Origin of the sequence: Nostoc edaphicum CCNP1411 (assembly GCF_014023275.1) — a bacterium.
Classification (GTDB): domain Bacteria; phylum Cyanobacteriota; class Cyanobacteriia; order Cyanobacteriales; family Nostocaceae; genus Nostoc; species Nostoc edaphicum_A.
The window spans coordinates 1-44,503 of sequence record NZ_CP054693.1; the positions used below are offsets into that span (position 1 = coordinate 1).

A 44,503-nucleotide genomic window follows, 5' to 3' on the forward strand; every position below is an offset into this window, starting at 1 on the left:
GCTAGTAAAAACTAAAGCCTCGCCTTAGCAGCAACGAGTTCGGTCTACGCTCCGCGTCGCTCACAGGCTAAAACCACGATCCTGCTGTCTGAGCTTTTGTTGCTCCTCCCTGAGATGAGCTTCTAGTTCCTGACTCCAATCGGGATTATGGGTTTTGAGCCTTTTACCCTGTGGCAATAATTCTAATACTGCACTAGCTGCGTTATTCCCTTGTTCATCATTATTGAATGCTACGACCACCCTATTGAAACTCTTGAGAAATTCCATAGGTAGGTTATTCGGGTCATCAGCTACTATCAACATGGTTCTAGTTGGTGGTAGCCCCTTGCAACTTGAGATCAGGTAGGTGGCTGCTGACATTGCATCAATTGGTGTAGAACACAAAAAGACATTTTCTACCTTGTCCGTTGGTTGCCCTCCCAATCTCAGATAAAACCAACCATAAGGTGTAGAGGTGTTTTGGTCGTACTCCACAGTGCGATGATTTTGCCTTGGCTTTGACCAAATTAATGCGCCAGTTTTTTCACCATCTAAATCACGCTTGATAAACAAAATATTTCGTTGCTCATCCATGTAAAGCAACTGATTATTATGTAATCCTTGCGAAATATAATCTGGTATGTAACGTTTCTCGCTTAAGTACTTGTGTAACACTTGCCAAACAACTGTATCCTCTGGTGGTGGAGTGAACTGGGGCTGTTGCTGTTTGCGTTCAATCTCTTGAAAGAGTTTTTCTAACTGCTCAACTGGGAGTGGTTTAACAGGTTTGAGCAGCAATTCATGAATAGGTTCATCATCACGTTCTGTTTGGTAGTCAACGCCAAGATGTTTTTGCAAACCAGGGGAAAGTGTAAGCTGCACCTAGTTGTGTGCCACTAAAAGCTTGCCCATCTTTCTCATAAGAAATGCCTTTAGACTTCCCATTTCTGGTAAATCCTGTTCTGACGCTAATTCCTGCTTGCTGCAACCGCATGATCAGCGTTGGCATTTGGGGATTATCAACTCCGGCTCTATCAATCGTCTGCTGAACTGACTCTTTAATGATGCGCTCTGGTGGGGTATCGCGCTTACCCGATGAATATTCTTCTTGCTCTCGCCGGATACGCCTGATTTGCCCTGTGCTGGGTGTGCGATTCAGTTTCTCTCTGCTGCCCTGTACTTGGACTAAATCATAGTCCTGCTCAATTTGTCGCAGAACTTTTTCAGAGCGCACATAATCCCAGGAATCATGCACTACTAGCCCTGTATCCATCCTGATTCTGCTGGCTGCAATGTGAATGTGGTCGTCGTCGGTGTTATGGTGGCGAAAGATGACAAACTGATTGGCATCAAAACCCATTTCCTTCATGTAGCGATCGCCAATCTCGCTCCACTTCTCATCATCTAATTTATCGTCTTTAGCTGCTGACAGTGAGACATGATAAACAACTCGGTCTGCATCAGAATTTAGTTGTCGAGACAGCTTAAATTCCCGCGCCAATTCACGCGCATTTCTCCCACTCATATTGCCGCCAATTAGTTTGGCATCTTCGCGTGATTCTAAATAATCCAACAGCTTGCGAAAACCTCTACCCTTAGTCTGCTTCCCAATCATCCTCTTCGTCTTCTTCCGAGTCGTCATCATCAACATCATCAGAGGCAATGTCTCGCCTGCACTGATGCAACAGTTCTAAAAGTTCTCGTAACAGTTCTGGATCAGCAGGTAAAGTTCGCCCAATTTTTAGCGCTGTGTTTGTAGCTTTAACAAGCTGGTTGAGATTGTTCCCAATTTGTCCTAACTCCCAATATGTTTGCAAGCTAATTTTACTTAGTCGTTTTGGCAATGGACGCATCAACGTATTGCGCCTCATCAGTTCACTCGCTGACATCCCCGCATCAATTGATTTTATTCGCAGCAGATCCAATTCGATGTCGCTCAATCTCACTGGAAAAATATGCTTTCGGACTAGAGCTTTTGACTGCTTGCGGTTCGCCATAAATCGAGAAGATTGAGGGACATTGCGAGGGGGGTTTTTCAAGGGGGGTTTCCCCACTTGAACCAGTCTGCCGTTCGAGCGCAGCGAGACAAAGCGTAAGCTTTGAGGCATGGCTGGCTTCAAGCCCATTTTCGGGGGTATATGAGGTATCCCTGGCTACGTATGTACGGAGGGCAGAGCAGGGGGCTGAAGGCAGGAGTATAAAGGCGTAGCCGTGCTGCTGATCATCCTACAACTTACAGGGGAGGATAGCAACGGCGTAGCCAGGAATTTGAGATAATCAAGCAGGAGGTAAATTCTGGTTTGGCGTAGCCACAGCACAAGAGATAAAAACAGCGTAGCTGCTATATGAAAATTCTCTGATTCAGCGAAGCTGCCACACAATATAATAGTCCGGCGTAGCCGTAATACTAAAAAATTATTCAGCGTAGCTGTTTTAAGTAAAATTATCTGATTCAGCGTAGCTGTAATAGCCAGATTGTTTAGCATTAGCTTGAATAAGACTACCAGCGAAGCTACAACACTAAAAAATAGTTTGGCGTAGCCGTAGTACAAAAAGGTAAATCGGCGTAGCCTCAATAGCCGATTTTTGTAGGATTTTGAAAACTTTCTTGGTACAAATTATTTCAAATAGCCGATAATTATCAGTTAATCAGAATTCACGAGATAACCATGAGTGAACATCAGAATTCAGAAGTGATTACGAAGGGCAAGATTGATAAGGCTATCAATCTACTTAAGGAGCAGAAACCGAAAGAGCGAGAGGACATCTCAGACAGAGACGCAGTTCGGAAAATGAGACGGTACATTGAAAAACTGACCTCTGATAAGTATGGCTACAGTTATGATGAAGTGTCAGAGATGCTGAAAGGGCTGGGCATCAATTTGAGTGGTGGCCGGATTAGGTATTTATTAGGCGAGTTGAAGAAAAGCAGCCGTCGCCAGAAAAAGACATCTTCAAGCGATGATAATAATCCGTCATCAAATCTGGCTACTTCAACTCAGTTAGCAGTTGTAAATACTGCATCAGATAAAGCTAGTAGTGAGCCGGATAAATCAACAGTTAATAGTGCAAAGGGCAAGAGACAAAGTAAAGAGCCAGTAGCACAGCAGCAACAGCCTGAATCAAACCTGTAATTAGAAAAATCCTATGAATATAGAATTATTAATTGGAACATGGCTGTTAACTGGAAGCATTTCTCTAAACGCCCAAATTAAATTTATCGGTGATGAACCAGATCCGAATGGTGTCGAAAATTGGTTGAATGGTAACAGCAATAATTTAATTGCTCAGGTAGAAGCAACCGAAGGACTTACTCTAACTATCTCGTCAGATGGTAAATTCTTTGAAGAAAGAACAGGCGAACCAAAAGTTTATTGGTATGACAGAGAAGGGGTATTGGAGTCTGAAGTTATACCGTTTAACGGTCATCTAAGTTTCTATGACTCTAAAGCCTTCTTATTGCTTGATGATCTGGTATCGTGGGCTGTACCTAGCGATGAAGTTAATAAAAAAAAGCTCAGATACGATGATGGTGACACGAAAATAGCTGATAGCATTGAAGTTCAAGGCGAACAGCTTATACGAACCATCTCAGTAGTAACGGATGAACTTTACTTAGATAGAGTGATTATCGTATACAAAAAAGCAAATAAGTGAAGGTATGCGCTAGCCACTTTTCATCGTCATCTAAGTCAGCCAAATTTTTATTACTACCGCTATTAAGACTATCTACATAGCAGGAGTAATATTTTTTCTTTCCGTAGCCCAGGCAGCAACAACATAGAAACAATGGCATCCTAGTTTTAGTCTTTAATCAGGTCAAGTTAGCCACATAATAGGAATCAATATGGGAGAAGCTCAAAGGCGTAAAAAGTTAGACCCCAATTGGGGTAAATCGGGAGGATTTAAAAAGTCAGACCCCAATTTGGGTAAATCCGAAGAATTTAAAAAGTCAGATCCCAATTGGGGTAAATCCGAAACATTTTATCATCCCAACAAACCTAAAATCACCTACTTGACTGAATCACATCCCGATTATCAAACCGCCTCTGACATTAAAAATGCTCACTATGCTGGCAAAACTCGTGTTTACCTTGTTCGCTTAGATTATGACGATGGTGAGTATTTTATCGGCGCAGTCAACACATTCTTAGTCGGTACTGAAATTACAGTCAACGCCATCTGGACTCCCTACCCCAACAGCCAACGCACAGGTCTAGAAATTCTAGACAGTATCCGTCGAGATATTGGTTTAAAAGCTAGAGACGAAATGTTTCAGTCCGATGCTGTTCTGATCGACTTTGAATCTGAATAAATTTTTTAGCAGTTGGGTACTGGTGATGATTCTGATTCAGCAATCAACATCGGGAAGTATGTACGGGCTAACCACTTTTCATCCTCGTCTAAGTCAGCCAAATTTTTATTACTACCGCTATTAAGACTATCTAATAGCAGAAGTAATATTTTTTCAAACGTAGCCCAGCCCTCGAAGCATTACAATTCTCAAAGCTTTAGTTTAATTAGACTGATGACGTTCACCTATTCTCTATACCCAGATAATTGGTCAGAAATTGCCACGGAAGTTAAGCAACAAGCCCAGTGGCATTGTCAAAAATGTGGATTACAGTGCATTCCCCCTGGTGAAAAAACATCACATATAACACGCTCAAAACGCAGCGTGTACACCCTACAGGTTCATCATTGGGACAGAAACCCAGCAAATAACCACAGAGGCAACCTTATAGCTCTTTGTAGTGCTTGTCACCTTTTATACCATAGAGGAGGTAAATCAAATGTTTCACCGGGGCAGCTATCTTTGTGGTAAATAAGTCATGGATGATGATACTCAAGAACTAATCGCAATTCAGCAAGAACTTTCAGGAATCAGCGATCGCCTGAGAAAGATTTTTCCGTCAACTCATCCCCAATTTGACAACGTGTTTGAAGACGTGGGTGCAGCTGGATATTACATTCAAGAAGCTGGTTATCGTCTAGAATCAGTTCTTATGACTGTTCAAGGTGATAGCGTAGGTTCTACGAGTGATGCAGAGATTTCAGAAACTGAAATTGAGTAAACTTCAGTGGGCAGACAACTCAGTACAATCATCAGTAAGTCAGCCCTAACTTGAGGGCTACAGAAGTGTAGAACTCGCCGCATCGCCCTAGTACTAAAAACTTGGGCAACTTCTGCCATTGACTCTAACAGGTGATCTGGTGATGACTCCGATTCAGCAATCAACATCGGGAAGTATGTACGCGCTAACCACTTTTCATCGTCGTCTAAGTCAGCAAAATTTTTATTACTACCGCTATTAAGACTATCTAATAGCAAGAGTAATAATTTTTTCGCATTGCTGCCAGCCTCCCCAACGCTGGGTAAATCGGCTCAATCCCCGGTTAAACCTGTGATAAACGTTTCAAAGTTCTTGACAATGGTTGTTACCTTATAGTCGTTCTCTTGATCAACGTGAGCTACTTCCGGTTCGCCATTTTTGCCGCACTTGCGATAGTCCAGCATAATCAAATCGTGTCCGCCTGAAGGCGTGTCACAGATATAAACCCCAAAATCGGGATAGCCCCACTCGTTAATCCAAAAATGGTTGCCATTATTTCCGCACAGAGCAAAAGCTGAACTGTCAACACCAATCCCAAAAATTCCTTCTATTGCGATTCTATCTCCCCAAATAGTTTCCTCAGTTGTCGCAAAGAAAGTTTTATTGGGTATGCCTCCGTTTCTCGTCTTCATTAGTTCAATATAGGACTGGGGTAGTTTGAAGCCAAGCTCTTTTTCAACTACTTCAATTAAATCGTAGGTAACTGGTGCGGATTGATATTTTTTGGCGTATTCGTTATCTGACCAGAAATTATTGAGGTCGCAGTCGATAAAGTATTTGTTCATATTTCAAGAAACAATTGATGTACGGACAACAAACTTATCGTTTAATTACCAGTTGGATGGATATTGCTTTATTTGAGTTAATCCTAGAGTAGTTAAAAAACCTCGTTCCAAGTTTTCATCTAGAAAACCAACCCACTCAGAGGCATACTGAACGGGACGCTCACTCAATGATTAAGTACACAATCATCATTATGAGCATCTTTTACTACTGAGCTTGTCAGTAGTAATGATTTCCGATAAATTTTATCAGGTCACTGTCGGGTTAGTTACGGCTTGCATTGGGGCAAAGTCTGAGTAAACCTCAGTAGGCAGACAACGCAAGATAATCATCAGTAAGTCAGCCAAAACTATCGGCGTGCAGAAGTTAAAAACTCGCCGCAGTGCAGTATTAGTAAAGATTGTGGCAACTTCAGCGACGTGTTCTAAGGCATCTTCTGGTGATGATTCTGATTCAGCAATCAACATCGGGAAGTATGTACGCGCTAGCCACTTTTCATCCTCGTCTAAGTCAGCCAAATTTTTATTACTACCGCTATTAAGACTATCTAATAGCAAGAGTAATAATTTTTTAAAGTGCTGCCAGCCCCCCCAGCGTTGGGTAAATCGGCTCACCCATCCTTGGGTAGTGTCTATGATTTTGGCTATAGCCTTTTGTCCAATTTTCTGGTGTGACTGCCAAAGCTGGGTAAACGCTTTGACGATGGCGTGTCCCGTCTGCTGATCTCGGCTACCCGCTTCGGTGCATAGAGAGCAGGCATCAACAACCTCTAATTTCACTCCCTGGTAATTCACGATCGAGGAAACTAAGGTCATAGTCAGCGCAGAAGTAGAATGTTAGCTCCACATTGGGGCGACGATGAGCGCGTAATCGCCCAATCTCTTGGATGATTTCTGCACGGATCAGGTCTGTGAGATACTTTTGGAAAGCGCTGTTTTTATCTTCCAGGTTGACTGGTTCACCAGTCATCACCTGATATTGTGCGGCTAAAACACCGATGTTTTGGTAGGGAATGCCGAAACTTGCGATCGCATCACACTCACTAAACCTGTTAACACCACGCCCATCGACAAAGTGACCGTATTCTGTGCGGCCCTCGGCTTGGGTTGCAATCTGTTTCCAATCGATAATGCCAAGGTTGGGGCAGAGTTTTTTCAAGGTTTCTTTGAGGGCATTAACACGAGCGCTTAGTGGGAGAGAGCGATTTTTGGGCAGTTTACCCAGCCCATTAACGTTGACGACTTTTAAATTGTCGTAGTCTGGGCGTTGTTGCTCAATGGTTAACACAGGGTCATCAATGCCCAATTTGAATTTCAACTGGTGAGATTTGAAAGTGGCATCAAGATAAATATTAAAGTTCGCTGATTTGGGCCAATTCAGTATGTTTGGGGTTTCGGCGGTAAATGCTGAGTACACCCCACCCTGACTGAAAACTACCGTCACCCTTCCAAGCTTCCAGAAAGTCAGGCAACCAGTAATTAGGCAAGTCAAGAAACTCCCTCCCGGCTGTTCGTGCGCTGTCTTTAACTACCTTTTTGGCAGCATAACGAGCCGCAGAGCTTTTTTTGAGTTGTTTATCTTGGGTAATATCAATTGAGTCCAAGTCTTCTAAGAAAGTCAAATCAGGTTCTACAGTTTGCTGAATCGCTTCGATATCTAAGCCTGTGGGGAAAGGGGGCAGCAGCGCACGGATGCTGGCATCATCAAATCCGTAGCGGTCAGTAGGTTTAATTTGCTGAGTAAGCAGTTGGTGTAAAACTTTTAGTGCAGGTTGCAGCTGTGATAGAAGATTTGGTTCTAACAGTAGCAGCTTGCCCGACAGTAGTTTCAAAATCGCCTCGGTTCACATCAACCGAACGCACGGGCTTGATGAGTGTACCAGCTTCTTCCCATAACCGCCCAACGGTGAAAGTTTGGTCAGCAGCATTAGTTAAGGTGACAGGTGTAGAGTCTGGGTGCGCTCTGAGTTCGGAGTAATTTTGAATAACTGTGCGCTTTTTGAAAGCGGAATCCAAAACCATCACCACTAGCGAAACGGCACTGATTCTTAAGGGAACAACCGCCACAGATGGGGCTGATGCCACTCTCTTCAAAATCAAGGCTGCTAAAATTCTTGCTGCGAAATGCGTTAAATAAGTAAGTTCTGTGACAATTCCCATCAGTGTCGGCAGTCTCACCCGCTTTAGTCCACAGTTTAAAGTCCTCACCTGTAGGAGTTTTGCGGGTGGGGTCTAGTTTAAAGCCGTTGTGACGCACTGGCAGGTCAACAAAATTCGTCTCAATGGGCAGTGTGGATGGGTTTCTGTGGTTGGCATCCTGGTAAATTAGTTTATCAACATCGAATAAAGGTCGCCGTCAGTTGCCCCGCGTTGTAAGACTTGCCCAGTCCAGGGTGAGAATTATCTAAAATTTGCTTCCAGCCCTTAGAAACAGCTTCCACCCATGCGGCAATGTGTTCTTCTGGCTGGCAGGAGATAGAGATATTGCCTGTAACTTCAGTTATGTACGGGATATTGCCGGGCTTGTAAATAATTACATTGGGCGAAGGCGTGTCAATTTCGGGTAAGGGCTTGCGTGTTGGTGGGGCTTTAAATCCTTTAAATATCGAACTAAATGGAGCGATCGCTTGCCTTAATAAATTTTGGAAGCTGCTCAAGTCCTCTCTGACTCGCCCAAGTTCCCATTGCTCACGGCTAATCAGCCCTTTGTCACGTTGATATGGTTCATACTGCGGTTTAGGGAACCGAAAGCCATACTGTTTTGCAATGTGAAACAGTGTACCGATTGAGATTCCCCCACGCCGGAAACTGCGAATCTTGGCGCGAATGTTCCAAGTTGAACCCTTTATGCTGGGCGACCACTGCTCGGCGATGATTTCCGCATCCGTTGCCCCATAATGGTTAACCAGTGCCATCAACACCTGACGGCATTCGTCGTAGTTGCCGCTTCCTGGGGTACGTGGTGGGATGAATGAAAGCGCGTTCTGGATTAGCTGGTCAATGTCCCAGCCTTCAGCGAGGGAAATATCACGCCACTCTTTACGCCGTGACTCAATTTCTTGGATTCTTAGCTGATACTCAATACGCTCTTGTTGCGCGATCGCAATCGCTTCCTGAATCCATTCTGCTGGTAAAGTGGCTTCAGGGTTGACTAGCGGGAATTCGGCCTCTGTGCTGCCGTAGAAAACACGACTTGCATCTTTACAAGCTGGGTCATGCGGTAACTGCTGCATGAGGAAGCGTGTACAAGCTTCTACAGTATCAGCACCCTGAACATATTCGGGGAGAAGGAAAACCAACCGGAATTTATGCCACTCTGGTTTATGGCTGGCTGTGGTGTAAATTAAAGCACAGTGTTTTTTAATGAAGGGATGGGCTAGGGCTTCTTCGATCGTTAATTGGTGATCGTAAACTTTGATATAATTCCCGTTTTCGTCCTTGATTGGTTTGTCATAAGCATCACGGGCGATATTAGAATTATCAATGTCGAGTAGTAGCCACTGAGAACCGATTATATTGGCCTTACTGCGCCATTTACCGTTTAACAGTCCGGCACAGATAGCGTGACCTGCTTTAATATGTTCTTGAACATCGGCTAGAGTGCCTTCTACATCAATGAAGTTACCGGCCAGCTTCTTAAAGTCCCAGTCTTTGTTTCTGCCAGTGGCGTTAAACGCAAACTTGATTATGCGACTCTCAATCAACTCAAGTTTTGTCTTTACAGCAGAATTTGCCCCTTGAGCATCTGCTGATTGCGGCGATACTGAGTTATGAGATTGTTGTAATGGTGACATGAAATATTCCTCCTGAAGTGTGTTGGAGGAATTGGAGCTATCCCGAAAGTAATCTTCTAATACAAACGTTCAGAAATGTAAAAACAGAAAAATCCTAAATTGCTCTTTCTGTCTGGATTGCTGGTGTTACAATGGCTTAACACCTTGAAAGGTTTGATAAGATTACTATTAGGGATATTAATTAGGCTGTCACACCCGATAACCCCAATTCCACGTGAATAAAAATCAGAAAACCTCGGTATCCCAACGGGACACGGGGTTTTCACCTTTTAGCCTATCTGTACTTGGCTAACCAAGCCCTGACAAACTCGGTTACTTCCTCCTCTTGAATAACAAACGCAGTACCTTTTCTCCTGAGAGCCAGAATTTTCATACTTCCCACCTCCGAATAAAGATGTTCATTGTGAGTATTAGCCGCCTTGGTAGGAGGCCATAAGACCAAAACTTTTGCTGTGGGAGTCTTTTGAGCTTCACGGGAAGACATCAAAAACTTATCTCTGTTCTTGTTGAGCCACTTCTCGTAATCTGCTAACTCAACAAGTGGGCAGGGTTGCCACAGTTTTAGTCCATTTTTGTCTTTGCGCTTGACTTGTAAAACCTCTCTAGCTTCGTTGTAGACAATTTCTCTATCTCCTTTTGAGCGAATGGAGATAAACAGGTGAGTTGTTCGTGGAAATCTAATAAACAAGTCGATAGGGTTGTTGTCTTCTACTGGAATTACCGGGAAGACTTGTACATCTAGGCTTTTAAACTCATCAAAAAGTAAGGTTCCTAATTTTTCCAACCGCGCAAGTTTTTGAGTTACCACCAACGGCTTGTAAGCCAATCCAAAAAGAACCCAGCCAGCCGGATGAATTATGCCTCCTGTAGCCAGCGCAGCAGCACCAGCCGCTAAAGCTTGAGTGGACGCATAGTCTTTCGCCTCCCTAATTTTTTCAAACGCCGCTTCGTTGTGCAGTGGGAGTTGAAAATCGCTTGTTAGGTCTTTCACTGTTAACATTGGCGACATCAAAAAATAATGATGTGAAATAGTACTAGCTGCTCGATTTTGCCTTACGGGGCTAACGTGCCTATGAGTTTACGCAAGAGTAGTTCACGCTACATCTTTCACTGTAAAACCTTTGCTACACCACTGAACTAGCAGCCATCTATCAGATTCTTTGTCTAAAGCTGGCTTAAGCCGGAAAGCAAAAAAATCTTCCCAAGCCTCTATACCGTGTTTTGTAACGAATTGTTTTTCAACTTCTTTAAAGCGTTCCCAGTTGCGATCGCTGATCGCGGTCAGCATTGGGATTAATTCGCTTACTGGTATCTGAGTAGTTGTTTCACTCATCTGGGTGTCCCTCAAAAATACAAATAATTGGTAAAGGTTCTATCTTGGTATCAACAACTTTAACTAATCGTATTCCCCTTTTTCTGCCTATCCTTTTGCAGTGTTGCTCTGAAGCAGCAGGCAGCCAATATCTAGTCTCAGCTAGTGGGTCAAATTTGCCCTCAACACGCTCTATATCGTCGTTTGCCTGATTTCCCTCGGTCAGATTCCCTCCTTATTTTGTTTTTTGTACGCGATCGCTGACTTCTTCTGGTGGAACCCACTCGATTAACTCGCTAGGCTGAACGCGATAAGTGTCACAAATTTTGTTCATCGCGGTTACGTGTGGTACTTGCCAGGGATTGTCATACAAAGCGTAAACTGTGGTTGCAGATAGCCCTGTATCTTTTCTGAACTGATAACGGGTAATGCCCCTATCATCAACAAACTGCTTGATTTTATTCCTAACTGGCATCAATAACAAGTAACTGATATTAACAGCTAATTCTGTTGCAGTTTATCAGCATTTGAAAGATACCATTCGGTTGATAGCTAGCTTTACTTGACATTATCAGGTGGTTGATATTAATATATTAGTGTCAAGGTTATCGATACGTCAATAACTTAAGGCAGACGCAAGTAAGACCCAAGCGCAAAACGCTAAGGCGACTTCCTTTTGAGGGTTGCAAGGGTTGCAAGCGCTGTTTTGAGAGCATTCAACTATTCACAGCAATATCTGCATTGCGTCCGTTCATTTTCTGCGGTCGCGGTAATTGTGCGTGTCTGCATCACGAGAGAGGATTCATGTATATCAATTTACGCAACTTAGAGGCAATCAACGAACTACCTTTTGAGAGAACAATGCTTAATCAAAATCAATTACGAAGGTTAGAAGCAATAGATCGCTGGCTCATAGAAATCCGAGATTCTGAGGAATTCAGCCAACTGGAATATTCCCCAGATGTGATGCTAGGAGATGCAATTCAAGCAGTAGGCGAACTACTTGATTTTCACGTTCCCTATGATTCCAAGCCCTTGAATTTTACTAATGAAGAGTGGCATTCATATCTAGAACAAAAGCCAGTAATGCACATTCGCCGTGTGAAAACTTGGCGTGAAAAGATTAACTCATTCATACTTAATGGAGCGTCATCAGTAGCAATTGTGAGCTTGGTAACTACTAGTTTTATGGTAGTTGGTTCTATCTTTTGTCACGGGTTTGACCGGATTGAGGAAAGTAGAGGCGAGGAATATCAACCCACATGGATCTACAACGCCAAAATTTTTGAAGGAAGCGCGATCGCATCTATCGCGGTTTTCTTGGGTGCAAGCTTAACAGGCGCGTGTGTCGCGGGAGATAAAAATGATGATTGATAAAGAGCTTGTAGGATGCGTCACGCTATTGAGCCAGAGCAAAACTTACTGGATTAATGGAACGCTGTACAGATATTTAAGGCATCACCGTGCCAAAACGGGAAAATCGTACGCTAAGGAATTGAGACTAACCTGAATGCTATGAAAATCCCTTGTTTTGAGCAAACGGCATACCTCTATTCTTCATTTTTGACTCGAATTAGGAACTTCCAGATGGTGCAGAGTAGTACCAATACTCTGCACCAACAAAAAAATTAACACCTCAAATCTAGACAGGCAAAGACGTTCAGCCTTAGCGTACGATTTTCCCGTTTTGGCACGGTGACGCCTTTAACAAGCAGTGACAGTATCAACCACACACAATATTATTTCCGTCCTTTACCGCGTCAGTCTAAGAGCGCTGACTTAAAGCTCAATCGTGACAAAGTGCTAAGGTGTTGTTATGAAATTCCGAGCTTATATAAACAGCACACAGCAGAGATAAATAAGAACTCAATACAGTTGAGTTTGTTCTAACCCTTTGTAACATCTATTACCGCGCGTCGCGGACAAAGGCTTTGGTACAAGCGCGTCAACTAGTCCAAAAGGGGCGTATTCGTGGGGGTAAACGAGAAAGTGTCAGTAAGTCTTAAAAGCTGACAAACCTTGTTATTACGTGGTTATAGCCTCGGAAAAGTAAGTTCTTCGTGATTTGTCAGATTTATTTTCCAAGGTTATTGATAGCCGTCAGCTAACTGCTCATATCAAATAACTGGATTCAACTAATTACATACATCAAATACCTTGGACTTATCTGGAATGGCAGTTAATTTTATACACACTTAAGCATTAACCAGGAGAAAATGTGGCGACGAAAGAGTATATAGCTAAGTATCGCCAGTTGAAACAGATTTACGAGCGCGAGTTAAACAAACAGATTGCTGATATTACTTGGTATCGAGTTGTAGCAACCTTAAAGCAACACTTCAGTTTTGAAGTACAGGCAGTTGATGCTCAAAAGATAGTTGAAGGTTTCGCTGGACTAAAACGGCGCTACGGCAGTTTTACGGGTCGTGGTGAGGGGTTTACGGAACGCTGGCAAGCATTTAGACATTTCTATGAGTTAGATGCTCACTACTCAGGCAGACAGTTTTTAGAAATTCTTGCAGACTATCTAAAAATCAATCTTGACGATGTACCACGCAGCACTCGTTACTACTGGTTTGAAAAAGCCGGACTATCTTTGAAAGCTGAAAATACTTACCACTGCAAGGATTTAGCCCTTGTTGCGTTTGTTGCTGCTAAATGGGCAATCAACAGACGAACGCAGCCCATGAAATCCGCAACCATCGAAGTTTTAACACTAGCCCTATAAGGAGCAATCATCATGTCTGACAAGTTTACTAACAATGTCCGCGCTCGTTTGTACAAACAGGGTTATCAAGGATTTACCAAAGATGATTACACGTCAGCAGCGATCGCTGTCGAGTGCGATGACCTTAACAATCCAACCAAAGAGCAATTGAGTCAAGCCGTTGATTATCTCAAAGTCAAATCGACAAGCCAATTATCTGTAGTTGATGAACCCGTTGAAGAAACGTTTCTAGTAGGGCTAGAAGATGCACAACCTGACGCTGAACTTGATAACAGTCAGCTTACGGTCGCTTCCCAAGAGATTAACAGCATCACTGTAACTAGTGAAGATAAGCGTCAAATTGTAACAGCCCAATCATCGGCGCTGGGGTTTGAGTTAACCGAACAAGAAACATTGAGCATTGCTGAAAACGTTGACGACACTTTTACTGACTACAGCCAATTCATCAGTACTGTAACGGCTGCAATCAAGAACTACGTTGATCAGAAATTTGATGTTATTGAGCAATCATTTGAGACTAACGCCCAAGACTTGCGAGAACACGTCAGCAACAGAGCTTCTAGATTGAACCAAAAGGTTAACAACTTCTCAGGAGACATCAAAGCGGATATGGGAGTCATCCGCCAAAACATTAAAAGCACCCAATTCTCAATCCTCGCAAGGCTCAACGCGGCTCAATAGCGATAACTTGACGCTGCTTGAGTGCTTGGGTATTCGGTGGGTGAGAATGAGCTACTTCTCAAGAATTGCTGTTAGTTTGGGTGCGCTCGGTGCTGTGATTTTACCCTTGTATAGCTGCTTGTATCTGCCAATGCTAGAGCAATCAAGCTATCAGCAATATCTCAAACGAAAGTCAGCTATTGAGCAATATGTAAGACGAATGGAGTATCACTGCAACCAAATCTTTACCCCAGAGAAGGAATATCGCTGTGAAAAGTTCAATGAAGCTAAAGAATCTGGTAACTTCCAAATCACGCCACCTAGAGCGCCAATTAAAAACTAAATTTAACGCATCTACTAACTTAGTAGTTAGAGCGCTAACAGGTGATAAATCAGCCCTGAAGCTGATAGGACAAATGGGTAATGACGGGGCGAAGATTAGCGAATTCGCCCCACAGGTTAGAGAGCAGATGTTAGCTGCTATCAAAGGGACTGAGGACTTAAATATAGTCCTAAGCGACATCTACAAACAAGCTGGTGTTAGCGGCGAAAAAATTGAAAGAGCAGTGCAGTCAGCGATTTTAGCTGATACTCATCTAGCTAACATCCTAGAAGAGATGAAGCTTGATTTCACTTCATCCAAGGAGAAAGAAGCCCTACGCCATCAACAAGCAACAGACCATCTATTGCTCAAGGCGTGGGTAGATAAACACATGATGCAAGTTGACGGTGAATATAAGATGTTGCAGGCGGAATTGCAGACAGATATTAGACAACAAACAATTGACCTACAACATGATAAAGAACTGGGCAAGTATTACTTAGAAATGGGTGATAACGCTCGTGATGATTTCAAGCCTAAAAAGCAATATGCTGGGCGCTCGATTGTACAAAAAATCAAGGATGCCCTAATAGGTTTTTGATAACTAAACCCGTCAGTAACTTTAGCCGAGCGCTGACGGGTTCGAGAAATAATCTGATACAGATATGACATACGACATTGAGGACGAACAAGAGTCAGTAGTAAGCGAAATCGCCCCAGATACGCCGTTACCAAAAGACTTGATAGAACACCTGGAATCGCGCAAGCAGCACCGCAAAGACGTTATCAATACAACTGAAAAATTGACGAGATTCTTTGTCGGTTGGTCGCTAAATTCTACGGGATTCTTTATAGCTAAATATCTCTTAATAACTGGCGGTGGCGTTAATCTCTGGTTGGCAATTTCACTCTCGTTTTCTATATGCAGCGTTGGCTCTCTCGCGGGGCTAACGGGCTTGAGAGTTAATTACAACAGTGACGGACTAGAGGTAGATAATATGCAAAATGTTTTAAAAACTGCTGGGGGCTTGGTGTTTGCAGGTATCACAACTTGGTTAGCAGTCAAAGACCATCAATATTTTGAGAATTTGACTAAAGAAACAGTCACGCAGATTAGCCAAGATATTCAAACTATTGAAAAACAGAATCCGCAATCAGACCCTTGGGTAAGTATTGCAGTCGCGTTGGCTTTATTTATTGGTTCTATTGCAATTATTTTTAAGGGGCGGGGATGAAACAAGGTGTTTTCGAGTTAGCCCTGGCTGGTGTGTGTGGTGTAGCTGCAATCATCGGGCTGGCAACATCGCAAACACGCCAGCCTTACGATTTGACACAGATTCAGTTCTGCCCAAGGTCAGCAAACGGCGTACACAGTCAAATAGCTTTGGATAAGCGTTTTTGCAACCAGCCGCGTTTTGTCCTTACTGAAGAATGGCAGCGCTACGGATTGTATGGCAGCATCATTCCCTACAAGGGCGATGCCATTCAATGGGTGCGTGATTTGCCCACAGATAACCCTAATCAGTTGCTTGGATATGGAATTGCGGTTATTGGGCTATGGGGTGTCGTGGGTTGCTTGCTCGTGCGTTCGCAACGCCTCAAGCGCACGGATTACGAACTGGGCGAACTTGAAAAGACTTACGACTATGCAACTTGGCAGCATAATTTGTACAAACGTGAAATTAAGCAGCATTCGACCCAGCTTTATACTGAGCGCTTAAAAGATGGGCTGTCAGGACTGGACACAGAAGAACGTAAAGCATTAGGACTGACCGATGAGGAAAACGAACGGGCTAAGGCACGTATTCAGCTAGAGGACTTTATGAAAGCCCGTGCTGTTAATCATTCTGTGATGGATAAATCCATTGCTGACAACCTACGAGACAAAGCTAAAGCTGACCAGGAACGCAGCAAGATTGAGGGTAAAACCAAAAGCGCGATCGCAAACGGTGACAATCATCCTTTGACTGACCAACGCCTCATCAGTGATTTAATCGAAGCGCTCAAGAATCATGAGTCCGGGTGGCTGTGGAAGATTATCGATAATCAAAAGCCCGTTTGGGTGTTAGGAGAAGCTGGAAGCGGTAAATCTACCCTAGCAGCTTCAATTGTCATGCTCAGAGAATATCTGTTTGATATGCCTTTGTATCAGCTTATAGACGCGCACTCCGGGGAAAATCTCAGAAACGCATGGAAATACTTAAGCCCTCAGTTGATAGCGCAAACAGAAGAAGAGATTGGACTTGCTTTTGATGATGCTCGTTCACGCTGGCTAGACAGAATCAATAATCAACCTGAAAAGCGACCGCAACAGTTACTAGTTGATGAATTCACTAACTATTCTGAGTCAGACATTACAAAGGAGCCTGCCAAAAAGTTTGTTAAAGCATCTCTTAGTGACCCTAGAAAAGCTGAAGAAAGATTAGTCTGTATTGCCCATTTCTTCACTAATACGGCTGTTGGTGGAAGTGATGGAACTGCTAAAGGTAGAGCCAGAGGTACTATTCAAATTGACCGCAAAACCGCCGATGGTAAAATACCTTTGAAAGTTGCAATAATTAACGGGTTAAACAATGAAGAAGGTGATGCCGAAGTAGATAAAAAGGTTACAATTCCTGGTTGGTTGACACCTGAAAAAATTCACAAACATTTCAACGGTCAGCCAATTGATTTTGATGATTAATCGCTGAGAAACATTTCCTTAGTTTGCTGAGGGTATCGCCTCATTGTCTGGCTTAAGTTCCTGCCCTTTGAGATTCGCCCTCTGCTAGAGAAGCGGCGAATTCCCCCAGTCGCTCGTCTACCTCTTGGCAAGTCCGCGAACGCTAGAATCAATTTTGTGGGTAAATCTCGACAAATCACTAACACCTGTTGCCCAATCGTTGCTGCAATACGCCCAGAGCGCACCGTCAGAACATCAGCAGTCATTATTGAGATACAGCCCAACTTTAAGGTAAAAGGTCAACGGTTCAGTTCTCTTGAATTGAAGCGACTGTTTAATGAACTGGTAGAGGCGAGTCTAGCCGTCTGGCTGGATGCTACGACTATCGAAATTGCCCCATAAAGACAGACCAAGATTTCGGACAGGATTAGACAGAATGCTTATGGAACAATGGAATTAGGCAGACAGGCTGCAATACAGAACCCAAGACTAAGACAGAAAGCCCCCTCAGAATCACCGGGGGCTTTCTTGTTAGCGCTCACCTATCAAATCAAACAATGTCAGTAGATGACTATTACCACTACAACACACTCGTGGAGCTTGAAGAGAAAATGAAAAAATAGCTGATTTTAAATAACAGTCTTTTCTTGTTCCTTAGAAACTGGCATTAAAAACAGTTTGGGGAATAAAAGCCCAGAACGATTTTTGTAGTCATCAAACTCAGAGTAACGAGATAAAGAAGAGTCTTTCTTAAGCATATTTGGAATAAATATCATGCTGATAAAACCTCCGAGAATCAAGAATGGGAGCCAGTGTTGAGTCAGCATAGCGAAAGCAGTATAAATCAATACTTCTCCCAGATAATTTGTATTGCGGCAACGAGCAAAGAACCCTTCTGTTATTAATCCCTTCTGATACTTAAGGGTATAATACTTCTGGGTATCGCTAGCAAAGTGTAGAAAAACACCAAAGATATTCAAGGAAATAGCTACTGCCACTAGTGGTAGTGGTGGTACTGTGCCACTACTAATCAAAATAAAGGGTGCTATCCAATATAAGCTCACCAGAATAAAGCCGAAAATGCTCTGTGGAATAGATACGAATTGCTCCCATTGTTTGTCTGGAAATAGCTGGTCTTTTAGTAGCCACAGAAAGCCATAAGTACTATGAAGTGCTAAATACACCCAAGGCCCTAGAGTGAAATTCTGGTAAACAAACATAAGTCCTAGTATGAAAAAAAATGTTAGTCCTTTGTGGAGATTGATGGCATACTTGGCTTTCATTTTTGGATATTGTTCTCTATTGATTTTTATGTCTTTATTCTCAGTTACTTCAACTTTTTTTGCTTAATACCCATAAAGCGCCTTGCCAGGGTGGGGTTGACTGACGCTTGTTGAGCAGGACTACTGACTAGTTGGGAGCAGCTAGCTTTTGCTCGTTCTCCAATACCGGGAAGTACTGCCGAGCATTAAGGGGTTTCTTCCACCCAGTCAACTCAAACAGGTACTCATCAGGGTCTAGGTTAAGCATCGTTGCCCATTGATTGATTTGACTGCCGTTGATATTTATCCGCTCACACAAAACCCAGACAACTAGCGGGTGTTATCTCAATCGTGGTTGGTGGTAGCAATTGCTGGCGCATCCAGGGAGAGCGATCGCTTTTAATCGGCAGTCATTATTGAGATACAGCCCAACTTTAAGGTAAAAGGTCAACGGTTCAGTTCGGAGGAGTTGAAGCGATTGTTTAATGAGTTGGTAGAGGCGAGTTTGGCCGTCTGGCTAAATGCAAATACTATTGAAATTAGTGAAAATCAGACAGACGGACAGAACGGACAGAATTAAACAGAAAGCTTATACAGCAAGGGATAGACCAGACAGGCATCTAGACAGAATTCAGACAGCAGACAGAATCTAAAAGCCCTTGGTGCATTACTTGGGGCTTTCTAATGATCCGAATAATTCACAATTCCGGAATTATTCAGTCAGGCTCAGGCGCATTCATACTTTTTGGAAATAAATTCAATAATAGTTTCTAATTCACTTTCCACATTTGACGATAACAAAATACGTGAGTCAACTTCAAAATATTTATAAGCAAGTTCCATTTGTTCCCCTATAACAAGTCTATAATTTGGGTCTAAGTCTCTCCCCTTATTATTTTCAATTGGAATACTTTGCTCAATTTTAGTAGTTAAAATTACATCATAAGTTGGCAACCAGTTTTTAATAGTTGATTCCAGAGTATGAAAAGCTGGATTTGTTTTGGAATCTGCTGTTCTATTGAACACTGCCATTAAATACACCCAAGCATCAACAACTGGTCTATCCACTAACACAATTGAGGAATGGTGTGCGACGGCAATCTCTTCCGCAATTTGTGTTGTAACAATCCACAAGGCACTTTCAGGTGTATGATTACGCAGAATCGGGAGTGGACATCGAACAGCTAAGTCTGTAACTATTATTGGATGCCGTCCTAACATTACAAGTTTATCGGACAATTGTTTTAGAAAGGTTGTTTTACCAGTGCTGTGAGCGCCACTAACTGCAATTTTCACTGGTTTTAGCAGTTTCTTCTCATTCATTGTTCACAACCATCCAAGACTGTCGACTGTCGCCTTATTTTTGCTGCTGGTAAAAACATATTCAACCTTGATTCGTTAGATAGTGGGGTCGCTAAAAGACTCAGGATAACCTATAGGCGCTCGTCCATGTTGCCCCTTAAGGTGAGGTAAACCTCTATCCCATATCTGAAAACCAAGTGTGTGCTGTAGATGATAACGTTTTTGTTCGCCTAGACCTATTGTCCAAACGTGATGATCGTCTATTTCAAAATCTGTTTCATAACCATACATATTTAGTAGCGTAGTAACTTCTTCTGTAGATGGAATTTTATATGCAGCAGTACACCGTTTAACCTGATGCTGGGGACAAATGTTACATAGTTCTGGAATACCGTAGTGACCATTATAATCAGGTAACTCATGGGCAAATGACACAGCACAAGATGTCTTGCGAAATAATGGTGTACTGCCGCCAAATTCATTGTATAGCTTCAGTATTCGCGCCTCAGTTTCTGCTGGAAGAATCTTACGTCGATGCGTTAACTCATATGGTATTTTGATGCCCTCTTTATCAAAGTAATTCTCCTGCTCCGGCCGATAAAATAACCCTGTGTATGCAATAGCATCTGCTTGCTCTGCAACACTTAGCGTGTGGCGAATAGTTTCTTCGTCATCGTTCCATCCAGGAACGATAGGCCGCCAGTACAAAATAAGTTTTGTTCGGCGTTTCTGCTTGGCAATAGTCTCAATTGATTTCCGGGTAATACTGTGTGACAAAGGCTCGATTTCACCATCAGGAAGACCAGAATAAGTAACTAACAAAGTAACACGCAGGTGACGGAGTGATTCCAAAAGCTCCATGTCTTCTGCTGTGACTTTGTAGCGAGTGATGATCAGCATAAGATTTGTGAATGCTCGTTCATCTAGGAGCTGAAGAACTTTGTGGGTGTGGAGACGAACGTCAGGTAAGAAAGGGTCTGTAGCTCTGTTAAAAAGTTGCAGTGGAGTAAGATGCGGGATAAAAAACTGATGACTAACAAGGGTATTAACTGCCTCTTCATCAGTAGCTAAAATTGTAGGTTTTTTCAGATCAAAGTTATCAAAAAAATGACGAACACAGTAGGCGCAGTTGAGAGGACAACCTACAATGTGATTCAGACTTAGACCTGATTTACGATAATCTACAATATCGAGCAAAGCTGGGTGTAAAGTTATGTTGTCTATTTTAGACATAGTTGCTTCTAGAAAATTAGCTTACAGCTTAATCCGAGTATAAGGTTTGACATTAATTTGTTTCTTGTAATTTTCTATTTACTTATTAAATTGCAATATTGCCGCTTGGGAAAATTTCAGTTGATTGAGAGGGCGATCGCCTTCTACTGGCTTTATCTCATAGATGGTTGGTGGTAGCAAAACATTCGTGAGAGCGATCGCTGTCACTACCACCCAAGAAAGCTCCCGCCGCAGTTAGTTGCGCCTTATATACAGATGTTAAAAGAAAAGGTTGATATTATTAATGCAGCATAATGCAGCAATTTAGGACATAAATTATGTCTAATGTCACGATTAACCTGCCAGAAGAAGTATTTAGCGCCCGTCGCCTGAGTCCAGAAGAATTTGTGCGCGATATGCGCCTCGCTGCTGCTATCTACTGGTATCAGAAGCAGGAAATCTCGATGGAGAAAGCAGCCTCTGTTGCTGGGTTAAACCGCCGAGACTTTCTAGCTGTCCTAGCCCGTGAACAAGTGGATGTCTTCGCTGTTGATTTTGATGATTTGCAGAGCGAGTTTAACCGTGGCTGAACTGCCTGCTATCAACACATCCCCATTAATTTTTTTGACCAAGGGCGGGTTTCTCGATTTATTACAGGTCATTAGTTCATCGGTTATTGTTCCTAATGCTGTGGCCACCTATTGGCCGAACCTCGGCGATTACACGAATTATTTGCTGTCCTGAGTTGTAAACTTGTACCTTTTGCCCTTTACGATATTTGGGACTCATAATGCACCGAAAACAAAAAACTAAGACTTTAAGCGTTTCCAGTCTAACCTAGCAGGTCAAACTTGCTACATCTAGGGATCTAGTTAGCAAAGTGGAATTCACTAAAATCGCCAGTGCAACACAAGTGTAATTTTGTTGCATTTAGCTTGCCTAATGCGTAAGCTATCCGGGATGGCATTGACGGAGAGCGATCGCCCTCTGGTATTGTCAGGAGTTGGGACAGAAAGCTCTTATGAGAGTTGTTCCTAGTCAAATAAGTAACCCATCTTGACTTCACCACATTTTTAATGTTGTGCTATAATGTGTGTAACAACTCTAACAGCAACATCTGAGAAGTTAGAGAAAGCTACGTAAAGCTAAGAGTTTAGGCAAGTTGGCTAGTCAGGCTATTAGAAAGCCGTTTGAAAGCCAGGAGAAGCCAATAGAGATAGCTATTAAAAAGCAAAGTTAAACATTAATAGTTTGCTGTTTGGGTTGATGTACTAAAACATCCTCTCAAACTATGAAAAACAAAACTCTCATAAGGCTCAAGCTGGTCAGTATTGTGCTAGTCATTTTGCATAATGGTTATCTTTTATACAAAGATATACAAGACCCAGTTTTTATTCAGCTTCTACAAAACTGTGTAGAAGTTATTACTAAGTAGCAAAAAACCCCCAATGATGAGTTGGGGGTTTTTTGTAATGGATGGTTTTCAACCGTCTGCATAAATGTGTGATGGCTAACCCCCCACAGATGGATAATGGTTTAGGTATTGGAAATTTCCTTTCTGTGTACCGTAAGAATTAAGAAATTTTCAGGCTTCCATCCTTCCCTATAGCGATATCACAGTTTCAGTAGGTTCGCCCTGCGCGTGACGAGGGCGAAGATGTAAGGTGATTTCCGTATCGAGTCGCTTGAGGAAAATGAGGAGTTTGCCCTCGCTGAAGCGTTGAAACTCTCCTTTCATCAAATGAGATACTTCCGGCTGGGGAATGCCAAGAAGTTCGCTGATTTCCCGTTGTTTCAGGTTGCGTTGTTTCAAAAGGCGCAGTACCTGAATCCCTATCTTTCCCCTAGTAAAAAGTTCATCTGCATTAGATAAACCGAGGTCAGCGAATACATTGCCACTGCTTTCTTCAAAAACTGGTTCCTGTGTCATTGTTGTTTCTCCCTGGCTACCGCGTCCTTATAGCGTTGTTTAATCAGATCAACATCAGCCTGTGGAGTTTTAATACCCTGCTTTGATTTTTTTTGAAAAGCGTGCAGGACATAGATTTTTTCTCCAATCTTTACCGCATAAACAGCCCTGTAAGTATCGGTATCGTAGCGTTTGACGATTTCATACACACCACTCCCAACCCCCTTAAAAGGCTTGGCATCCATTGGTGTTTCCCCTGCTTGCACCAATTGCAGTGCATAGCCTACTGATGCACGCACCTCTTCTGGAAATGAGCGGATATTTTTGAGAGAGTCTCCCATCCAAACAAGAGGTCGTAAAGGAATTTCTATAATATCCTCATCATCTTCCATATTATATGAAATTTCCTATAAAATCAGTCAGACAATAGCATGAAATGTCCCCCGCACCACTAGAGAGCTAAATTTTATTTACAGTTGGTTTCCTTCTAGACTGCCGTGTAGACGCTGGTGGAGAGAAAATTGATATCGGTTTTGATAGCAACGATGGATCAACCAGGGGTATAGAAGTGAATGTAGACAATTGAGACGGACGCAACAAGAGAAAAAGCATAAAACTGTGACCCCCAACAGCTGGATAATGTTGTTGGTATTGGAAAGCGCCATTCTCGATACCGCAGCCGGGGTGCAGTCATGAGCAAAGATACAGAATCCGTCGAGTTAGTTGTAGTCCAAAAATTGGAAAATGCCCTCAGTGCCAATATTGAGGCGTACTTTGCAGGCGTAATTGACTCTGACCCCGATGTATTAGAGGAATTGCTGAAATCCAAGAACAGCGAGGGAACCCGTAAAGCTTACCGCAAAGATATCACGGATTTTTTTACTCGCATGACTGGCCTGCGTCCTAACCGCGATTCTATCTTGGAGTTTTTACACCTGGAAGGTCACAAAGCCACGCTGGTAGTGACTAAGTACAGAGCCATACTCGCTGAAGCTGGACTAGCACCCAACACGATTAACCGCCGACTCGCGGCCATCAAGTCTCTGGTTGCTTTTGGACGAAAGCTGGGTGTGTGCAACTATGCTGTAGATGTGGACAGTATTCCAGTGCAGTCCTACCGCGACACTAGCGGTGTAACTGAGCAGGAATTTTTGAGCGTGATCCGGCAGTGCGATCGCTCGACGTTGGCGGGGAAACGGGACTATGCTTTGTTGCTGCTGCTGTGGGGCAATGCTTTGAGGCGAAATGAGATTAGCACCTTAGACTTGAGGCATTTTGACGGCTCTAAGGGAACGCTATCGATTTTGGGTAAGGGCAAGCAAGTACGAGTGACGATGAATCTGCCAAAAGTTACTGTGATAGCAATTACTGACTGGCTGATTGCTCGTGGTGGCGATATGTCCTCGTCCCGCCCATTGTTTACCTCGGTTGACTTTCAAAATGCTGGTCACAGGTTAACCGGCGATGGCATTTATAAAATAGTCAAGCGTTTATTTAAACGGGCAGGGGTTGAAAAAACTATGTCACCGCACCGTTGTCGCCATAGTGCCATCACTGCTGTACTTGAAAAGACTGATGGCAATGTCCGCAAAGCCCAGAAACTCAGCAGACACGCAAAGTTAAATACGCTGCAAATTTACGACGACAACCGCAACCGTGATCAGCTGGAGATGTCTGAGTTATTGATGGATGGATTGGATTGAACGGGTTGCCAGACTATTAGTGAAGGGTGGCAGCAGAATTGAAGAATGCTATGAATGTTTCAGCGCACTGGGTAAATCCCAGACTTCATTGGGGTTACTACGTTACGCACGGATGAGATTTAATTGGGTAGGGTGTCCTTTCTACACGCCTTGTGTTTGGTGTCCCAGTTCAACTCTCATTAGGGAGTTAAACCTTGACTGAATGGTTTCGGGGTATTCAGTACATTCACTCGTATCACCGTGTCAGCCTTTTCGATGACCTTTTCTTACGATGCCTCAATAAGGATTCATTTACATTCACCCATCCAATCTTTCCTTTGCCCGGTTACATTTTTAGGCTAAATGCTTCCTTGGGCAAAACTTTCCGCTTCACACACCGCCGTTACCAGTGGTGCATGGGAAGGTTAGGAACAGTCTTGGACACCAGACTGGAGGAATCGGTTCCTCACTCATCTTTTGGAAGCTTTGTATATAGGGGCTTCCAACCCTTCGTGCGCCATCGTGTCGCACCCGAAACGGGAAAATTGTACGCTAAGGAATTTAGTAAGGCTAAAATTATCCCTCTTTTGTCACTTTGGTGGAACCCAAACTCTGAAAGCCTTTCAGGGCTTGCATCTCCATGTTTTGTCTACAAAACTGAGTTACTGTTAGAAAATAAAAGCTCAAAGCTCGACTAGATAAAAGTTTCAGAATTTTGGTTCGATTATTGTTTTCTGAAAGTGACAAAAGAGGGTTATTCCCGAACCTGAGACAATGTAACAGTGATTTCGCTTTCTAAGTCATCCTTGTCAAAATCGCACTCTACCAAGAACAGTTTTTCTGGAAATGTCTTAGTCAACTTGCTTTCCCAGATATCTGCAAGAGTCTGTCCAAAATAGATCAGGTTATTACGGCTAATGTCATCAGCATCTGGTAGCAAATCAGCAACATACCGCAGATTTATTATTTTTTCGATAGATTTAATATCGCCATCTAATTCTTCCTTCCATTTTTCATAGTTCTCCACAGTAAAACCATCAGCAAGAAAGATTCCTCCTTCATGATTAAGAAAATCCGCCCAAAAAAGTTTTGTAAATACAATTGCAGTTTCTAAATTTGAGACTCCAAACAAGTAGTCACCAAGGGAAAAATTTTCGGAATTTGCAGTTTTCCAAAGTTGAAAATCTTTAAGCTGATCAATTCTCAATTCCATACGTGCCATTACTACCTCTCTACTTCTTATTGTCCTTAAGGTATTTCATCTGGACGAGCAGGTCGAACAGGTTTTTGGGGATTCCTAAAAGTTTCGCCAGTTCTCGGGTTAATATTAATCTCATAATCTGTTACATGAGGTGTAGGTATTCCGCCATGAGCCTTTCCCTCTAAATCTATTCGCTTCTCGATTAAACCTTTGTCATCATAAACTGCATAGTTTGTCACTTTACCTGTTTGGGGGTTTTGCTTAACCAAAACCTCTCCTGGATTCGCTTTTTTGGGCAAGTTACCTTTAACTGGTTTTGCCTTATCAAGAATTTCTTTTACAGCACCAGCAATCCCGGCTCCTACTATAGGAGCTATTCCACCATAGAGCGCTGCTCCTACTACAAGAACAATACCAACTACTGCAAAAACTCTTTCAAGGTCAGTTATCTTGCGTACTTTAATATTGCCAGAATCATCAAACTCAATAGTTTCTCCAGTAAAAGCTTCGACAAAATTAAATGGTAGATCAACTAGCTTATTGGATCGTGCTAGCCCAAGACCAAAATTCAGGAGGTCTCCAGCCGTGACTCTTAGTGAGCCTGCAAGGTTTGAGAAACCTGCATCGTCAAGTTTATTTGCTGCTTGGCATAGCTCTAATGATGTATTTTGAGCCTTTGAGCGTTGCTGTGTATTTGAATCAGCACCTGGATCTGGTGGGCTAGGTTGTTGTTTAGGATCGAGGGCTGCTCCGGTTAATGCATCAACTGTGTCTAGAGCTTTCTTACCGTTTTCAAGGTCTCCAGCTTCGCAAAGTTGATCAGCCTTTTCCAGAGTTTTTTCTGCAACGTCGATCAAGGGTTTGCTTTCTGGTGGCGCGTTTGCTTTAGTAAATTGAAAGTGAGCATAACTACGCTTAACTCTTGGACCTAAAGGTGCGTTTGGAGGGGTTCTTGGATCTGTTCCTGTTCCTCCTCCCGTCCCTGATCCCGTTCCTGATCCCGTTCCTGATCCCACACCTGGTCCAGGAATAGGTGGAAGTTTATCAAAAACCCCTTGAGCTAATTTGTTATGCTTCGCTCCTGCTCGGTTTATTTCGCCTTGAAGAGCATCTTGTTGTTCCTTACATTTTTTAGTTAAGTTTCCCGCAATCTCCTTAATGTTTTTACGCTCTTTCTCAACTTCATCCCTCAGTTCACCAATATTTTTGTAAGTCCTTTTGGTTCGTCCAGGCGTGCCAGATTGTGGCCCTGAACCACCTTCATCAACTCTAGGTCCTTTAGAGCCACCTTGGCCAGAACCTCCAGAACCATTTAAATCATCACCAGCTTCCCCAGTTAACGGTTCACCTTCTTTAGTTGGACTATTACCAGTTGATGGAGCTTTCTCAGACGGATCAACCTCTATTGGATTGTTGCCATCTGAGCCAGAAGATCCACTGCCTCCAGATCCTCCTTCCCAGCTGAAGTCCCACCCACCCGTACCATCAGGGGACCCTTTAGGTGGATTCGAGCCATCTATATTAGTAGGAGCTTCAGCTTTAACATTCCCACTAGTATCTGTTTCGAATGTAGTATCACTCTCACTCATATTCTTACCTATCACTTAAACTGAGCAAGCAACAACATGTTTCTTAAAGGCTTCCTCAGCATCTCTAAAATCGAGAAGTGTTTGAACGTCAGATGCTTTTTTCTTGAAGTCTTCTATAGCTGCTTTACAACCACTCGAAAGGCTGCTAGTACTCCTCTCCCTAGCTTCAACCAGAAATTTCTGCCTGTCAAAAAGTGGTTGCCATCCACCTTCAGCTAATTCATCAATCTGTGTTTTGAGAGTTGTAAGGTTCGCTTTCAAAGTTCCTTCTGTAATCTCAACCTCAACTTTAGATTTAGGAGGTAGAGTTGTTTTGAGAGTCTCGATACGCTCAAGCAAGCTCGCTCCTTGGGCATGGTCTGCACGCATAAAAAATAGAGACTTTTCATACTGGAGGTATCTATTTCGTAATACTATTCCAGATGCATCTGATTGGGCTGCATTGAACCACCAGTTCTCAATTTCTATTAATAAATCTCTTGCAGCTAAAATTGCATCAATTTGACCTTTAAGGTCTTCTAGTTTCTGTCCTGAAACTCTAGCAAATTCACTTTGCAGGTGAAGATCCAATTTATCACGCACAATTCCGAATACAAGAGAGCGCTTACGATTAGCCTCTAATATGAAGGCTTTTGCATAGGCAGTTTTATCAATCCAACTTTGAATTGCTTTCTGCATCTCCTCAAACTCATTCTTGAGTTCAGGATAATCAGACTCTTTTACAATGAAATCTAGCGTGAACTTAATTTCACGCAGTCCAATAATAAGAGTATCCAGTGAGTAAGCAAAAATAGTGTCTGCTAAAACCACCTTACCAAGAGCTTCTGCAAGCTTATTTTGTGCCTGCCCAAGTTGTTTTAACGCTTCGTTCAAGTCATCTAAAGTGCTGGGTGTGTCTAACTTATCTTGAACAAACTCCTCAATTAAGGTAAAGTAACGCTCATGTTTCTCCTGAAGTGCAACAAAGTTTTTCTCCAGGTTATAGTCTGAATCAAGGTTGTTGAACCAAAATTCCATTAATCGCTTCAACTTCTCAAGTGGAAGCTCAAGCTTTAGGTGACATATCTTCTGCTTTTTTAGCTCTTCTAGTTCTGCCATATTTAATGCTCTCACTAAGACTTGTAATAGCTATCAAGCTTCGCATTTAGACTTTCAAGCTGAGTTTTATAGGTGCTATCTGTGCGAGCCACAATGTCATCTATAAGGGCAGCAACCTCAGCTTTATTGGTCTCAAAAAACTTAAGCGCTGCATTATAAGCTGTTTGGAACTTGCAACGAGGTGTTCCGTCTGAACAGCTTTCGGTGGATACAGTCAGTTGAGGTGGACTAGAGCAATCATAGTTATTTGAGTCATAAGTAACTCCAAACAGCGCAGGAAACTGAATCGTTTTTAACTCCTCGATCGCATCTTTATAAAGCGGATCTGAATCCCATCGCTTGATGTAGCAAGCCAAGGCAATCTCGTTTCCATCTAGCTTTAGTAAATTGCCTGTATTTTGGATTAAAGCTACACCCATTACATCAATGTTTGGACTCAGACCTTCGATATATGCTGTTAGCTCTGCTTTTGTCTTGCGAACTTCACAATCTTTCCAAACCTTTCCAAATTCTTCACGAGCACATGTATTATACCCGTGAGATGGATGACTACACTGCTTGTACGCCTGAGCCCCAAAAGCAGGCAATCTACATTTAGGAATGGACTCGGTTCGGGCACATTCAATTGCATATGCATACTTAACACAGCGCGGCTTGTTGCAGCCATCACAGTTATCAATACACTCTTCTTGTCTTCGATTACCTGTAAATTGATAAGTGCCCTTAGTGCCCGGTATGGAGGAACAATCTGAATCTAAAACATTCCATTTTTTGAACCATAATGTTTCCGCACTTAAATATCCAGGGCAAGTTTTTGACTGCTGTTCCTTATACTGTTCAACTCCGCAGGCGGCTGAACGAGTAGTAATAGCACCACAAATAGGATCAGCTCTGCTAACGTAGCTTTCTATTCCGCACTCTTCAACCCTGCGAGGCGTTGCAAAGCTAGGTGGACAAATTGATACAAAAATTGTAATGCACAAAGAGAGAATAATTACAATCTTAGTAAAGCTATTTTTCATGGTTTCTGTTCTTTAGTCAGTTAAAAGTACAAAAGATAGGTCTAAGAGCCTGTCAAGAAATAACTGTTACAACCTTGTACTCAGAAAGCTTACTAAGAAAGCATTTCTACCTCAATCAATGTCAAGCTTATTTCGTGACAAGCTCTAAGTCGGTATATGTCTCCAATCACAGCGGAGTATTTTTTCGGATAAATCCTTCTATGAAATCTGCTCCAGAGTAACCGATCGCAACTAAGGTAAGGAGTAATTCTCGATTTATCTCTGTCCCTAGAAGAGTAATCGCACCCAAGCCTCCTGCAAGTCCTCCAATCATCAAGCTAATAGCTAGACGGATTGAGTCAAAGGAATCTTTTAATGTTTTGCCGCTAGCAATTGTTTGATCAATTTCCTTTTTGATACCAACAACAATCCGCAAGATTTGCCCCAGTAGTCCTAGGAGTATTCCCAGTACGACAAAAGTGAAAGTTTCATAAATTCCCATACTAAAATCTCGTTCTAGCAACTATATAGGCTCATAATTTTTACTCAACTAATCCAAAAATATTAACTATGATTAAAGTACTTTGTTTATCCATCTCACAAAATGCAATTACAAAAAGTTTCAATGTATAGTAACGGTGTGTGCAATAAACCATAACTTTAGTAATACAATCAATCTTGCAATTTAAACTGAGAGTGGCTTAACCAGACAAGAGTCAACGCTGCAAATGCGGGAAGTGTTTGAAGTACAAGAGTTGTCCACTTTAAAGTCAATGCACCAAATATGCCTGCAATTACGACACACACTAAGAAAAAAACTCGCAGCAGCAGTACATTGTCTTTGGTAAAAGCTCCCCAAATTAAGCCAGCAGCAATAAAGCCATTATAAAGACCTGCATTTTGCACAATTGGAGTAACTATACTGGCCATTTCAGGGGTAAAATCAAGCCTTTGATAGACAAATGAGTTATTCCAGAAAAACATTTCTACTACTGAAATAGCAATATGCACAGCCGCGACAATTACAACAGAAATCTTAGCTAAAGTTGGCACTCTTGGATGTTCCTTATTCTAAAAAGTTGACTTCATTAGAGAGGTGAATTCTTCTTTGATGAGATTGGTAATGTAACCTCAGACTAAAGAGGAAGTTTTTTATATTTAAGATTAGCTAGCCATCAGACTAGGGTAAGTCTCCCTAATCACCAACAAGAAAAGTGTTCTTAAAATTTTTTAGTTATTTCTACGGTGATTTAATCCAAGCCATCAGTAATAAATGATATAGGATATTTCATAGATTCTCCTAAAAAAAATATTTAGTACACTTTTTTGACTGAATTATCATTAAACTTAACAGTTCCAATATTTACAAGTGCCAGCCGTGGAGCATTTAAACGATGTCATTCAAACCTCACTAAGAGCGAATTTCTCCATGTTGCCGAATGTGTTCAATTAACCGCTTGGTTTCACCACCGGCTAACTCTAGTTCCCTAACATTACCCACCAAAATAAACAATTCCCTTGCCCTACTAACGGCTGTATTCAGCAAATTGGGTTTGCGGTTGAGGAACCAAAAACTATGCTCTTGGTGACACTGGTAAGGAGAGAAGATGATGGCTGCTTTTTCTCCCCCCTGAAAGGTGTGAACTGTGCCAATATCATCCCAAGAAAAGTTTCGCCACCGATTAGAGAGTCGATACTTGAGCGCGTTAGCTTGCTGCGAAAACGGCGACATCACCCCAATTGTTTTTGAGTTGTCATTCGAGTTAGTAGAGTACCCATGTTTTAGCAAGGACGCAATTATAGTTTCTACAGCATCAATTTCTTCGGGATTGGTGTGATTTAAGTGGCTTCCTTCAACGTGGTAAGCCAGCAGATGCTTGACCGTTGCAGTCTGCTGATCACCTGAAAGGATTTGCAGACCACCGGGATAGTTGGGGCTGCAAAACTGAATAATGGGTGGGGTGCAACGGTAATGATTAGAGAGAATAATGCCATTGCCTAAGTCGCCTTCTGTGCCATTAGCACCAGCAGCGCGATGATAAGCGGTAGCTGTGTATTTGGCAGTGGGGGCATAGCGATAGTAGTCTTCATTCCCCATGCCCCGATCCAGAAAGGCGGTTTTCAGATATTGTTTGATAGTATCGTCGCAAAGGTTAACTATTGGCTCAATTTGTTGGGGGTCGCCTGCTACTACTGCCTGTTGCGATCGCACTAGCAAAGGAAATAATTGGTGTATAAGAGTTGTCCCGGCTTCATCCACCAGTGCCAGCTTGATGATATTAGGCTGAAGAATTGGCAACATATTACGCATTGATTGGAGGGTGGAGGTAATGACAGGGAAAATCAAGCTCAAGTCACGGTAGATGGCATCACTATCACTTTCTAACTTGAGCAATGCCTCTCCGTCGCCCGTCAAGACGCTGCCATAAGTTGACAATGCCCTCATAACGCTCTCCTTGCGTCGGAGAACTTCTTGCAATAGAAACGCCCAGGCACGTTGAAACAGTTCTAGCTGTAATTGGTGGTGGTCGCGGTAAAAAAGATTGTAGAAATCCCCTTGCGGGTAACTATCGATTTGTTTTTGAATTTGTTGATGTCTGAAAAGTTTTAGCTCTAGTTCATTATTAAAAGCTGTTAGTTGGGTTTGAACGGAAGTTACTTTCCGGTTAATATTCTGCCATTGCTGTGAAAAATCGAGTTTTTGGTTAACAGAGGTGACTGCTGTGATTAAACTAGGACGGTCAAGGGGGGTCTGAAAGGGATGCCCTGTCGCCAAGGTATTTAAAACAGCAGCGTTTATCCTATTTGCTAGACGCTTAAAAATTCGCTGATCCGTAGTAGCATTAAGCCAATCCAAGGCGCGTTTTGTAATGGAGTCGGACTCTTTTGCTAGTTCTCGTTCTGCCTGGAATAATGCTTCTCGTATTTGCTGGTAGGCATCAAGGGGAAAATTTGCATAATCAGACAAACTTGATAGCTGTTCAGTTAGGGCTTGGAACTCGGAATCAGTAACAGCAATCTCGTTATTGAGGGATTGAATTTCTACTTCCAATTGCGATCGCAGTTCGGTATCAGTAACTTTTTGAGCAGTATTCAAGCGGTCTTGCTCTTGGAGTTGCTGAATTTCACTCTCGGCTTGCAGCAATTCAAGTTTGGCTTGTTGCCAAGAATCCTGATCAAATTCAGCATTACGCAGCCAATCAGTGCTTGATTGGAGTTTGGGTAGGGTTTCCTTACGAATAATAGTTTGGTTGCCACCAGGAAGATAAAACTGTTGAGCAGGAGAATCTATAGCCAGTCGTTGTTGGAATTTTTTAACGGTGCTGTTATTAGCGCCGACAAAGAATATTAAATTCTTTGCATCATCAAGACCCTGAACAAGCCGTAACGCCCGATTCACTACTTGCTGTGCTATGAGGTGGAGAAACACTTCTGTTTTTCCAGTTCCGGGTGGCCCACAAACAGCAGTTAGTAAGTTCTCTTGGGCGTGTTTCAGGACAGACGCTTGAAATTCATCAGGCGCATGGGACGGGAAAGCCCCCCAGAACATCACCTCATCTCTCGGTGATTGTGGCTGACCCCAGAGATACTGCATCGCTGGGTGAGTTTCAGTTAGCCATTCAGCCTTAGAGTCAGGTTGTTGGAGTTCCTTGAGTATTTCTTGTATATCTTGCTTAAGTAGGGCGTTATAGGGTGTAAAATCGCAGCGTAGCAAATAAGGTTGTCGAGAGGTTTTGTAGTTTCCTTGGGGTAAATCTACCAGTTCTAGAAAGTCTCGAAGTGTTGGGAATCTTCCTTTAAATGTGTCTTCTAAGAATTTTAAAATTCCTGATGCAACAATCAGTGATTCGGCTTGTTCTTCCTCTAGTTTGTACAGCCGCATTAAATTAACAATGACTGGCTGAAACTCGTATTCGGTCAAGTCCCAGCCAGTTTTGCGGTAATTACCTTTGAATATGGGTGAAATATCGATGGTGAACAGAGGCAAGTATTTCAGCTTTTGGTCTTTGCCCTTGCCGTTGATTATATAGATTTGTGGGAAAGCAACAGCCATCTGAACATCATTTTTGTTCCCTCTTTTAGCTGCTTGTTGCTGTTGCTGGAATTGTGTAAATACTTCACTATCTAACAGTAGCTTGTTGGCAACCAGCTGCACTCCCTTATCTACTACTTTTGAATAGATATCTGAAGAACGCTCGACCTCAGCTTGAGTCAGTTCTTCTAACCTGATGTAGCCTAGCCAGGATTGTACTATCTGGATAAGTTTTTCTGACTCTAGCATAGGAACACTTGTGGGAGCGACTGTACTACTGGTACTCTCCTTAACTTAATATTTTTTGTCGTTTATCGCCAACATACCGAAGTAGTCAGCAGTTTTCCACAAAAAAATTAACAATTATAATGGCTCATAACGCTATGAAAGCGTTTCCACGCCAGAATAGTTAAGAATTTTCGCGTCAACAGTTAACATTGGACACCCATGATTTCTGGCTGTAGCTACAATAATTTGGTCAAAAGGGTCACTATGAAATCCGCTTAATTGAGTTGAATCAACCACTATCGGTAGCGTCAAATTTAATAGCTGTACTCCGGGATAAGCCAAAGCTGTTTCCAACCATTCATTAACTGAACAAGAAAAAACCAGCCGATTTTTTTCTACTAATTTGGCGACCTCCCAACAAGAAACAATACTTACTCCTAAACCCTGAGATTGATATTCTTCTATCCACTCTCGATACTTTGTAGTTAGTCTGGAGTTATCGTCAACCCACCAAACCCAGATATGGGTATCAAGTACGATCATTGCAAAACTTCCCAATCTGACAAGGCAACGGGTTCTGTTGGATCATCGTAACGGATTACTTTACCGCGCAGTGGATAAAGATTTGTTTCTGGTTGGCTAGGCGCTGCTCCTTGAAGTTGTGGAGTTTTAGCTGACAGAATAATCACCTCCACAGCATCCCCCGCATGAAAAGGTAAGCCCCGTAGCATCAAAGTTCCATCTTCCGTTAAAACAGCTTCTATTTTGTGAGCTTCCATCTTACTACTCCTATTTGTTAATGGAGAAAAAGAGAAACGGATCTTACTTTCTCTAGTTTTTTTATTATGGCACTTTGGCTCCCCTGACTTTTTAGCCGTAACTTGCGTAAGTCATGATTTCGAGAGAACCGGGGAGCAGTGGCAACTTGAGCTTACTCAACATTTGTCAGCGTCTCCAGTTGTGCAAGTAGTTTCTCTATTTGCTTGCGCTTCTTGGGGTCTGACCAAATACGCGACTTTCTTAGTTTGGTAGTCGCAGCAGTAAAGCGCTCTTTATAATCGTTCGACTCGGTGTTTGCGGTAGAGGCTGGGCTTTTCTTCTCAATAATGCGCTGTCTGATTTCACTTAAAGACCAGTTGTTAGCAAGAGCTTGTTCTAAAAATGCAACGCGCTCATCTAATTTCTGAATCTGGGCGATGGCTTTAGCTTTGGTGTACTCAAGTGAGCCTTCCCTTAGCGCATCAAGGATATCTTCTGGGAGGTTGAGCAAGGGCAGGCGGTTCTTAACGAAAGATTCCCAGGTCATTAACCCTAAGCCAAGAAACACTCCTTCAACGATTTTGAGGTCTGGGTTTAATGCCTGCTCCTGGTTGAGGTCGGAATTATCTGTTTCGGTTTCGCCCATAACGTTATGGGTAGATAAGTCAATATCACCTTCATCGTCGCTGATAGCGTTATTGGTAGAATCATTTTCAACTCCACCCATAACGTTATGGGTAGGTTCATCACCTTCGCCATCGTGTGCGCCCATAACGTTATGGGTAACTGTAGATGCTTTTTTTTCTAGGCGTTGTAGACGATACAGGAATGGGGGTATCTCCTCAACACTTCGACCTAGTTTGAGAGACAGCAGTTGCAGGATACCTTCGGTTTCCTCAACTGGGTTAAGGTCTTCTCGCAGTAAATTTTCTATAAGTGCAAATTGAAAAGCTGCGTTGTCATCTAATTCTCTGATGACGACGGGGACAACTTTTAGCCCAATACTTAAGGCAGCACGATAGCGGCGTTCTCCTGCGACTAATTCGTGTTTCTCTCCATCAAGAGGGCGTACCAACAAGGGCTGCAAGATGCCATGCTGTTTGATGGATTCAGTTAACTGCTTTAATGCTTCAGAATCAAAGTAACGGCGTGGTTGATTCGGCGGCAGAATAATCTGGTCTAATGGGATGGTCACTTGAGAATCGGCATTATTGATGCCTGTCGTATCCCAAGGTACATCAATTTTGCTTTTGAGGGGTTGACTGGTTTTAGTGCGTCTCATTTTAATGATTCTAAACTAACGGCTATTTTTTTCAAGATTTGGACAGATGGGTGCTTTGGTTCATACACAGCAAGGGGCATTCGTTCTTCTGAAGCATCAACAAAAGCAGTGGAGCGAGGAATCGGGGCAAAGACAGTTCCGGCGCTTGCTAGTTGTTCGGTGATGGCTGCTAGGGTACGAGTGTCCTGGGAGTTACGGGCATCGTATTTTGTCGGCACAAATCCCGCTATTTGCAGTTTCCGGTTAGGTTTGTTGCGTACTGTAGCAACCGTTTTTAGTAATTCGCCTGTTCCCTCAAAGGCTTTGAAATGGGTTTCTAGGGGAACGAGAACATGGGTGGCAGCTACAAGGGAGATGTAAGAGAGTAAACCTAAGCTGGGAGGGCAATCTATGAGGATGAAATCGTAATTCTCTTGGATTGGCTCGATGGCTTCTTTCAGGCGAAAATCGCGCATGGAAGCACTAACCAATTGCATTTCTGCCGTAGAAAGAGAGATGTTGGCAGGGGCTAAATCCATACCATGAATCCCCTCATGGATTGGCAGGGGTTGTTCATCCACAATAGCATTGTTGACGGTTTGCTCTATCTCTCTTGGAACCAAGCCCATAAAAATAGTTAAGCTGGCTTGGGGGTCTATGTCGATGAGCAGAACACGATGACCCAATTGCGCTATTTGGTAGCCCAAGTTTTGGGTAAGGGTGGTTTTGGCAACACCTCCCGCCTGATTAAAAACTGCGATGATTCGGCTCATAAGTGAGTGGTTTACCTGCACCATTACAACTTAAGATAACGGTAATACGCCAATCGGCAATATTTATTTTTATTTTGGGTAAATCTCACCACCAATATACAATTCATCCGCAGTTAAATCTTTAATTCCAGTGATGGCTTTTGCGAGCGCTTGTGCAATTAGGAGTAGAGTTACAGAAAGTGTCACCAGAGGCAAAGTAATGAATAAAGTACCGAATTTTATTGAGGAGTTGGAACTTTATCCACTTTGATTCTTGTTCAGTGAGTAAAAAGGGTTGAACAGCACATAAAAATCGCTCTTTAGTTCCGACTCCAATTCAAATCGTAACTTTTTAGCAATGGGGAGCGAGCGCTATTCCAAATCATCATAAAAGCTGAAATGCTTTTCTCGTAATACTTACAGGCTACTTTACCCCTCCCAGGTGATAGCTTCAGTAACAACCCTAATGGCAGGTTTTAAGCACTAAACTGCTAGCTCATCTTCCAGATCCTGACAACTTTTTGGTTTGGTGGCACTCCTGAAAGTTAATACAGAAAGCTACTAACCAACCACAACAATATAAACGTCACTACAGTAGAAAACTGATTCGATGATAAATTGAGGAATGGTGTTTGTGGTAAGAGCCAGCCAGCAATTAGTCCCCCAGCGATTAAGCCAATTATTAAACTGACCAGGGTGAACAAAACTGCTCGACAAAATTTGCGTTCCTTGCGATGGAGAAAGAAAATACTGATGCCTGTCCCGACCACCAATGCTAACTGCAAAACCAGATCGCCTCCCTCTGGGTAAAACACACTAATAGAACTCAAACCAAGAAACCAAGCTCCAGGTAATAGCACATCTGTTGCTGTTGCCTGAACCACCATTCGTGGCATCAAACCAATCACCCACTTGGCACCTAACAATAGAGCCTGTAGAAGTGAGATTTTATTTTTAGGCAAGTTCCGAAGCAACAAATGAGGGCTTTTCTGCCTTAGTAAGTAACTGAACTCGTCTGGCATCTTAATAGCGAGTACAGGTTGCCCTGTCATAAAGCCTTGAAAGATGTAGTCTTTTAATTCACTATCTTCAGAAGCTCGCTTAAATAATAAGGAGAGCATCGAATTAGCAAGTTTAGGAAGAAAACTGTGATGCTGTCTTGCTATTTCTAATTGCAGTCTGCCTACAGATCCCCAAACAGCCGTGACTAGTAAATCTTGGAGTGCAGTACGAATTGTATGCGCTTGATTGCCCGTAAGGGTTGAAATCAAACGAACACGCAACCAGTCCGGCATATAGCCATAACGAAACCAGGGTAAGCGAGCCAGATCAGTTAACTGACAAGCTTGGAGGACGGTGCGTCCTTCTTCAGTGTGCAGCGTATGGCCGAGGTATAGGGTGAGATTCCATTGCATCTTTGGGAAGATAGCGCAAGCGCTCAGCAAGAGGTAACCATCTCTGCCCAAATAGTGGTGTAGGGATTTCAAAACTTCATCAATTAGCAATGAGTCTGGTGGATCTCGTTCAATCCAGCGGCGCGAGCGCATTTTCAAATCTTCTGGGAAAGGTGCCCTAATATTTTTTGAAGGTTCATAAAGCGATTCTCCAGATTGAATGCTACGTATCAAATCCATCAACCCTTCAGGTGTGGCGGGTTGAAAGATGAACTTCTGAGATAATTCCAGTTCTTGATATCCCCAGTGTTCCGACGGTTTTGGGGTTAACACAGCGCGAACACTCCAACTCGAAAACAGATCGTTCCAAGGCTCGAGTTCACCAGTGCGTGAACTAAACAATCCTTCAGCTTCTGAGAATATGATCAGGCAATACTCACTGTACTTTGCCGCAATTTCGTTGAGCGTGCGGGGAAGCTCTTTTCCTGTCATAGGAAAGCAGACACGAGGATCGCTGTCAAAGTAGTAACCTTTGATGAAAACTTCATTTTTGATCAGCCTGTCGATCATTTCCTTAACAAATCTCGCCTGATGGTCGCTATGATTGGCGCGATCTATTAGCACCAAATATTCAGGTACAACCTGACGATAGCGATATACTGGCGCAAACCAACCTCCTTGCCATATACTTTTTTCTAGCGTCCTATTAATATCGAGTTCGCTGGATGGTATCCGGATGCGTTGCCTCAAACCTTGAGCAATAAGTACAAACAAAACCTTGGGAAACAATTCCTCATCTAAGCCTGCAATAGATATTTGGTCAAGTTGAGGCTGTTGATTGGTCGCATGGCGCAAGAGAAATAAACGCGCCTGCCAAAACCACCACAGTCGCCAGACGAAGAAAGTAACAAAGGATAAAAACAGAAGCATTAGTAATACTTCCAGTATGATCTGCCATCCCGTGAGCTGGCTTGTAGGTTGAAATATTGGAGGTTTAGGTATTAGGGGTTCAGGTTGGAACGGCACTAACATTAGAACAAGCCCACCCATAACAGCAAGGAGAGCAATCACCGCGAGCCACCACCTTTTCCACGTCCGCCACTGCTTCTTAATCTTGTGTAACTCCTGCTGTAGTTCCTCAGCCTTAATGTCTACGGGTCCAGCCTGGCTCACGATGAAACCCATGCGTTGCAGCCATTGGTCAAATCGTCGATAGAAATCTTCTTGCTCAGTTGGTGAATGACAAACCAATGGACTCAGAAGACTTTTGAATCTTTGAGGTCGGTCGAGATTCTCTCCTTGGGCGATCAAGGCAAGTATAAGGTCTTGGACAGCAATATACTGTGATAGGCCGATTTTATAGCCTGCATCGCGCAGCTCATCAATGAACTCGATTAGCACCTCTGGAGTTAGCCAACCTGGGTTTACTTCTTGCGGTTGTCTATCCATTGCTTGACTATCTTCTTAGCTTTATCTTGATCCTCTGCCGTTTTGATTAAATTGCTGAGTGTTCGCTGAACTAGTTCTGGCTGAGTAAGCGGATTCTCTTGACGATTGGATATTTCTCGCAGCGCGATCATCCAACCTAAGAGTTCAGCAGTTGCAGGTTTCTTGCGTAAGCCACTTGAAGTTGCTCTTAGCTCGAAAAACAGATCTAGAGCGGTGTTGAGAAACTCACTACTAGCCCCAGAGTATAAACCTAATCGGTTAGCAACAATTTCCGCTAGGCGATCGCGATTTGGAAACGGAATATGGTAGTAAATGCAGCGCCGTAAAAAAGCGTCCGGCAGGTCTTTTTCAGAATTGCTGGTAATAATAATAAATGGCTGTAATTCAGGATTGGCTAAGATTTGGGCATTCCCTAGTTCCAATATCCGAAAATACATCTGATCCAATTCGTTGAGGATATCATTGGGAAAATCACGGGGTGCTTTATCTACTTCGTCAATGAGAACGATAGAGCGTCTTTTACCAGGATGCACAAAATATGGCGGGAGAAATTCTACAACTTCAGACTTTTCTCTAGTCAGCAAAATTGCAGTGCCTAAAGCACAATAGGTCAAATATTTGAGAGTGTTTCTATTAGCTATACCGCTGTATGCATCTTGAAATTGCTTTAAACTGTCATAAGTGTAAAATAAATCGCGAGCTGTACTTGTAGATTTGGTTTCAAATTTGAGTGGCTCTTCAAAACCGAGTTCCCAAGCAAGGCTATAGGCAAATTGAGTTTTACCAATACCGGGTTCCCCAGTGAGTAAAAGTGGTTGTCCTAGCAGCAAAGCAACATTACAAGCATCAACCAATCCTGCATCTGCAATGTAGTTTTCTGGCATCATCATTTGTGAACGCCGTGATACTGGCAAAGTTGTTGGTACATCGCTTCGCTGCCTTTTTCCATCACCAACATAAAAAGGAAACTTCATTTGCGTTCCTCCTTGCTGATAGAGCAATTTTGTAAAATCTCAGTCAGGTTTCTAGCCAAATATTCCATAGGAATAGTATTAGATGATTTTTCCTTCTCCCATTGTTCAAAAATATCTCTAATTTTAATAATTAAATCTTCGATTCTCTCCTCACCCCAAAAAATTCTTGTATCTTTGTCGCGTGCCCAATCCTCTGTTTGCCTTCTAGTGATGCTATCCAGTTCTGGTAATACTGTGCATATAAGCCTGTCAAACTGATAAAAATTAGATGAGGATAATTGTTTTATAAAATTAGAAACATTTTTATTTTTAAACTTAAAACAAAATTTATTTAATCCTATTTTTTTAGGTAACTGATATTTGATAAACAAGCATATAAACAGATATTTTCCGGGTAATATATCTGGCCAATTTTGCCAAAACAGAAAAAAATTTTCGATAATTTTGGAACCATGCTGTTGTAAATCCTCAGTCAGCAAGTGGGTGTGGATAATCACTGGACCAGGATGTCCAACTAAAAATTGATTGATTTCCTCCTTTGATACAAAGCTGCGATTGAGTAATCTATCAGCAAGCTTCTTTTCAAGCTGATTGTGAAGGTCGTCAATTTTTTGAAGTCTTGAGGGCCAACTGAGAAGATAATCAGTAACGGCAATTTCCCCAGCATCTGGGTAGATGAGCTTAGGTAACGAAACTTGTTTGAGACGCTCTAGAAACATGTCATGACTTTGAAAATCGTCGCCATGAATGATGCAAACAAGCGGTCGATGGGCTTGCTGATTCAGTTTCTGTAATGCTTTAGCCAAATGATATTCTTGTTCACTGCGATCACAAAGATAGGGCAGTAGCGGCGGAATAGGGCGGCTTTTTCTGCTTTGTTTAAAACGGATTTTCAGTCGATATAAAATTTCTTTAAGTTCCGTCAAGTTTTTTTGGTGTAGTTCTTCATCCTTTTCTAATTGCAGTGGAATGCTAGTTGGTTCAACAAACTTAGATTTCCGTTCTTGAATTCGACGCAGATTATCTTCAGCTTCAGCAATTTGTAGCTGAATAAATTTAATTTTTTTTTGAGTCATTGCTTCAGCATAATATTTAAAACTTCATACCTAGTTTTTGTTCTAACTCTGCAATCTTAGTTTCTGTAAAACGTCGATTATTTTCTATTTGTAGTGGAATAGCAGTAAAATCAACATACTCACTCATTCGCTCATCAATCAGTTGTAAGTTTTTCCGATAATTAGTTAACATTCGCTTCCATGTAGCCACTTGAGCATTATCTAATCCTGGTGTAATAGTTGGAATATTATCTGTCCAATTTGGTAATGAATGTGGTCTTTTCTCGCCAGCAGCATACCAGGCTAAAGCAAAGTTATCTTCTAAATTACTAATCTTAATAATGGGGTGCTGTTTATCTTTTGTGCGTTCTGGAACTTTCCGTCCTACCCACATTGCCAGATCCAACACACGGGTATAGCCATCTTGTTCAAATGCTCCGTAGCCAGCCATTGCCTCTAACAGCGCTGCTGTAAAAACACTGTATGGTTTTCCAGTCCAAGAAACCTCATCTTTCCGTGACGAAGCCAATACAACTCGACCACTGCTACTTCCCAACTGCGCGAGCATTGATGGTGGCAAAGGTGATTTAGTTGCTCCCTTTGCTTCAGCTAGTCCACCTGCATGGCAGCAATCAAGGAGTACTAATAATTTCTTCGCCTGAATAGCTTGTATATACTCAGTAAATATTGACCCAAGAATCGCTGTATCCTGCAAATTTTCCAGATTGTAACCGTAAGGCATTAAATAATAATCTGGTGTTTCAATTCCGTGACCGGAAAAGTAAACAATGACTGTATCATCTTTTCCAGCCGCATGAGCTAGCCAACTTAAAACAGATAAGATATTTGTAGCGCTTGCCTCTTCGCCAATTAGCAAACGTAGTTGTTCAGTAGGATAGGCACAACGAGATGAATCGCACAGCAGATTAGCAATGGCAGTAGCATCATCAATTGTGACAGGCAAGTCAAAGCCTACTCCGACAACAACAGCATATCCTTGTTTGAAAGTTTGGGTCATATTTATATTTGAGCAGCCAAAATACATTGATATTTGAGCTTTTGATACTGATTGAGCATACTATTTTTCGGAAGATTGGAAAAGGTTAAAGGTTCTAGATTTTAGAACTCGTTGCGAATCATGCGACGAAGTGGAGTGGTAGGGGCGGGCTTGCGGGGCTTGTCAGCCCCACCAGTATCTTAATGCCCGTCCCTACCACCGCATGATTCGAGCGACAGCGGCAACGAGTTCTTCGGTTCAACACGGCTCACCGACTAAAACCCCTATAACGTTGCTTCTGCTCAAGCATTTGTTTCTGCTGCGCTTCAATAAAAATCTCATTCCAAGTAAGCCCACTAGGTGCAATTCTTTTAGCCTGGGACATTTCATCTTCTGCCGGGGGCGTAAACTGAGGCTGTTGAGGTTTGAGTTCAATCTCTTGAAACAGCTTTTGTCTCTCATAAACTGCGAGTGGTTTAACAGGTTTGAGCAGCAATTTATTAATAAATTTATCATCACGTTCTGGTCGGTAGTCAACGCCAAGATGTTTTTGCAAACCAGGGAAAGTGTAAGCTGCACCTAACTGTGTACCGCTAAAAGCCTGCCCATCTTTCTGGTATGAAATTCCTTTAGACTTACCGTTCCTAGTGAATCCTGCCCTTACGCTGATGCCCTTTTGGCTGACATCGCTTACCCCTGGCAAATCAATAACTCAAATTTTCTGCTCCTGATAAAATCAGGGACTCAGAAAAACTTCGCATACTAAACATTATTTAACTAAAAGGCATTTATAAGGTATTTACAAGGATTTTTCTTAAAAAGGCATTTATAAGGTTTTGCAATGGCATTTTAATGGCATCTCAATGGCAGATATAAGGATTTACTGTTGCCCAAAATTGAGATTTTTCAAAATGCCTCTTTTTTGTCAAAAATAAGGTTCTGCAATGGCATTTTCAAGGGATTTACAAGGTAAACATAAGGTAATAAGAAGGATTTCGACCCCAAAAACCTCCTAAGCCTGCCTGATTTCTCCACCAAAAATTCCTGACCAAAACTTACGCACAGTACGCCAAAAAGTTTGAACAGATTTTTTGAGCCAAAACTAAAAAACTTTGAACCAACGTCAACAAATAATACTCAATAACTACTTTTGTAGTATCACAACTGCACTCCACTTGTGAGTTACACCTTAGCTCTGCTGCAAATACCACTTATTACATAGATTTTATGTAGTTTACCAGTATTGAAATAGTAGTTCTAAATACCTTGCTCAAGTGGTAGCTGTTGGGTAGCTCAACTGGTGACACACAGCTACCAGTTGAGCAGTAAAAAAGCGAGTTGTTGAAAATTTGATGATTCCCCAACTGGTAGCTATAGAGTAGCCCTACTGCTACCAGTTGAGCATAAGACTTTTTACGAAAAATTCTGGTGTAATGCTTTGTGGCAATGATTTACAGCAAAATTTAATCGCTGGATTCATTCTCAATAACTTCAAAATTATTGAGAATTGATAATACACTGGTGTTGCAATTGTGTTTCAAAAATTCCTTCATTAACTTAACCCAGCACCCCTAACATTCGATGATTTCTCTTTCATGCCTTCCTAGAAATTGTTCCTTTTACAATCTTCACGCTTGTTAATAGAGATGAAACTTGTTTTAAGTAGTGAAATTGTCTGATTAATCACAGTTACAGATAGCAGACATTTTGCACCTAAAACCCCTATTTATATACAAAATGTCTGCTATTCTGCACAGCTTATACACGCATTCAACTGTTATAGCTGTCAGGAAACTTTGACTATTCACTACAAAATGTCTGCTATTTAGAACATCGCTTTGACCAAAAAATTGGTGTCTAATACATACACAAACTAGCTTTTAGCCATTTTTATCAAACTGGCTCATTCTCAATAACTCTAAAATTATTGAGAATACATAATACGTTTGTGTTGCAACTGTACTTCAAAAATCCCGCTCTCTTAACTGTCTA

Annotated in this window: 49 protein-coding genes and 1 pseudogene; 16 read left to right on the forward strand and 34 right to left on the reverse strand. The window is 42.3% G+C overall.

The window, feature by feature from the left end; genetic code table 11:
- Window positions 1-60: 60 nt before the first annotated feature.
- The 3 genes from HUN01_RS35005 to HUN01_RS00015 are packed head-to-tail and all read right to left on the reverse strand — an operon-like array spanning window position 61 to window position 2,087.
- On the reverse strand, window positions 61-861 hold the full coding sequence (locus HUN01_RS35005; RefSeq protein ID WP_238845295.1) for a DUF3991 domain-containing protein: 801 nt from the start codon (window positions 859-861) through the stop codon (window positions 61-63).
- Entirely contained in the window at window positions 815-1,594 is a 780-nt protein-coding gene (locus tag HUN01_RS00010) for a relaxase/mobilization nuclease domain-containing protein (RefSeq protein ID WP_238845297.1), read from the reverse strand. The genes HUN01_RS35005 and HUN01_RS00010 overlap by 47 nt, the downstream gene beginning before the upstream one ends.
- Window positions 1,575-2,087, reverse strand: coding sequence for a plasmid mobilization protein (locus tag HUN01_RS00015; RefSeq protein ID WP_238845299.1), 513 nt, complete (start codon window positions 2,085-2,087; stop codon window positions 1,575-1,577). The genes HUN01_RS00010 and HUN01_RS00015 overlap by 20 nt, the downstream gene beginning before the upstream one ends.
- A gap of 561 nt (window positions 2,088-2,648) precedes the next feature.
- Here HUN01_RS00015 and HUN01_RS00020 point away from each other — a divergent pair.
- From HUN01_RS00020 to HUN01_RS00035, 4 genes are all read left to right on the forward strand, one after another.
- The gene (locus tag HUN01_RS00020) at window positions 2,649-3,113 is read left to right on the forward strand and encodes a hypothetical protein (RefSeq protein ID WP_069071937.1); all 465 of its coding nucleotides are present in this window, start codon (window positions 2,649-2,651) and stop codon (window positions 3,111-3,113) included.
- A 13-nt stretch (window positions 3,114-3,126) separates the two neighbouring features.
- Complete coding sequence (locus HUN01_RS00025) at window positions 3,127-3,636, forward strand: hypothetical protein (protein ID WP_069071938.1); 510 nt, start codon at window positions 3,127-3,129, stop codon at window positions 3,634-3,636.
- A gap of 190 nt (window positions 3,637-3,826) precedes the next feature.
- On the forward strand, window positions 3,827-4,294 hold the full coding sequence (locus HUN01_RS00030) for a hypothetical protein (RefSeq protein ID WP_069071939.1): 468 nt from the start codon (window positions 3,827-3,829) through the stop codon (window positions 4,292-4,294).
- Between the two features lie 517 nt (window positions 4,295-4,811).
- Window positions 4,812-5,054 carry a hypothetical protein gene (locus HUN01_RS00035; protein ID WP_069071940.1) on the forward strand — a complete coding sequence of 81 codons (243 nt, stop codon included), beginning with the start codon at window positions 4,812-4,814 and terminating at the stop codon, window positions 5,052-5,054.
- A gap of 311 nt (window positions 5,055-5,365) precedes the next feature.
- On the opposite strand, the gene HUN01_RS00040 is transcribed toward HUN01_RS00035, so the two are convergent.
- The 9 genes from HUN01_RS00040 to HUN01_RS00080 all read right to left on the reverse strand — a co-directional run bounded on the left by HUN01_RS00040 (window position 5,366) and on the right by HUN01_RS00080 (window position 11,456).
- Window positions 5,366-5,878, reverse strand: coding sequence for an SMI1/KNR4 family protein (locus HUN01_RS00040; protein ID WP_069071941.1), 513 nt, complete (start codon window positions 5,876-5,878; stop codon window positions 5,366-5,368).
- A gap of 246 nt (window positions 5,879-6,124) precedes the next feature.
- Window positions 6,125-6,655, reverse strand: a complete 531-nt coding sequence (locus tag HUN01_RS35015) for a hypothetical protein (protein WP_238845302.1) — start codon at window positions 6,653-6,655, stop codon at window positions 6,125-6,127.
- A complete protein-coding gene (locus HUN01_RS00050) occupies window positions 6,636-7,193 on the reverse strand; it encodes a hypothetical protein (RefSeq protein ID WP_181927044.1) in 558 nt (185 codons plus the stop codon). Before HUN01_RS00050 ends, HUN01_RS35015 begins: the two co-directional genes overlap by 20 nt.
- Window positions 7,194-7,227: 34 nt before the next feature.
- Entirely contained in the window at window positions 7,228-7,707 is a 480-nt protein-coding gene (locus tag HUN01_RS00055; protein ID WP_181927045.1) for a hypothetical protein, read from the reverse strand.
- Entirely contained in the window at window positions 7,604-8,053 is a 450-nt protein-coding gene (locus HUN01_RS00060) for a hypothetical protein (protein ID WP_181927046.1), read from the reverse strand. The genes HUN01_RS00055 and HUN01_RS00060 overlap by 104 nt, the downstream gene beginning before the upstream one ends.
- Before the next feature lie 155 nt (window positions 8,054-8,208).
- Entirely contained in the window at window positions 8,209-9,669 is a 1,461-nt protein-coding gene (locus tag HUN01_RS00065) for a PriCT-2 domain-containing protein (protein ID WP_181927047.1), read from the reverse strand.
- A 274-nt stretch (window positions 9,670-9,943) separates the two neighbouring features.
- Window positions 9,944-10,669: a hypothetical protein gene (locus HUN01_RS00070; RefSeq protein ID WP_223278440.1), complete on the reverse strand. Its 726-nt coding sequence runs from the start codon at window positions 10,667-10,669 to the stop codon at window positions 9,944-9,946.
- A gap of 93 nt (window positions 10,670-10,762) precedes the next feature.
- A complete protein-coding gene (locus HUN01_RS00075) occupies window positions 10,763-11,002 on the reverse strand; it encodes a hypothetical protein (RefSeq protein WP_181927048.1) in 240 nt (79 codons plus the stop codon).
- Window positions 11,003-11,216: 214 nt separating this feature from the next.
- A complete protein-coding gene (locus tag HUN01_RS00080; protein WP_109013574.1) occupies window positions 11,217-11,456 on the reverse strand; it encodes a helix-turn-helix domain-containing protein in 240 nt (79 codons plus the stop codon).
- A gap of 329 nt (window positions 11,457-11,785) precedes the next feature.
- Between HUN01_RS00080 and HUN01_RS00085 the strand changes: the two genes are divergently transcribed.
- From HUN01_RS00085 to HUN01_RS00120, 8 genes are all read left to right on the forward strand, one after another.
- The gene (locus HUN01_RS00085; RefSeq protein ID WP_181927049.1) at window positions 11,786-12,355 is read left to right on the forward strand and encodes a hypothetical protein; all 570 of its coding nucleotides are present in this window, start codon (window positions 11,786-11,788) and stop codon (window positions 12,353-12,355) included.
- An 844-nt stretch (window positions 12,356-13,199) separates the two neighbouring features.
- Window positions 13,200-13,709, forward strand: a complete 510-nt coding sequence (locus HUN01_RS00090; protein WP_181927050.1) for a hypothetical protein — start codon at window positions 13,200-13,202, stop codon at window positions 13,707-13,709.
- Window positions 13,710-13,721: 12 nt separating this feature from the next.
- A complete protein-coding gene (locus tag HUN01_RS00095; RefSeq protein WP_181927051.1) occupies window positions 13,722-14,390 on the forward strand; it encodes a hypothetical protein in 669 nt (222 codons plus the stop codon).
- Window positions 14,391-14,436: 46 nt separating this feature from the next.
- Entirely contained in the window at window positions 14,437-14,712 is a 276-nt protein-coding gene (locus HUN01_RS00100; protein ID WP_181927052.1) for a hypothetical protein, read from the forward strand.
- Window positions 14,651-15,292 (forward strand): hypothetical protein, encoded by a 642-nt coding sequence (locus tag HUN01_RS00105; protein ID WP_181927053.1) that lies wholly within the window; start codon window positions 14,651-14,653, stop codon window positions 15,290-15,292. Before HUN01_RS00100 ends, HUN01_RS00105 begins: the two co-directional genes overlap by 62 nt.
- Window positions 15,293-15,356: 64 nt before the next feature.
- Window positions 15,357-15,926, forward strand: a complete 570-nt coding sequence (locus HUN01_RS00110; RefSeq protein WP_069071949.1) for a hypothetical protein — start codon at window positions 15,357-15,359, stop codon at window positions 15,924-15,926.
- Entirely contained in the window at window positions 15,923-17,374 is a 1,452-nt protein-coding gene (locus tag HUN01_RS00115; RefSeq protein WP_181927054.1) for a P-loop NTPase family protein, read from the forward strand. The genes HUN01_RS00110 and HUN01_RS00115 overlap by 4 nt, the downstream gene beginning before the upstream one ends.
- 156 nt (window positions 17,375-17,530) lie before the next feature.
- Window positions 17,531-17,755 (forward strand): hypothetical protein, encoded by a 225-nt coding sequence (locus tag HUN01_RS00120; protein WP_181927055.1) that lies wholly within the window; start codon window positions 17,531-17,533, stop codon window positions 17,753-17,755.
- 227 nt (window positions 17,756-17,982) lie between these two features.
- Here the strand turns inward: HUN01_RS00120 and HUN01_RS00125 are convergent, their stop codons facing one another.
- The 4 genes from HUN01_RS00125 to HUN01_RS35880 form a co-directional block, all read right to left on the reverse strand.
- Window positions 17,983-18,636, reverse strand: a complete 654-nt coding sequence (locus HUN01_RS00125; RefSeq protein ID WP_181927056.1) for a methyltransferase family protein — start codon at window positions 18,634-18,636, stop codon at window positions 17,983-17,985.
- A 705-nt stretch (window positions 18,637-19,341) separates the two neighbouring features.
- Window positions 19,342-19,938, reverse strand: a complete 597-nt coding sequence (locus HUN01_RS00130; protein ID WP_181927057.1) for an AAA family ATPase — start codon at window positions 19,936-19,938, stop codon at window positions 19,342-19,344.
- Window positions 19,939-20,013: 75 nt separating this feature from the next.
- Window positions 20,014-21,150, reverse strand: coding sequence for a hypothetical protein (locus HUN01_RS00135; protein WP_181927058.1), 1,137 nt, complete (start codon window positions 21,148-21,150; stop codon window positions 20,014-20,016).
- 78 nt (window positions 21,151-21,228) lie between these two features.
- Complete coding sequence (locus tag HUN01_RS35880; protein ID WP_257797959.1) at window positions 21,229-21,363, reverse strand: hypothetical protein; 135 nt, start codon at window positions 21,361-21,363, stop codon at window positions 21,229-21,231.
- Window positions 21,364-21,467: 104 nt separating this feature from the next.
- On the opposite strand from HUN01_RS35880, the gene HUN01_RS00140 reads away from it, so the two are divergent.
- On the forward strand, window positions 21,468-21,719 hold the full coding sequence (locus HUN01_RS00140) for a UPF0175 family protein (RefSeq protein WP_181927059.1): 252 nt from the start codon (window positions 21,468-21,470) through the stop codon (window positions 21,717-21,719).
- On the forward strand, window positions 21,712-21,873 hold the full coding sequence (locus HUN01_RS00145) for a hypothetical protein (protein WP_238845304.1): 162 nt from the start codon (window positions 21,712-21,714) through the stop codon (window positions 21,871-21,873). Before HUN01_RS00140 ends, HUN01_RS00145 begins: the two co-directional genes overlap by 8 nt.
- Window positions 21,874-22,732: 859 nt before the next feature.
- Here the strand turns inward: HUN01_RS00145 and HUN01_RS00150 are convergent.
- Both HUN01_RS00150 and HUN01_RS00155 read right to left on the reverse strand, forming a co-directional pair.
- Window positions 22,733-23,059, reverse strand: a complete 327-nt coding sequence (locus HUN01_RS00150) for a helix-turn-helix domain-containing protein (protein ID WP_181927025.1) — start codon at window positions 23,057-23,059, stop codon at window positions 22,733-22,735.
- On the reverse strand, window positions 23,056-23,430 hold the full coding sequence (locus HUN01_RS00155; protein ID WP_181927026.1) for a type II toxin-antitoxin system RelE/ParE family toxin: 375 nt from the start codon (window positions 23,428-23,430) through the stop codon (window positions 23,056-23,058). Before HUN01_RS00155 ends, HUN01_RS00150 begins: the two co-directional genes overlap by 4 nt.
- A gap of 300 nt (window positions 23,431-23,730) precedes the next feature.
- Between HUN01_RS00155 and HUN01_RS00160 the strand changes: the two genes are divergently transcribed.
- Window positions 23,731-24,741: a tyrosine-type recombinase/integrase gene (locus HUN01_RS00160; RefSeq protein WP_181927027.1), complete on the forward strand. Its 1,011-nt coding sequence runs from the start codon at window positions 23,731-23,733 to the stop codon at window positions 24,739-24,741.
- Between the two features lie 194 nt (window positions 24,742-24,935).
- Window positions 24,936-25,418: a hypothetical protein gene (locus tag HUN01_RS00165; RefSeq protein WP_181927028.1), complete on the forward strand. Its 483-nt coding sequence runs from the start codon at window positions 24,936-24,938 to the stop codon at window positions 25,416-25,418.
- 56 nt (window positions 25,419-25,474) lie between these two features.
- On the opposite strand, the gene HUN01_RS00170 is transcribed toward HUN01_RS00165, so the two are convergent.
- From HUN01_RS00170 to HUN01_RS00245, 16 genes and pseudogenes are all read right to left on the reverse strand, one after another.
- The gene (locus HUN01_RS00170; RefSeq protein WP_181927029.1) at window positions 25,475-25,942 is read right to left on the reverse strand and encodes a hypothetical protein; all 468 of its coding nucleotides are present in this window, start codon (window positions 25,940-25,942) and stop codon (window positions 25,475-25,477) included.
- A gap of 26 nt (window positions 25,943-25,968) precedes the next feature.
- Window positions 25,969-27,510, reverse strand: a complete 1,542-nt coding sequence (locus HUN01_RS00175; protein WP_181927030.1) for a polymorphic toxin type 24 domain-containing protein — start codon at window positions 27,508-27,510, stop codon at window positions 25,969-25,971.
- 15 nt (window positions 27,511-27,525) lie between these two features.
- Window positions 27,526-28,608, reverse strand: a complete 1,083-nt coding sequence (locus HUN01_RS00180; RefSeq protein ID WP_181927031.1) for a hypothetical protein — start codon at window positions 28,606-28,608, stop codon at window positions 27,526-27,528.
- A gap of 14 nt (window positions 28,609-28,622) precedes the next feature.
- Window positions 28,623-29,630 (reverse strand): hypothetical protein, encoded by a 1,008-nt coding sequence (locus tag HUN01_RS00185; RefSeq protein WP_181927032.1) that lies wholly within the window; start codon window positions 29,628-29,630, stop codon window positions 28,623-28,625.
- Between the two features lie 166 nt (window positions 29,631-29,796).
- Window positions 29,797-30,111 carry a hypothetical protein gene (locus tag HUN01_RS00190; RefSeq protein ID WP_181927033.1) on the reverse strand — a complete coding sequence of 105 codons (315 nt, stop codon included), beginning with the start codon at window positions 30,109-30,111 and terminating at the stop codon, window positions 29,797-29,799.
- Between the two features lie 170 nt (window positions 30,112-30,281).
- Window positions 30,282-30,662 (reverse strand): DUF1304 domain-containing protein, encoded by a 381-nt coding sequence (locus tag HUN01_RS00195; protein WP_181927034.1) that lies wholly within the window; start codon window positions 30,660-30,662, stop codon window positions 30,282-30,284.
- Between the two features lie 358 nt (window positions 30,663-31,020).
- Window positions 31,021-33,891: a DEAD/DEAH box helicase gene (locus HUN01_RS00200; RefSeq protein ID WP_181927035.1), complete on the reverse strand. Its 2,871-nt coding sequence runs from the start codon at window positions 33,889-33,891 to the stop codon at window positions 31,021-31,023.
- Window positions 33,892-34,023: 132 nt separating this feature from the next.
- On the reverse strand, window positions 34,024-34,413 hold the full coding sequence (locus HUN01_RS00205) for a type II toxin-antitoxin system VapC family toxin (protein ID WP_181927036.1): 390 nt from the start codon (window positions 34,411-34,413) through the stop codon (window positions 34,024-34,026).
- Window positions 34,410-34,649, reverse strand: coding sequence for a hypothetical protein (locus HUN01_RS00210; RefSeq protein WP_181927037.1), 240 nt, complete (start codon window positions 34,647-34,649; stop codon window positions 34,410-34,412). The genes HUN01_RS00205 and HUN01_RS00210 overlap by 4 nt, the downstream gene beginning before the upstream one ends.
- Window positions 34,650-34,801: 152 nt before the next feature.
- On the reverse strand, window positions 34,802-35,911 hold the full coding sequence (locus HUN01_RS00215; protein ID WP_181927038.1) for a ParB/RepB/Spo0J family partition protein: 1,110 nt from the start codon (window positions 35,909-35,911) through the stop codon (window positions 34,802-34,804).
- A complete protein-coding gene (locus tag HUN01_RS00220) occupies window positions 35,908-36,663 on the reverse strand; it encodes a ParA family protein (protein ID WP_181927039.1) in 756 nt (251 codons plus the stop codon). The genes HUN01_RS00215 and HUN01_RS00220 overlap by 4 nt, the downstream gene beginning before the upstream one ends.
- A gap of 524 nt (window positions 36,664-37,187) precedes the next feature.
- Window positions 37,188-37,670, reverse strand: a pseudogene (locus HUN01_RS35020) (CPP1-like family protein); the annotation flags it as partial.
- Between the two features lie 1,790 nt (window positions 37,671-39,460).
- Window positions 39,461-40,459: an AAA family ATPase gene (locus tag HUN01_RS00230; protein ID WP_181927040.1), complete on the reverse strand. Its 999-nt coding sequence runs from the start codon at window positions 40,457-40,459 to the stop codon at window positions 39,461-39,463.
- Window positions 40,456-41,535 carry a hypothetical protein gene (locus HUN01_RS00235; protein WP_181927041.1) on the reverse strand — a complete coding sequence of 360 codons (1,080 nt, stop codon included), beginning with the start codon at window positions 41,533-41,535 and terminating at the stop codon, window positions 40,456-40,458. The genes HUN01_RS00230 and HUN01_RS00235 overlap by 4 nt, the downstream gene beginning before the upstream one ends.
- Before the next feature lie 16 nt (window positions 41,536-41,551).
- Window positions 41,552-42,532, reverse strand: a complete 981-nt coding sequence (locus HUN01_RS00240; RefSeq protein ID WP_181927042.1) for a caspase family protein — start codon at window positions 42,530-42,532, stop codon at window positions 41,552-41,554.
- 247 nt (window positions 42,533-42,779) lie between these two features.
- A complete protein-coding gene (locus HUN01_RS00245; RefSeq protein ID WP_181927043.1) occupies window positions 42,780-43,214 on the reverse strand; it encodes a hypothetical protein in 435 nt (144 codons plus the stop codon).
- Between the last annotated feature and the right edge of the window lie 1,289 nt (window positions 43,215-44,503).

What these genes read in the sequence shown, in the direction of transcription:
- HUN01_RS00100 (WP_181927052.1), top strand. Translation starts at nt 14,437, where the DNA reads ATGAGCTACTTCTCAAGAATTGCTGTTAGTTTGGGTGCGCTCGGTGCT.
- HUN01_RS00170 (WP_181927029.1), bottom strand. Translation starts at nt 25,942, where the DNA reads ATGGCACGTATGGAATTGAGAATTGATCAGCTTAAAGATTTTCAACTT.
- HUN01_RS00205 (WP_181927036.1), bottom strand. Translation starts at nt 34,413, where the DNA reads ATGATCGTACTTGATACCCATATCTGGGTTTGGTGGGTTGACGATAAC.
- HUN01_RS00035 (WP_069071940.1), top strand. Translation starts at nt 4,812, where the DNA reads ATGGATGATGATACTCAAGAACTAATCGCAATTCAGCAAGAACTTTCA.
- HUN01_RS00080 (WP_109013574.1), bottom strand. Translation starts at nt 11,456, where the DNA reads ATGCCAGTTAGGAATAAAATCAAGCAGTTTGTTGATGATAGGGGCATT.
- HUN01_RS00210 (WP_181927037.1), bottom strand. Translation starts at nt 34,649, where the DNA reads ATGGAAGCTCACAAAATAGAAGCTGTTTTAACGGAAGATGGAACTTTG.
- HUN01_RS00015 (WP_238845299.1), bottom strand. Translation starts at nt 2,087, where the DNA reads ATGCCTCAAAGCTTACGCTTTGTCTCGCTGCGCTCGAACGGCAGACTG.
- HUN01_RS00160 (WP_181927027.1), top strand. Translation starts at nt 23,731, where the DNA reads ATGAGCAAAGATACAGAATCCGTCGAGTTAGTTGTAGTCCAAAAATTG.
- HUN01_RS00030 (WP_069071939.1), top strand. Translation starts at nt 3,827, where the DNA reads ATGGGAGAAGCTCAAAGGCGTAAAAAGTTAGACCCCAATTGGGGTAAA.
- HUN01_RS00190 (WP_181927033.1), bottom strand. Translation starts at nt 30,111, where the DNA reads ATGGGAATTTATGAAACTTTCACTTTTGTCGTACTGGGAATACTCCTA.
- HUN01_RS00230 (WP_181927040.1), bottom strand. Translation starts at nt 40,459, where the DNA reads ATGAAGTTTCCTTTTTATGTTGGTGATGGAAAAAGGCAGCGAAGCGAT.
- HUN01_RS00115 (WP_181927054.1), top strand. Translation starts at nt 15,923, where the DNA reads ATGAAACAAGGTGTTTTCGAGTTAGCCCTGGCTGGTGTGTGTGGTGTA.
- HUN01_RS00200 (WP_181927035.1), bottom strand. Translation starts at nt 33,891, where the DNA reads ATGCTAGAGTCAGAAAAACTTATCCAGATAGTACAATCCTGGCTAGGC.
- HUN01_RS00175 (WP_181927030.1), bottom strand. Translation starts at nt 27,510, where the DNA reads ATGAGTGAGAGTGATACTACATTCGAAACAGATACTAGTGGGAATGTT.
- HUN01_RS00140 (WP_181927059.1), top strand. Translation starts at nt 21,468, where the DNA reads ATGTCTAATGTCACGATTAACCTGCCAGAAGAAGTATTTAGCGCCCGT.
- HUN01_RS00110 (WP_069071949.1), top strand. Translation starts at nt 15,357, where the DNA reads ATGACATACGACATTGAGGACGAACAAGAGTCAGTAGTAAGCGAAATC.
- HUN01_RS00155 (WP_181927026.1), bottom strand. Translation starts at nt 23,430, where the DNA reads ATGGAAGATGATGAGGATATTATAGAAATTCCTTTACGACCTCTTGTT.
- HUN01_RS00085 (WP_181927049.1), top strand. Translation starts at nt 11,786, where the DNA reads ATGTATATCAATTTACGCAACTTAGAGGCAATCAACGAACTACCTTTT.
- HUN01_RS00025 (WP_069071938.1), top strand. Translation starts at nt 3,127, where the DNA reads ATGAATATAGAATTATTAATTGGAACATGGCTGTTAACTGGAAGCATT.
- HUN01_RS00095 (WP_181927051.1), top strand. Translation starts at nt 13,722, where the DNA reads ATGTCTGACAAGTTTACTAACAATGTCCGCGCTCGTTTGTACAAACAG.
- HUN01_RS00180 (WP_181927031.1), bottom strand. Translation starts at nt 28,608, where the DNA reads ATGGCAGAACTAGAAGAGCTAAAAAAGCAGAAGATATGTCACCTAAAG.
- HUN01_RS00215 (WP_181927038.1), bottom strand. Translation starts at nt 35,911, where the DNA reads ATGAGACGCACTAAAACCAGTCAACCCCTCAAAAGCAAAATTGATGTA.
- HUN01_RS00130 (WP_181927057.1), bottom strand. Translation starts at nt 19,938, where the DNA reads ATGAATGAGAAGAAACTGCTAAAACCAGTGAAAATTGCAGTTAGTGGC.
- HUN01_RS00240 (WP_181927042.1), bottom strand. Translation starts at nt 42,532, where the DNA reads ATGACCCAAACTTTCAAACAAGGATATGCTGTTGTTGTCGGAGTAGGC.
- HUN01_RS00135 (WP_181927058.1), bottom strand. Translation starts at nt 21,150, where the DNA reads ATGTCTAAAATAGACAACATAACTTTACACCCAGCTTTGCTCGATATT.
- HUN01_RS00065 (WP_181927047.1), bottom strand. Translation starts at nt 9,669, where the DNA reads ATGTCACCATTACAACAATCTCATAACTCAGTATCGCCGCAATCAGCA.
- HUN01_RS00185 (WP_181927032.1), bottom strand. Translation starts at nt 29,630, where the DNA reads ATGAAAAATAGCTTTACTAAGATTGTAATTATTCTCTCTTTGTGCATT.
- HUN01_RS00150 (WP_181927025.1), bottom strand. Translation starts at nt 23,059, where the DNA reads ATGACACAGGAACCAGTTTTTGAAGAAAGCAGTGGCAATGTATTCGCT.
- HUN01_RS00010 (WP_238845297.1), bottom strand. Translation starts at nt 1,594, where the DNA reads ATGATTGGGAAGCAGACTAAGGGTAGAGGTTTTCGCAAGCTGTTGGAT.
- HUN01_RS00220 (WP_181927039.1), bottom strand. Translation starts at nt 36,663, where the DNA reads ATGAGCCGAATCATCGCAGTTTTTAATCAGGCGGGAGGTGTTGCCAAA.
- HUN01_RS00020 (WP_069071937.1), top strand. Translation starts at nt 2,649, where the DNA reads ATGAGTGAACATCAGAATTCAGAAGTGATTACGAAGGGCAAGATTGAT.
- HUN01_RS00070 (WP_223278440.1), bottom strand. Translation starts at nt 10,669, where the DNA reads ATGTTAACAGTGAAAGACCTAACAAGCGATTTTCAACTCCCACTGCAC.
- HUN01_RS00105 (WP_181927053.1), top strand. Translation starts at nt 14,651, where the DNA reads ATGAAGCTAAAGAATCTGGTAACTTCCAAATCACGCCACCTAGAGCGC.
- HUN01_RS00075 (WP_181927048.1), bottom strand. Translation starts at nt 11,002, where the DNA reads ATGAGTGAAACAACTACTCAGATACCAGTAAGCGAATTAATCCCAATG.
- HUN01_RS00125 (WP_181927056.1), bottom strand. Translation starts at nt 18,636, where the DNA reads ATGAAAGCCAAGTATGCCATCAATCTCCACAAAGGACTAACATTTTTT.
- HUN01_RS00040 (WP_069071941.1), bottom strand. Translation starts at nt 5,878, where the DNA reads ATGAACAAATACTTTATCGACTGCGACCTCAATAATTTCTGGTCAGAT.
- HUN01_RS00235 (WP_181927041.1), bottom strand. Translation starts at nt 41,535, where the DNA reads ATGACTCAAAAAAAAATTAAATTTATTCAGCTACAAATTGCTGAAGCT.